This window comes from Arthrobacter sp. 10L424 (assembly GCF_056395325.1).
Genome location: NZ_JBFTJH010000012.1, coordinates 54,998 through 108,692, shown reverse-complemented (window position 1 = coordinate 108,692; position 53,695 = coordinate 54,998). Strand labels below are relative to the sequence as shown.

Sequence of the window (53,695 nt, the reverse complement as noted above, 5' to 3'; positions counted from 1 at the left end):
CGGCCAGCTAGAAGCCATCGCCACTGCCAAACAGGCTGCCCCCGTCAAACCCGCCGTGAACGAACGATGGAACCAACGCGCCAGCCGGAGGAATTCATCTGAGGCAACGACTGCACCTTCCCGGAGGTATTGACATGAGGCAACAGGGACACGCCCCGGCCGCAGGCCCGGCCCGCGGACGGTTCCGGTCAAGCCCTACCGCGCGACCTTGAAGTTGAACGCTCCGGTACCCAGCGCGCCCCAGACCCGCAGCCAGAGCGGCAGGATCATTTCAGCGCCGCGGGCGGTGCTGATGTCGCCCAGATCGATGATGTCCCGGTGCCCGAATTCCCTGAGCAGTCCCCGCACGGTTTCCTTGGCGTCCGCGTCGTTGCCGGAGATGAAGACCGAATGCTCTCCCCCGGCCACACTTGCCGGATCCACCATCACGCTGGCAGTCATCGTGTTGAGGGTCTTGACCACGCGCGCCTCCGGGAAGGCGTGCTGGATCTGCTCACCAAGGCTGTCAGTGTTTACCGGGTTCAACGACGGCGGAAACCCGTGCGAGAGGTCCAGCGGGTTCGCGACGTCCATCAGAACTTTGCCGCTCAGGTTTTCCGCCCCCGCCGCAGTGAGCGCCTCGAGGGTGCCGGCGCCGTTGGTGGCATTGACGACGACGTCGGCCCCTGCAGCGGCGTCCGCGAGAGTCACGACGTCGATCCTGCTGTGCGCGGCGTGCCACGCGGCAAAGGGTGCGCCGCCCATCGCGCCCGGCTCGGTCCGGGCCACCGTCGCCCGTGGATCGCGGGTGCCGATGACCACGTCGTGCCCCAGTGCGTCCAGCGCTTCCGCGAGCGCGGGGCCAACCGTCCCGGTTCCCAGTACGGCAATTTTCATGGTGTCCTCAGTTCTGCAAGCCAGGTAGACAGGTCCGTCTACCGTTGCTCGGACGCTATCAGACAGACCTGTCTACGACAAGGGCAACAGCTTCTCGCCGGAGTGGACGTGAGGAACCCCCCGCCCTAGACAGACTTGTCTGTGTAGCATGGAGCCATGAGGCCGCCAGCAGACGCCGCAACGCAGGCCGCCCGCACCCCCGCCGGGCAGGCCCGGGACAAAATCCTGTCCACGGCTTTCCGGCTGTTCTATGCGCACGGGCTCCGGGCCGCCGGCATCGACACAATCATTGCCGAATCGGGCGTCGCGAAGGCCACGTTCTACAAGTATTTTCCGGCCAAGGATGACCTGATCCTGGCGTATCTGGAGAAGGTCGACGACGTCTGGACCGGCCAGCTCCACACCGCGGCGGAGGCCGCCGGACCAGACCCCGCGGTCCAGCTCGTGGGGCTGTTCGACGCGCTGACCAGCGCCTGCCGCCGGGACGGCTACCGCGGGTGCGCCTTCATCAACGCCGCCGCCGAGTCTGCCTCCGGAACCCGCGTCCATGAGCGGACGGTGGCCCACAAGGAGAACATTCGCGCCTGGATCCGGGATCTCGCCGTTCGGGCCGGCGCCCAAGATCCGGACCAGCTAGCCCGCAGCCTGACCCTGCTGCTCGACGGCGGCCTGGCCAGCGGGGTGCTCGACGGCGACCCCGCGGCCGCCGCCGCGGCCCGCGACGCCGCAGCGCAACTCGTGGCCGCAAGCCGCAGCACCGCACCCACCCCCAACTGACCGGCAGCAATCCCCAGGAGGAACCCGTGAGCACCCCGCACCGCGATCCCGAAGCCCAGCTCGCCCGCTGGCAGCGCTTCAGGAATAGCCGCAACACGGCCCTGGCCGGCGACTACGGCTGGCTGACGCTGACCTCCTTCCAGTGGCTGGAGGGCCAGCCGGCCGCCGTCGAACTGGTTCCCGGGCTCTGGTCCACGGACGGCACGACGGCGTTCCTCACCGCTGCGGCGGCGGACGGGCTCACCCTCGTGGAGACCGGCGGGCCCGTGGACGGCACCATCAGCGCGACGCTGTCCGACGAGGAGTCCCTGCTCTGGGTCCAGTACGGCGGCGAGGACGGCCGGCAGGTGGTGGTGGAGCTGGCCATGCGCGCCAACCAGTACGCCGTGCGCACCCGGGATTCGACGTCGCCCGTGTTCACCGAGTTCGATGGCGTCCCCACCTTCGACTACCGGCCGGACCTGGTGGTTGAGGCCAGCTTCCGGCCCTATCCGGAACCCGTGGACGTCCCGATCGGCACCGCCAACCCGCTGGTCGACGGCGTCCACCGCACGGTCGGCGAGCTCGTGTTCCGGCTCCCCGGCAAGGACCACGAGTTCCACCTGCAGGCCGAGGAGGAAAAGCTCGGAGCCCTGACGGTCACGTTCCACGACGAGACCAATGGAGACTCCGCCCCGGAGAAGGCAACTGCCGAGTGGCGGAAGGTCTCCACAGCCCGGCCGCGGCCGGACAACACCGTCATCCTGGACTTCAACCGCGCCATCAACTACCCCAGCGCCTTCACCCCGTACGGCACCTGCCCCATGCCGGTGAAAAACAACAGCCTGGACTACCGGATCGAGGCCGGGGAGAAGGAACCGGCGCTCTTTTAGACGATCGCCGAAACCCCGGTCACGGCCCGGCCCACGATCAGCGTGTTGATCTCGAAAGAGCCCTCGTAGGTGTAGATCGCCTCGGCGTCGGCAAAGATCTTGGCCATCCGGTAGTCGGTGACGATCCCGTTCCCGCCCAGCAGGGACCGACCCATCGCCACGGTTTCCCGCATCCGGGCGCTCACATAGGACTTCGCCAAGGCCACCTGGGGCATGTCCGCCGCGCCTTTCTCCTGCAGCTGGGCGATCCGGACCATCATCCCCATGCTGGCCACGGCGTTGCCGAGCATGGTCACCAGCTGCTGCTGGACCAGCTGGAATTTCGCCAGCGGCCGGCCGAACTGCTGACGTTCGACGGCGTACTGCCGGGCGACGTCGAACGCGGCCAGCTGCTGCCCGACGCCCTGCCAGGCGACCATGATCCGGGAGCCGCGCAGGAGTTCGTTGGTGTCCTCAAAGCTGTTGATCCCGGCGAAACGGTCGGCCTCGGCCACCTGCACGTCCTTGAAGACAATGTCGGCGTTCTGCACCGTGCGCAGTGCGATCTTGTTCTCGATCCTGCTCCGGCTCACGCCGGGCAATGTGGCGTCGACGATGAAGCCGCGGACGGCGCCGTCGGCCTCGTCCCGGGCCCAGACGAGCATGTAGTCGCAGAACGTCCCGTTGCCGATCCAGCGCTTGGCGCCGTTGAGCACCCACGTGTCGCCGCCGTCGGGAGCCCCGCCGGGAACGCGGCGGGCGAGGGTCTCCATGCCGCCGGCCACATCGGAGCCGTGGTCCGGTTCGGTCAGGGCGAAGGCGCCGGTGGTCCGGAGGTTCGCGGCGTCGTCCAGCAGGCGCGACTTTTGCTCCTCGGATCCAAAGCCGTAGAGGGATTCGACAAAGAGGTCGTGGTGGACCAGGAAAAACGTTGCCAGCGAGGTGTCCACCCGGGTGATCTCGGCGATGACCAATCCGGCGAACAGTTTGCTGTAGCCGCGCTGCGCCGGTGCGCTGAGTTCGAGTGCCGCCAGCTTGGGCAGGATGTGCGCGGGGAACTCGGCCTTGTTCCACCAGTCACCGGCGAAGGGTGCCACCTCGCGGGCCAGGAAATCCCGCAGCTCGGCGAGCTTTTCCTGTTCCGTAGCGTTGAGCATCGACTCGAAGTCGAAGAAATCGGCTGTCGGCAACCCCTCGTAAGAGAGAGGCGGCGCGGAGACGGGCAGACCGAACGGAGCGGCAACCCCGGCCGGCATCACTTCGGCCCCATTCGGATGGCACCGTCAAGGCGGATGGTCTCGCCGTTGAGCATGGCGTTGTCCACAATATGCGCGGCGAGGTTCGCGTACTCGTCAGGCTTGCCCAGCCGGGACGGGTGCGGCACCTGCTGCCCGAGGGAATCCTGGGCTTCCTGCGGCAGACCGGCCATCATCGGCGTCTCGAAGATGCCCGGCGCGATGGTGACCACCCGGATCAGCGAGCGCGCGAGTTCACGGGCGATCGGCAGCGTCATCGCATGGACCGCCCCCTTGGAGGCGGCATAGGCCGGCTGGCCGATCTGCCCATCGAAGGCAGCGACGGAGGCGGTGTTGATGATGACGCCGCGCTCCGGGCCGCCGAGCCCGGTTACGGCCGGCTCGGTCGCCGCCATCGCGGCCGCGGCAAGCCGGATGACGTTGAAGGTGCCCACAAGGTTGATCTGGATGACGCGGTTGAAGCTCTCCAGCGGCAGCACGCCGTCGCGGCCCAAAACCTTGCCGGGGGTCGCGATCCCGGCGCAGTTGACCACGATCCGCAGCGGGCCCAGGGCGACGGCGGCGTCGACGGCGGCCTGCACCTCGTCCTCGCTGGTGACATCGGCCGGAACGAAGACCGCCTTGTTGGCCGCCTCTTTCCGGTCGCCGGCGCCGCGGGCATCCACAGGGGCTTCCACAGGGGCTTCGCCCCGGGTGTTCAGCTCCGCGGCGAACGCGTCACCGGCGGAGCTTGGCAGGTCCACCAGGACCACGGAGGCTCCGGCGTCGAACAGGCGCCGGGCCGTCGCGGCGCCCAGGCCCGAGGCCCCGCCCGTAATCAGCGCGACTGTACCTTTGATGTCCATGCATCCTCCTTGATGTGGAACCGGAACCCGCCACGACACTGTGTGCAGTGTCACGAAGTTGCAGGGAACATTAGTTAGTGAATGTTAACTGGAATACGGATATTCCGCACCTTCGCCGGCGCCGCCGCCCGCCGGACGGCGGGGTGGTTCACGCAGCCGGGCCGGAATCGCCTCCCGCGGCGCAGCCGCGATCCCGCCCCGGACGTACTGCCGCTACTAGGCTGGAGCCATGACCCCAGCAGAGATCTCCACCGCCCCCAACTGGTCGTTCCGGGCCGACGAAGCGGCCCGTTCCGTGACCAGGCTGTTCGGGCAGCGGCTCTTCTTCCTGCCGGGGACACACATCGCCGCGATCGTGCGGCCCTCGGGCCGGGTCAAGAATCTTGCCCGGCCGTGGCACTACTGGTGGCAGGCGCACTATGTGGACTGCCTCGTGGACACCGGCCGCCGGGAACTCGGAACCGAAGGAAGGCCCGGAACACGGTTCGACGGCGAGAACCGGCCCAGCGCCGGCCGGCTCGCCTCCCAGTTGGTCGCCGGGATCCGGCTCCGCAATTTCCTGACCTTCGTCAACAACTATTACGACGACATGGCCTGGCTGGCACTGTCCACGCTGCGGCTCGAGAAACTCGCGGAGGACAGCCGCAAGGCGGCCGGCCGCGGCCGCAACGCCCGTGCCCTCAAGAGCCTCACGCTGCAGTTCGATTCCGCCTCCACGGACGACCTCGGCGGCGGCACGTTCTGGAGCAAGAAGCGGGATTTCAAGAACACGCCCGCCACGGCACCCGTGGCGCTCTACTACGCCCGCACCGGCAAGGCAGCCAGGGCACAGGCCCTGATGGACTGGCTGGATGCCCGGCTTTTCGACCCGGAACAGGGCATGTACCAGGACGGCCTGCGGATCGCGCCGGGGGGCGACGTGGTGCTGGAAAGCTCCATTTACACCTACAACCAGGGGCCGGTCCTCGGCGCGCTGCTGGAACTCGGCGGCGAAACCAACCTGGCCCGCGCCTCCGCGCTCGTGGCTGCCGTGGCCCGGAACCTCACCCTCCCGGCCCCGCTGATGGGGCGCAGCGCCACGGTGCTGCGCTGCGAGGGAACGGGCGACGGCGGACTGTTCACCGGCATCCTCGTCCGGTACCTGGCCCTCGCCGCCATCGACGAGCGGCTTCCCGCCGAGGCCCGGAACACGGCCGCGACCCTCGTGAACGACACCGCCGAGGCTTTCTGGGAGGGCCGCCGCATCGTGTCGGCCCAGGAACCGCTGGCCCGCAAGGGCGGCCGGATCCTGTTCTCCACCCGCCCCGAACTGCCGGCGCGGCGCAGCTACCCGGCGGGCGCCGCCGTCGAGCTTTCCACCCAGCTGCAGGCCTGGATGGTGCTGGAAGCGGCCGCCTCCATTACCGGCAGGTCCGGCCTCCCGGACGAGGCAGTCCCGGACGAGGCGGCGGAGCCGGAGCCCGCAGAGGCGGACGCGGCGGTCCCGGACGCGGACGCGGAGGCGGAGGCGGCGCCGCGCGCAACGCCAGCAGCACCGGCCGGGACGCCGGCCGAATCACGCACAGAATCCCCCGCCGGCAATTAAGTCACGCAATAGTTTCGTAATTGATGTGATCCTGATCACTTAAGCCGCTCTCGGCTTGGTTGCTTAGGTTTGGCTAACCTACAGTTTTTCCTAGTGAGCATGCCCTAACTTCCCCCGCTCACAGGGGGCTAGGGTTCCTAAGAACTTCCTTGCAGAAAGCAGCCCCCAATGAAGATCCGCACCAACGCGCTGGCAGGTGTCGCGCTGGCGGCCACCGCCGCGCTCGGCCTGGCAGCCTGTGGCTCCGCCGCCTCGACTTCCCCCGGCAGCAGCGCTGCCGCCGACGGCAAGGTCTCCGGCGAGATCACCGTCTACAACGCCCAGCACGAATCCCTGACGCAGGAATGGGTGGACGCGTTCACCGCGGAAACCGGCGTCAAGGTCACCATGCGCCAGGGCTCGGACACCGAGATGTCCAACCAGATCATCCAGGAAGGCAAGGCCTCCCCCGCCGACGTCTTCCTCACCGAAAACTCCCCGGCCATGGCCCAGGTGGAAAACGCCGGGCTCTTCGCCGACGTCGACAAGGCCACCGTCGACCAGGTGCCCGCCGAATTCCGGCCCTCCACCAACAAGTGGACCGGCATCGCGGCCCGCTCCACCGTCCTGGTTTACGACAAGGCCAAGCTCACCGAGGACCAGCTGCCCAAGTCCATGCTGGACCTGGCCAAGCCGGAGTGGAAGGGCAAGTGGGCGGCGTCGCCGTCCGGCGCCGACTTCCAGGCCATCGTCTCCGCCCTGCTCGAACTCAAGGGCGAAGCCGCCACTGAGGAATGGCTCCAGGGCATGAAGGAGAACTACAAGGCCTACAAGGGCAACAGCACCGCCATGAAGGCGGTCAACGCCGGCGAGGTCGACGCCGCCCTGATCTACCACTACTACTACTACGGCGACCAGGCGAAGACCGGCGAGAACTCCAAGAACGTCACGCCGTACTACTTCAAGAACCAGGACCCGGGCGCATTCGTGTCCGTCTCCGGCGGCGGCGTGCTGCAGTCCTCGAAGAACGCGGCGGCGGCCCAGGCCTTCGTCAAGTTCATCACCGGCAAGAAGGGCCAGGAGATCCTGCAGAAGGGCACCTCCTTCGAATACGCGATCGCCTCCGATGTCCCGGCCAACGAGAAGCTGATCCCCCTGACGGAGCTGCAGGCCCCCGTCGTGGATCCGGCCAAGCTCAATTCCGCAAAGGTCACCGAGCTGATGACCAAGGCAGGACTGCTGTAACCGCGTGACAACCAAGCTGGCGGCTCCCGGGACTTCCGGGAGCACGACGACGGCGGGCCGGGGCAAACGCCCCCGCCCGCCTTTCGGCGTTTCCGCGGTGTCCATCCTCGCGGTCCTCATTGCCCTGTTTTCACTGATCCCGCTGGGTTACGTCATCGTGATGACGGCCGCCACGGGGTGGGAAACCGCCGTCGCCCTGATCTTCCGCGCGCGTGTTGGTGAGCTCCTGCTCAACACGGTGCTGCTGATGGCCATCACTGTGCCCCTCTGCCTGGTCCTGGGCGTAGGCGGCGCATGGCTGGTGGAGCGGACCACGCTCCGCGGGCGCAAGTGGTGGGCCGTCCTGCTCGCCGCGCCGCTGGCCATTCCGGCCTTCGTCAACAGCTACGCCTGGGTTTCCGCCGTGCCGTCCCTCGAGGGGCTGTGGTCCGGCGTGCTGATCGCCACGCTGTCCTATTTCCCGCTCGTGTACATCCCGGCCGCCGCCACGCTGAGCCGGCTGGACCCGGCCATCGAACAGTCCGCTGCGGCCCTGGGCCTCGGCGCCTGGCGCGCCTTCTTCCGGGTGGTGCTGCCGCAGCTGCGCATCGCGATGACCGGCGGCGCGCTGCTGGTGTCGCTGCACCTGCTGGCCGAGTACGGTGCCTTCGCGATGATCCGCTTCGACACGTTCACCACAGCGATCATGGTGCAGTACCAGTCCACGTTCAACGGCACCGCCGGGAACATGCTGGCCAGCGTCCTCGTGTTCCTCTGCCTGATCCTGCTGCTGGTGGAAGTCCGCAGCCGCGGCAGCGCCCGGTACGCCAGAATCGGCTCGGGCGCCCAGGCCGGCGCCCTGCGCCTTCCGCTGCACGTCTACCAGCTCCCGGCCCAGCTGTTCCTGATCGCGCTCACCGCGCTGGCCTTCGGGCTGCCGCTGACGTTCGTGCTGCGCTGGATCATCGCCGGAGGCCCGGAGATCTGGGCCGCGGACGAGTTCCTGCCCGCCCTGCTGCAGACCCTGATGTACGGCCTCGCCGGCGCCCTGGCCACCACCGTCGTTGCGTTCCCCATGGCGTACCTGGCCGTGCGGCACCCCAGCTGGTTCAGCAAGGCCCTGGAACTGTCGAACTACATTACGAGCTCCCTGCCGGGGATCGTGGTGGGCCTGGCCTTCGTGACGGTCAGCATCAAGGCGGCGCCGGACCTGTACCAGACCTCGGCCCTGCTGATCGCAGCCTACGTGCTGCTCTTCCTGCCGCGCGCGCTCGTCAACATCCGGTCCGGCCTGGCCCAGGCGCCGAAAGAACTCGACGAGGCCGCCCAGGCGCTCGGCAAGCCCCCGCTGCTTGCCTTCCTCCGGGTCACGCTGAGGCTCACCGCGCCGGCCGCCGCGGGCGGCGCCGCCCTGGTGTTCCTCGGGATCGTGAACGAACTCACGGCGACACTCCTGCTCTCGCCCAACGGCACCCGGACGCTTGCCACCGAGTTCTGGAGCAAGAGCAGCGAAATCGACTATGCCGGCGCCGCCCCCTACGCCCTGCTGATGATCCTGATCTCGGCACCGATGACCTACCTCCTCTTCCAGCAGTCCAAGAAAGCAGCGGGACAGTGACCGACCACAGCCCTTCCCGGCTCCCGGAACCGCGGATCGCCGCTTCCGTAGCCACCAGCACCAACAGCCATCTGGAAATCGACTCCGTCACCAAGAACTTCGGCAACCAGGCCGTCCTCAAGGGCGTCAACCTCTCGGTGGCCAAGGGCGGGACGACGGCGATCGTGGGCCCGTCCGGCTCCGGCAAGACCACGCTGCTGCGGCTGATCGCCGGTTTTGAGCACCCGGACACCGGCAGCATTTCGCTCAACGGCGCCAAAGTGGCCGGCGAGGGCGTCTGGGTCCCGGCGCACAAGCGCCACGTGGGCTACGTGGCGCAGGACGGCGCTCTCTTCCCGCACCTGAGCGTCGGACAGAACATCTCCTTCGGCCTCGACTCCGCCAAGCTCCCCGGCGGGCACCGCGGCGTAAAGGCCCGGGTGGCCGAACTGCTGGAAATGGTGTCCCTGGACGCCGCGATGGCCAAGCGCCGCCCGCACCAGCTCTCCGGCGGCCAGCAGCAGCGGGTGGCGCTGGCCCGCGCCCTCGCCCGCGAGCCGGAACTCATGCTGCTGGACGAACCGTTCTCCGCCCTGGACGCCGGACTGCGCGTGGCCACGCGCCGGGCCGTGGGCAAGGTGCTCCACGACGCCGGCGTCACCACCATCCTGGTCACCCACGACCAGGGCGAGGCGCTGTCCTTCGCGGACCAGGTGGCAGTGATGCGCGGTGGGCGGCTGGCGCAGATCGGCAACCCCTTCATCGTCTACACCCGGCCGGCGGACCGCGCCACCGCCGAGTTCCTGGGCGACGCCGTCATTCTCGATGCGTGGATGGAAGGCTCCCTGGCCACGTGCTCCCTCGGCGGCATCCCCGTGCGCCGGCCTCCTGCGCAGGGCCGGGTCCAGTTGATGCTGCGCCCGGAGCAGATCCGGATCGCCGAGGACGGCCCCATCCGCGGCGTCGTGGTGGACACCGATTACTTCGGCCCGGAAACCACCGTGCGGCTCAAACTCGCCGTCCCGCCCGTCCTCGCGGAAGGCGCCGTGGCCGACCACCGCTACCCCGGGGGCGGCGAAATCATCACCATCCGGCACTGGAACGCCTCGATCGCCCGCCCCGGCACCGAACTGTGCCTCCGCGTCGTCGGCGAGGCCGTGGCCTTCCCGGTGGATGACCTGCCTCCGGCCTAGCCTCCACCAAGCCGGCTGCCCCCTTCACCGACGTACCGTGAACACCCGGGGCCGCACCCGCGGGGCCCGTTGAGCCGGTCCGGCTCCCGGCATAGGGTGGGGCGCATGACAGTTCAGCCAGCGCTCCACCGCCAGCACTGCTCCGTTGCTGCCCCCACCCAGTTGTGGCTCGACGCCGACGGGCGGCTGGCCGGCGCCGCTGACGCCGCCGGCGCTTCCAGCCCCTCCAGCGCGGCGGGCGGTGGCTGGTTTACGGGGCTGCTGCACGGGGACACCCGGATGCTGTGCCGGGCAGAGGTTCGGGTGAACGGCATGGAGCCGGAACCCGCGACGGTCGAGGCGGAGGCCGGTGGTGTGCTGCGGGTGCGTGGACTGGTCCGCGGCATCCCGGGGCCCACCGAGGACCCCGCCGTCGAACTGCTGCAGATCTGGACCGTCACCCCCGGCGTCGTCCGGCACTCCCTGCACCTGACCACCTCCCTCGAGTCGCTCGACGTGGAAATCGAAATCCAGCTCGCCGCGGACTTCACCGATATGGCCGCCATCCGTCTCAGCCGTTTCCGGGATCCCTCCGAGCCGTTCGCGTCTGATGAATCCACGCTGCGCTGGCGCGACGGTGGACGGACCCTGACCGTGGGGGCCCCCGGCAGCGTGGCGCCCGGTGAGAGGCTCATCTGGCGCGGGACGGCAGGGCGGGGCCGCCCCTTCGAAGCGGAATGGCAGGCAGTGCTGGCCGACAGCGACGACGCCGTGGTGGCGGCCCGGCCGCCCGCCTCGCGCCGGGTCCGTGCCGAGCCGTCCGGCACCCTGGGCCTGCTGCTGGACAACGCACTCGATGATCTCGCCGGCCTCCGCCTGGCCACCCGGAAGCTGCCGGACGCGCCGTTCCTCGCCGCCGGGGCGCCCTGGTACTTCACGCTGTTCGGACGTGACTCACTCTGGGCCGCGCGGCTGCTCCTGCCGCTCGACGCCGGGCTCGCCTCCGGAACCTTGCGCTCCCTGGCCGCGTTCCAGGGCACCCGGGACGACCCGGCCGCGGCCGAGGAACCCGGCAAGATCCTGCACGAGCTCCGGTCCAAGGAGCTGGTGCTGGAAAGCCAGGGCCTTCGCCTGCCGCCGGTGTACTACGGCGCCGTGGATTCCACCCCGCTGTGGCTGTGCCTGCTGGCCGAACTCGGCGAGTCCGGACTGGACGACGCGGCGGTCCGCTCGCTGCTGCCCAACGCGGCACGGGCCGTGGAATGGCTGCTGGCCGCCCGGGGCGCCCCCGGAAGCCCGAACAGCGGATTCCTCAGCTACCAGGACGCTACCGGCCACGGCCTCTGCAACCAGGGCTGGAAGGACTCCCGGGACGCCATGCAGTTCCGCGATGGCCGCCAGGCTGACGGCCCGATCGCCCTGTCCGAGGTCCAGGGCTACGCCTACCAGGCCGCCGTCGACACCGCCGATCTTTTCGACGCCTATGGCGAACCCGGCGGCCAGGCGCTGCGGGACTTCGCCGAGGCGCTGCAGCAGAATTTCCGCGAGAGCTTCTGGGTCGAGGACGACGGCGGCCACTTCCCCGCCATGGCCCTCGACGGACACGGCGATCCCCTGGACATCCCGGGCTCCAACATGGGACACCTGCTCGGCACCGGAATCCTGGATGCCGGGGAGGCCCGGCTCGTGGCGGACCGGCTGCTTAGCCCCGAGCTGTTCTCCGGCTACGGCGTCCACACGATTTCCCGGCGGGCCGCCGGCTTCTGGCCGTTCAGCTATCACTGCGGCTCGGTCTGGAGCCACGACACCGCGATCGCGGTCCGGGGGCTGCTCGCCGAGGGATTCCTCCCCGAGGCCCGGACCATCGCCGAGGGGCTGCTCGCCGCGTCCGGCTCCTTCGGCCACCGCCTGCCGGAACTGTTCGCCGGCATCAGTGCGGAGGAGTCTGGCCACGCGGTGCCATATCCTGCGTCGTGCCATCCGCAGGCGTGGTCCTCGGCGTCGGCGGTGGTGATCGCGCAGGCCATGGGCGTCGGCTTCTAAAGTCCGCCGGCCGGGCTGTCGGGGCGCGGGCTGTCAGGGCGCGGGCGGGCGCCTTTTCTGCGGGTACGGCGTTTCTTGCCGGGCGAGCATCTCGACGAAACCTGCGATCTTCCTCTCCCGGGTTGCGGCCTGCTTGACTCCGTTGGTCCGGTAGATCAGGGCAAACCTGTTCACCGAGGTCAGGACGTCGAACATCGCCTGCGCCCGCGGATCGGCCGCGATGGCAGCTGCCAGGTCCCCGGGAACTTCCGCCGTCGCCGGGCCTGAGTAGGCGACTTCCCAGCGGCCGTCCGCTTTGGCACTGTCGACGGCGGCGCGTCCGGCGGGAACCATCCGGCCCTCGGCTTCCAGGCGCCCGATCCGGTCCACGTTCCGGGCGGACCACACGCTTTTCGGTCCGCGGCGGGTCATCCGCTGGAAGGAGCTCTCTGCGTCGCGGCGACGTCCCTGGCCGTCGATCCAGCCGAAACACAGTGCTTCCTGGAGCGCGGCCTCGTAGTCCAGCTCCGTCACGGAGCCCCCCTTTTTATGCAGCACCAGCCACACGCCGGGGCTCTCGCCATGGTGTAGTTCCAGCCAGGCACGCCACTGGGCGGCGTCCTTCACGAGCAGTTCCACGAGTTCATCAGCCATGGCACCATTGTGCTCCGCTCGGCCCACATGCGTCCGCTTTGGTGGGACGATATCCCTGAGAACCGGAATCCGTTCCAAACCTTGAGGAGCAACGATGCTGCGCGTCCGCCCGATCCACTTCACCTCCCGCCTGGACGAATGGGAGCGGCTGCTCACCAGCCTGGGCATGGTCAAGACCGTTGACGAGCCCACTTGGCGGGAGTTCGACGCCGGTTCCGGCCGGCTCGCCCTGCACTTCGCCGAGCAGGACTCGGCCGGGGACGGCACCACCGCCCTGGGCGTCGAGGTGGGCGACCTGAAGGAATTTGCCCGGCGGACCAAGGAAGCCGGCGCGGCCGAGAGCACCACTGCCGGCGGCACCACCGCGGAACTCATCGAGGCGGACCACGGTCCGTCCTGCCGTATCACCGCCGCTGACGGTTTCAGTTTCCTGGCCGACCCGGCCACACCCGCCGGAGACGGGAGCTGGGGCGGGTCGCCGGAAGCGGACCCGGGCCTCGCCGTCGTCGGCGTCTGGTTCGCCGAAGATGCCGTCGCGGCGGCCCAGACCCTGCGCAACATCGGTGTGAGGCCCCGCCCGATCCCGGGCGCCGCCGGCAGCGCCGGCATAGACTCCGATACGGCCGAGTCGGAAGCGTTCGCGGCGAAAAACGGCGGGATCCTGATGGTCGGCGCCGGCACCGGGGCCGGCAGCGCGGGCCTGGGCTTCGAATACGCCGGCGACCTTGACGCCCTGCGTCAGCGTCTCGAGGCGGCCGGACACGAGGCGGCGGTCCTTGAGGAAGCCTTGCTCCCCACCCTTCATGTGGCCAATCCCGATGCGGACGGGACTGCCGCCCGCCCGCCGCTCTGGATTGCCGCGGCACCGGCTGCCGGGTGAGTGTGACCACAACGCAACGGCGGGGATGGGGTAGAACTTAACCATGAATGTTCGCACTCCTGACCCGAACCCCGGCTGGCTCTCCGACGACGATCTGTTCGAGGCACGCGGCCGGCTGCCCATGGTCTATGTCGAGGCCGTCCCGGTCCGGCTGGATCCGCTCGGGTTTGTGAACGAGGTCGGCACGCTCCTACAGGCCGACGAGGACGGCAACATGATCCGCTCGCTGGTATCCGGCCGGGTGCTGTACCGGGAGACCATCCGAGCCGCCCTGCTGCGCCACATGGAGAAGGACCTGGGCCCGCTCGCGTTTCCGCAGCTGCCGATCAGCCCGGTTCCGTTCACGGTGGCCGAGTACTTCCCGTCCCCGTCGCACACCGGATTCACCGACGACCGGCAGCACGCCGTCGCTCTGGCGTACATCATCCCCGTCACGGGCGAATGCTCCCCGCGCCAGGACGCCCTGGAACTGACCTGGATGACGCCGCAGGAAGTCATGAGCTCGGACGTCCAGCTGGAATTCAGCGGCGGCCGCGGCGCCCTGATCCGGCAGGCCCTGGCCTTCGCCGGCGTCGGAAACTGACCGCCGCCGGCTGCGGGACCTGACCCCCGCCGCTGGCTGCCCAGACGCGCCTTTGTAGACTGTTGGGCGGACCGCAAAAGAATTTAAGGACTCCAGATGACCCACCCCCCGGCCGCCCCGAACTACATCGAACAGCAGGCTGGATCTCTGCAGAGCGGGGATCATCTGCTTCTGCCCGACGGCAACCGCTCCGCCGAAATCCAGCGGGTGGACGTCGAAACCGACGATTTCGGAACGCCCGCCATGGTGCTGGCGACCCTCACCGGCGGCGGCGGGCTCCGGATCGCGGCGGCCTCCACCGTCCTGATCCTGGAGGCGGCCGCCGAGGCTGACGCGGCTCCGGCCGAGGACGCCGGCTCGCCGCTGCAGCTGGTCGAACCGGCCACGGATGATGACGGCGCCCGGGCCGAAACGGCCGAACCGGACGGGAGCCAGGAGCCCGACGGCGGCGCCGCAGCTGCCGCCGTCGTCGTTCCGCCCCTGCCGCCCGTTCCGCCCGTGGTGAGCGGCCCCAGCGAAGAGGACCTGGCGCTGATCCCGGCCCTGGAGGGCACGCCCGAGTCCGTGGTGGAGGCGGCGGCCGCGGCCCATCCGAAGTCCGTGGGAGTGCTGCTGCTCAGCGAACGGCTGGCCAAGGGCATCAACACGAAGTCCGGAAGCTGCCTCAAGGACCTCAACGACCTGGCGCAGGAACTGTTCATCATCCTCAAGGACGCCAAGAGCGCCCTCGCCGTTGCCGATCTGCTCAATGTGCTGCCCTTCGACGGCAACCGCGGCCGCTGGTCGTCGGTGGAGGCTTCCCTGGCCCTGTCCAGCTTCATCTGCCGCCAGCTCGGCCGGGCGGACCGGGCCGCAGTCTACGAGAAGTTCCTCCGGGCACCCGACGCCATGGAGACGGACCCGTTTAAGGCCCGCATCAACGCCAAGGTACGCCAGCGCTCCCTCAACGAACCAAACCTGTACGACAAGGAAATTTTCCGTTCGATGGACAACTCGAATCCGGATGCGGAACGTGAATGGCGGCTCCTGCGGCTGGAGGCTTTGCTCTTCCTGCGCGCCCACGGCGGATCGGAAACCATCGGCGCCCCGGAGCTGGACCGCCGCATCGGCAACGAGCTCGAGTCCGTCCGCTCCTGAGGCGTTTGCCCCCTATCCCCTCAGGGCAGGGCGTTGTAGATTCACCCCATGACGAACAATCTGAGCGTTGTGATCAACTCCGACGCGCAGCAGGTTTGGACAATGCTGCGCGAGCCCGCCAAGGTTTCCCAGTGGCACGGCTGGGAAGCCGATGACCAGGCGGCCGAGATTAATGAGATCTACTTCAGCCCCAATGTGGTCGAAGGCGCCGACCACACGTCCCTCGTGGTCGATGGCGGAGACGTTTTCACCCTGAAGCCCGTCCCCGCCGGCACGGAACTCAGCGTCACGCGGGCCGCGGTGGACCACAATTCCGAGTGGGCAGCCTGGGACGAGGACATCACCCAGGGCTGGCTGACCTTCATCCAGCAGCTCCGATTTGCCCTCGAACGGCACCCGCACGGCAAACGCCGGACCTTCTTCTTCTCCGTCCCCGGGAACGAGGGGTCCGCCATCGAAAAACTGGGCCTGTCGGATGTTCCCAACCCCGGCGAACCGTACTCGCTCACCCTGGCCACGGGCGAGGAAGTCTCCGGCAAGGTCTGGTTCCGCAGCAACCACCAGGTGGGACTCACGGTCCACCACTACGCCGAACACGGCGAGGGCCTGGTGATCGTGGCGGACCAGCCGTCCATCAAGGACATCAGGCCCGAGGGCGGCTCCCTGGTCATCGTCTCCACCTACGACCTCGGAGCGCACCAGCTGGAGTCCATCCGCAGCTACTGGGACAAGTGGCGGGCTGAGAACTACCCCACATCCGATCCGCTGCACTAAGGGTTGAAGGCTGTTAGCTGGCACACTTGAACGGTGCCAGCCAATCCTGACTTTGCGTCCTTGCCCTCCGCGCCCGCCCACCAGTCCGAGTTCTCCTTCCGCGTGGGCAAACGCCTAAGTGAAAGCTGCTCGCCGTCGGCCGATCAGATTGCCGCCAACGGTGGGGAGTTCCTGGGCCGCACCGGCACCATCACCACACCCCACGGCGAGATCCAGACCCCGGCGTTCATCGCTGTCGGCACCAAGGCCACGGTCAAATCGGTGCTCCCGGAGTCAGTCGCCGAACTCGGCGCGCAGGCCGTGCTGGCCAACGCCTACCACCTGTACCTGCAGCCCGGGGCGGACATCCTGGATGAGGCCGGAGGCCTCGGTGCCTTCATGAACTGGCGCGGCCCCACCTTTACGGATTCCGGCGGGTTCCAGGTGATGAGCCTCGGCTCGGGATTCAAAAAAGTCATCGACATGAAGTCGGTGGACAATTCCGGGCCCGACGACGCCGTCGCCCCCGGCAAGGAGCGCCTGGCCCACGTGGACGAGGAAGGCGTGTGGTTCAAGAGCCACCTCAACGGCGACCGGCACCGCTTCAGCCCCGAGATCTCCATGAACGTCCAGCACCAGATCGGCGCGGACATCATGTTCGCGTTCGACGAGCTGACCACGCTGCAGAACTCCCGCGGCTATCAGGAGGAATCGCTGGAGCGGACCCGGCGCTGGGCCGAGCGCTGCATCACCGAGCACTTCCGGCTCACGTCCGAGCGCGCCGGCAAGCCCTACCAGGCCCTGTTCGGGGTGATCCAGGGCGCGCAGTACGAGGACCTGCGCCGGAAGGCGTGCCGCGATCTCGGCGCGATGAACTTCGACGGCTTCGGCATCGGCGGGGCGCTGGAGAAGGAGAACCTGGGCACGATCGTGCGCTGGTGCAATGAGGAGCTGCCGGAGAACAAGCCCCGGCACCTGCTGGGCATCTCCGAACCGGACGACATCTTCACCGCGATCGAAAACGGCGCCGACACCTTCGACTGCGTCTCCCCCACCCGGGTGGCCCGCAACTCGGCGTTCTACCACCCCACCGGCCGGTACAACCTCTCCGGCGCCATGTACAAGCGCGACTTCGGCCCGCTGCAGGAAGGCTGCGACTGCTACGCCTGCCTGAACTACTCGCGGGCCTACATCCACCACCTGTTCAAGGCCAAGGAAATGGTCTCCGCCACGCTGATCTCGATCCACAACGAGCGCTTCGTGGTGAAAATGGTCGACGATGCCCGGCTCGCCATCGAGGCCGGCAACTTCTTCGAGTTCAAGGCCGAGACCCTGGGGCACTACTACTCGTAGGTGTCGCCTTCGTCGCCGTCGAGGTCGCCGGAAGCGTGCGGGATCGCCGGAACGTTCCGGCGACCCCGCAGCTTTCCGGCGATCTCGCGGGCTACCGGGCCGTCAGGCCGTCGGGTGCAGCGACGCCGTCAACGCTGAGTCGGCGTCGCGCAGGACCTTGGCCGCCACCTGGAGCCCCTCGATCCGGCCCAGGGACACGTCCTCGTGCTCGATGTTGACCAGCATGTCCGGGTCCACCTCGTACAGGGCTCGGAGGAATTCGGTCCAGTAGGCGGTGTCGTGCCCGCGGCCGAGGGCCACGAAGTCCCAGGCGGAGTTCCTGGGCCACTCGTTGGCCCACTCGTCGCCGCCGAGGTTGGTGCGGTTTTCATCCGGCGAGAGCCGGCGGAAGCTGTTGTCGAGGACCCCGTAGACCGCTGCGTTCGCGGTGTTGACGCGGACGTCCTTCGCGGCTGCCTGGAAGACCAGCGGGCCGAGTTCGCGGACCACGGCGACCGGATCCATTTGCTGCCAGAACAGGTGCGAGGCGTCCAGTTCGACGCCGACATGGGTCGCGCCGGTGAGTTCAATGAGCCTGTGGACATCGGCGGTGTTGAACACGATGTTCTGCGGGTGCAGTTCCAGTGCAACCTTCACCCCGTGGTCCGCGGCGAGGCGGTCGGTCTCCTTCCAGAAGTCGGCCGCGATGCCCCACTGGTAGTCGAGCACGTCCAGTCCGGCCGAGTTCCAGGCGTTGACCACCCAGTTGACCGTGGTGGCCCCGGGCTCGCCGCCGGGCAGGCCGGACATGGTCACCACCCGGTCCTGGCCCAGCCGCTGCGCCAGCCGGATGGAGCGTCGGATATCCTCGGCATGTTTCTCGCCGATCTCACGCTTGGGGTGCAGCGGGTTGCCGTTGCAGTTCAGGCCGGCGATCGAGACGCCGGTCCCCTCGAAGATCGCCAGGTAGTCGTCGCGGGCAGCGTCGCTTTCCAGGATCTGGTCCATGTTGGGCACGTGGACGGCCGGCAGAAACCCGCCCGTGTTGATTTCGATGCCGGTGAGCCCCAGGCCGGCGATGACTTTGAGGGCCTCGGGAAGGGGCCGGTCGTGCAGGATCGCGTTGTAGACGCCGAGTTTCATAGCGTGATCTTCTTTCCGTTGTTGAGCGCGGATTCCGTGACGGCGCCGAGCAGTTCCATGTTGCGCACGCCCTCGTCGAAGGTGGCGCAGCGGGGCAGCGAGTCGGCTTCGCTGAGGCCGGCGACCTCCTCGAGGAACGCCCGGGCCTGGTAGCCGAAGGCGTCGTTCTGGCCGAACCCGACACTGGGCGCGTCCATGGCCAGGCCGCCCGCGATATAGGGGTGTCCGGGGCCGAGGATGACCTGGCGGTAGCCGTTCTCGTTGGCCGGGCCGTCGTTGAGGAACAGTTCGATCTCGGCGGGGCGGCGCTGGTCGAACCGGGCGGCGCCGTTCTCGCAGAAGACTTCAAAAATCAGGCTGTTGGCGTGGCCGGCCGCGACCCGGGAGACCTCGAAGCCGCCGGCGCCGTTCTCGAATTCGGCGGAGAACACGGCGTAGTCGTCATTGTCGACGGGCTCGAAGGTGTCGCTGAGCGCGGCATGGTCGTGGCCTATAACGGCACCTAGCGGCAGCGGGCGCTTGTCGATCACTGTGCTGAGGCGCCCGCCGCTGATGGACTTGATGTCGCCGCAGAGGAACTCGGCAACGTACGTCAGGTGGCTTCCGACGTCGGCCAGCGCACCGGAACCGGGCCCGCCCTTGTACCGCCAGCTCATCGGCGCCGAGGGGCTGAACCCGTAGTCGGTCCAGTAGCGGCCGCTGAAGTGCAGCACATTGCCAAGGACGCCGGACCTGATGAGGTCGCGGATGTAGGCGATGCCGGGGGTGCGGCGGAAGGTGAACCCGATACGGGCAATCGAGCTGGCGTTGCGGGCCGCGTCCGCCATGGCCCGGGCGTCCTCGAGGGAGTCGCTCAGCGGCTTTTCGCACAGCACGTGCTTGCCGGCGGCGAGCAGGCCCTCCACGACTTCGCGGTGAAGGGAGTTCGCAATGACGACGCTCACGACGTCGATGTCGTCGGCTTCGGCGATCGCCTGCCAGGACGTGTCGTTGCGTTCGTAGCCGAATCGCTGCGCTGCCAGAGAACCGAACTCGGCATTAACATCGCCGATGGAGACCAGCCGGATGGGCGGAAGGACCGGGCTGTAGAGCGCCGATGCCGTGCGGTATGCGGCCGCGTGGGCCTTGCCCGCCATGCCGGCGCCGATTACGGCGACCCCTAGACTGTCAGCCATCGATTTCTCCTTTGAAATTCGGCCAGGCCGCGGCCCGGCTCCTAAAATTGGAGCGCTACAAAATGTGTCGCTGATTAGAAGATTAGCTATGTCCATATGTCCTGTCAATGGTCGACTGGTTATCCTCGGATGAGACATGAAAGGCTCTGCAGATGACGCTGAACACCTCTCGAAACCGCCGCCCGACGATCTACGACGTCGCCAAGAGCGCGGGCGTCTCGCCGTCGCTGGTGTCCCTGGTGCTGCAAAACCCGTCAAAGGTCAGCGAGAAGCGCCGGGCGGCCGTTCTGGCGGCGATGTCCGAGCTGGGCTACCGGCCGAGCCGCGCGGCGACGACGCTCGCCAGCAGCCAGACGAAAAGCATCGGGCTGGTCATTGACGACTTCCGCAACCTCTGGTTCGTCGACCTCCTGCGCGGGCTGGAATCCGCCCTCTCCCCCCACGGCTACCAGGTCACCCTCGCGGACTCGCGGCCGGGCGAGAACCGCATTACGGAAGCGACGGACGGCCTGCTGTCCATGCAGGTGGAGGGCCTCGTCATCGCGGCCGAACCGAGTGAGCCGATGATGGCCGGAACCTGGGTCCCCGCCGTCGTCGCGGGCTGGCGGGACGGTGTCCCCGCCGGGGCGGGCCTCATCACGAATGACGACGACGGCGGCGGCCGGATGGCTGCGGAGCACCTGCTGGGGCTCGGCCACACCCGGATCGGGCACCTCTCGGGCACCGGCGGTGCTGCCTACCACCGGCGGGAAGGCTTCCGCAGGCGCATTGTGGAGGCCGGCGTCGAGGTCCGGATCGCCGGCGAGTACCACGGGACGTCCGAGGAGGACGGCTACGCGGCCGCCTGCTGGATCCTTGACCACCACCCGGACACGACGGCGCTGTTCGCGGCCAACGACTCCATGGCCCTGGGCGCCCTCGCCGCCGCCAAGGCACGCGGCCTGTCCGTTCCCGAGGACCTGTCAGTGATCGGCTACGACAACTCCCAGCTGGCCAAGTCGCGGTACCTGGACATGTCCACCGTGGACAACCGTAGCGACCTTGTCGGCGTCGACGTCGCCAACACCCTGTTGGCGCGGATCCAGGACCCCACGCTCGAGCCTGGGCGCAAGCTGATCGAGCCTGCCCTCGTCGCCCGCGGCACCACGGCCCGCGTTTCCGGCTGAGGGCCGGGGCCCCGGCGTCGCCGACCGGCCGCAGCCTGCGGCCCTGCACGGCGCCCTGCCGACGCCGAGATCGCCGGAAGCGTGCCAGATCGCCGGACGGTTACGGCGACCCCGCAACGAACCGGCGACCTCGCGTTGTCCACATAACGACGGCGGCTCCTCCCGCGTCCTCCGGCGGCCCGCGAAGCTGGTGGCATGACGCAAAACCACCCGCTGGAGTTGCCGCCGACGGGCAACCTCTGGCGCACGGAACAACTGCTCGACCTCGGCTACGGATCGCGGGCCATCCGCTCGCACCTGGATGCAGATACCCTCGTCCGGCTCAGGCACGGCTGCTATATACGCGCCAGTCTTTGGCAGGCCCAGTCATCGGCCGCCCGGAGCAGGCAGCTCATCTACGCCCATGCCCACGGAACGCGTACGACGTCGACCGGCGCCTTCCTCTACAGCCACACCTCGGCAGCGCGCCTGCGTCACCTCTACCTCTGGGACGTCGATGACAGGATCCATCTCCTCCAGAAGGTGCACCCTTCGAACGAGCGCCACGGCAAGGACGTTTGCTGCCACACGCGCCCCTTCGCCGAACATGACGTCGCCATGGTGAAGGGACTCCGGACGACTTCCCTGGAGCGAACGACGGCCGACTGCGCCATGATGCTGCGCTTCAGGCAGGCGCTGGTCCTCACAGACCATGCACTTCGTCTGGGCGCTGACCCGGCTGCCCTGCTCGCCATGGCCGATGCGCTGGAGGGCCGCCGGGGGATCCGAACCTTCCGCCGCGTCCTCGCAGCCGCCGATCCACGGTCCGAGTCTCCCGGCGAAACCTTGACCCGCGAGCTGATCCTTCGGTGTCGGATCCGGCCCCCTGAGCTGCAGCTTGAGGTGCCAAGTCGCGCCGGTCGCCATCGTCTGGACTTTGCGTGGAAGGAGGAAATGGTCGCCCTCGAGTTCGACGGAAAAACCAAGTACTTCGACTACAAACCCACAGCCGAAGTGCTCTTCGAGGAACGGCGCCGCGAGAAGGCTCTGACCGAAGAAGGCTGGAGGTTCGTCCGCGTCGAGTGGAAGGATCTCTTCCGCGAGCAGGAATTCAAGAGCCGACTCTTGCGGGCGTTGGCAGACCGGCCCCGCCCCTGAGTCGCGGATTCGCCGGTACCCTGCGGGGTCGCCGGACAGTTACGGCGACCCCGCAGGGTACCGGCGAACTGGCCGACCCGGGCGGCAATATACCTGCGGCCCTGCCTTACACCCCGTAACTCGGTTCGCGCTTCTTGATCCAGCCGATCGCGGCCGCGGTGACCGGAACAAAGAGGAACTCCACCAATGTCTTGTAGAGGAAGCCCACGGCGACATAGTTCACGAAGGTGCCGACGTCGGTAATCCCGATCACGGAGGCGGCGATGCTGCAGAAGATCAGGGTGTCCACGAACTCCCCGGCCACCGAGGAACCCATGATGCGCGCCCACAGGGACTTCTCCCCCGTGCGGGCCTTCATTTTCACGAGAATCCAGGCGTTGATGGTCTGCCCGGCGAGGAACGCCAGCAGCGAGGCGAGCACGATCTGCGGAACCGGTCCCAAAGCGCCTTCCAGCGCGGCCTGCTTGGCGGCGCCGAAGTCGTCGTCGAACCCCGGGAGCGCGATGACGATCCAGTAGCAGAGCGACGCGAAGACCGACAGCGCGAAGGTGGTGATGATGGCCTTGCGCGCCACCTTGAAGCCGTAGACCTCGCTGATGACGTCGCCCAGGATGTACGCCAGCGGGAAGAGGAAGAAGCCGCCATCAGTGATGATCGGGCCGATCGCCACACCCTTGGATGCCCCGATGTTGGACAGGATCAGCACCACGGCCATGACAGCCAGCAGGATGCCGAAATAGGGGGAACCGATCGAGGCGAACTTCGGCGGCGCGGCGGCCGGGAAAGTCTTGGCGGAAGTCATGGGTGGTCCATTCATAGTGGTTCGCTCGGCCGCGCGGAGACCTTGAATAGGCCCGTGCGGCCGGCTGTATTAGCACTGGATGGCTCTTTGCGGGCTGACCGCCGGAACCGCCTTCCATTCTCTCACCCCGGCCCCCGCAGTTAACGACGACGGCGGGGCGCCGGCTGCCGCGACCGAAGTCCAGTAGCCGGCGACCCGCCGTCGTACGCGCCGCCCGTTCGCGAGCGGCCCGCGAACCTAGCGGCGCGAGGAGTCGACGAGGTCCTTGTCGTCGTCCAAGCGGCCGTCGCCGGACCCGGCCGTTCCGGCGGCAGGCTCCCAGGCGTGGCCCTGTTCGTGGTCCAGGTGGGTGGACTTCTTGTTCTTCAGCGCGAAGATGTAGACCAGCAGCGAAATGCCGATGCCCACCGTGATGTAGGTGAAGAAGATTTCCACCTGGCCAGCCTTCTGGAACGCGGCGCCCACCAGCGGCGTGGTGCCGCCGAAGAGCGAGTTGGCGATTGCGTAGCCCAGGCCCACGCCGAGGGCCCGGATGGAGGCCGGGAACAGCTCGGCCTTCACGAGGGCGTTGATCGAGGTGTAGCCGCCGACAATGAGCAGGCCGCCCATCATGAGCAGGAACGCGGTGAACGGATCCTTCGTGCCGGCCAGCGCGGACAGCAGCGGCCAGGTCAGCAGCACACCGGTGATCCCGAACCAGAGCAGCAGCGGGCGGCGGCCCACCCGGTCCGAAATCATGCCGTACACCGGCTGCAGCAGCATAAAGATGAACAGTGCCCAGAAGCTGATAACGGACGTGGTTTCCTTGGCGATGCCGCTGGTGTTCTGCATAAAGGACAGCGTGAAGTTGGTGTAGGTGTAGAACGCCATGGTCCCGCCCAGCGTGACGCCGATGCAGATCAGCAGGGCCTTCCAGTGCTTGGTGAACAGCAGCTTCATGGTGCCCGGCTGGGCTTCTCCGCCGGCTGTTCCGGCCTTGGCTGCGGCAGTCTGCTCCGCCGAGATGGTCTCTTCCATTGACCGGCGCATCCAGAGAACGACGAGCGCAGCAACGCCGCCGATCGCAAACGGTATCCGCCAGCCCCACTCACCCAGCATCTCCTTGCCGAGCGTCCGTTCCAGGATGACGAGCACCAGGAGGGCCAGCATCTGCCCGCCGATGAGGGTGACGTACTGGAAGCTGGAGAAGAAGCCGCGCCGCTTGGCGGTGGCGGCCTCGGACATGTACGTGGCGCTGGTGCCGTACTCGCCGCCTACGGAGAAGCCCTGCAGCAGCCGGATGAGGACCAGGAGGACCAGCGCCCAGATGCCGATGACCTCTTTGGTGGGCAGCAGCGCGATGGCGAAGGAGCCCGCGGACATCATCGTCACGCTCAGGGTCAGCGCGGCTTTCCGTCCGTTGCGGTCGGCGTAGCGGCCAAAGAACCAGGCGCCGATCGGGCGCATCAGGAACGTCACCGCGAAGACGGCCATCGCTTCAAGGTTGCTCTGCAGCGGGTCCTTGGAGCTGAAGAAGTGGACGGCAAAGTACGCCGAGAATGCCGTGTAGATATAGACGTCGAACCACTCGACGAGGTTGCCTGCCGAGCCTTTGAGGATGTTGCCGACGGCTCGTCTCGTCTGTGCCGATTCGGACAGTTGGGTGCTCATCAATGAACCTTCCTGGATCCGGCGCCGCAAGGAAGCAACACCGTCCGCCACCTTAGTCTTGGTGATCCGGAACACTCGCGTTTTGGTCATACTGGTCATGAGCACAATGCGGGCGGCTTTCCGGGGGTGGCAGGATGGGCTCATGACTTCCACCGCATTCGACGCTGCCGCCCTTGCGGCTTCCGACGCCCCGGCCAGCCCCGCCGTCGCCCTGACCATTGCCGGCTCCGAAGCGACCGGGGGCGCCGGCGCGCAGGCCGACCTGAAGACCTTCCAGGAACTGGGCGTCTTCGGCATTGCCAACCTGACGTGCATTGTGTCTTTCGACCCTCAGGACAACTGGAACCACCGCTTCGTCCCGGTCGACCAGGAGGTCATTGCCCACCAGCTGGAGGCGACGACGGCGGCGTACGGTGCCGCGTCCGGCGCGCCGTCGATTCTGGACACGGTGAAGATCGGCATGCTGGGCAGCCCGGCGACGATTTCCACGGTCGCCGAGGCGCTGGCCGCGGGCGGTTTCGCCAATGTCGTGCTGGATCCGGTGCTGATCTGCAAGGGCCAGGAGCCGGGCCACGCGCTGGACACGGACCAGGCGCTCAAGGGCCAGATCCTGCCGTTGGCCACGTTCGTCACGCCGAACCACTTCGAGGCCGAGTCCCTCTCCGGACTGGCCATCACCGACCTCGAATCGCTCAAGGCCGCCGCCGTCCGGATCCACGAACTCAGCGGCGCCGCGGTGCTGGCCAAGGGCGGCGTGCGCCTGGCCGGGCCGGACGCCGTCGACGTTTACTACGACGGCGAGACGCTGGAAGTCCTGTCCGCCCCGAAGGTGGGCGAAGTGGCCGTGTCGGGCGCCGGCTGCTCGCTGGCCGCTGCCGTGACGGCCGAGCTGGCCAAGGGCGCGACGCCGCTCGAGGCTGCACGGACCGCCAAGGCGTTTGTCACCGCGGGCATCCGGAACCGGGTTGCTTCGGGGGCGCCGTTTGATGCGCTCTGGCAGGGCGGCCCGCGCTAACTATTCCTGGACCACGCGGAAGGAACGGCCATGGCACAGCACTTTGAGTCCGTCGACGAGTACATCGCCTCGTTCCCCGCCGGCGTGCAGGAAATCCTTCAGGAAATCCGGCGCTGCTGCCATGCCGCGGTACCTGATTCCGGCGAGATGATCAGCTACGGCATCCCGACCATTACGCTCGGCGGCCAGTACGTTGTGTACTTCGCCGGCTGGACGCACCATGTGTCCGTGTACCCCGTGCCCGACGGCGACGGGGCGTTCCGCGAGTCCATCGCATCGTACAGTGCGGCCAAGGGAACGCTGAAGTTTCCCCTGGCGAAGCCCGTGCCGTACGAGCTCATCGGGCAGGTGGCGGCGCTGCTGGCGGCGGAACGCCGGAGCGAAACACCCTAAGCAACCCGGCTCGACGGGGTCGCCGGGATGTCGGCGCGGGCTCAGGGTCCTGAAGGACGGGGGTCGGACACCCTGCCCATAAAGAGTGGCAGGCCGGTCTCGACGTGGACGATCTCATACTGGAACGGCCGGTCGAAGCGGATCACTTCCATCGCTGCCACGCCGCTGACGGCCCGGGCGTTGATCTGGGTCACGGCGGCGGCAACAGTGCCCTTCTCGGCCACGGTGATGCTGGCGGACTGTGCTGCCGCCTGGATCTTGAGTCCGCGCTGGATTGAGTCGAAGTCGGTAGCGGTGTTGAGCATTTCCCGCAGCCCCAGGTCCGTGAAGATTTTGCGCAGCTCAAAGCTGCTCTCCTGCTCCCATTTGGGCAAGATGATCTGCACGGGCGCCGGGGCTGCGGCTTCAAGGGCCACGGAAGCGTCGGCGGTGTCCTTGGCTCCGGGCCCGGAAGTCCCGGAATCCGGGAGCACGAGTCGCATCACAAATCCCTCGACGTAGGGCAAATCGACAGCTTGCCAGCCTGCACCCCGGGCGTAGGCAAGGTCCTGGACGCCCGACATGGTGGGGACGGAAACCTGCCCGCCGTCGGGCGTCGTAAACGGCAGGTCAACGGTGTCCGCCGGGTCGAAGGGGACCTTCCACGCCGAGGCGAAGTACCCCGCGTTGAGCACGCTGAAGGTGTCCCTGCGGTCGTACTTCGCGGGCGCCTTCTTGATCCGTCCGCCGGTGTTCTGGTTCACCCAGGCGTCGATTGCCGGCTTGGTGGCGGCCTCGTCCTGGAAGTCCACCGGGTACACGCCTGTTCCGTAATGCCGGGCTAGGGACCGCAGATAGCGTTCCCCCGTGGGCTCGCTCATATCCACGAACAAGCCGTTTGCCGTGTGCAGGACTGGCCGGCGCGGCGGGTCCTTTTCATCCACCGAACCGGGGTCGCCGTCGAAGGCGTCCAGGGACGCCAGCAGCGCATTCAGGGCTTCGTCGCGGCGCTCCGCGGGGAGGCCCAGCACGCTGTCCATCTCGGCAGCGGTTGCGCCGGATGCACCCACCCGGAGCATGGCCAAGGCAATCAGCAGGCTGCCCGGGGACGAAACCACGTTTCCGTTTCCGCTGTCCCCGCCGTCGGCCAGCAGCGCGGCACCCAGCATCCGTGCCGACGCCCGGAGCTGGGCAAGGTCGGCCGGGTAGGCGGCCCGATCCGCCGAAACGCGTTCGACGTCGGCCTTCACCAGCGCCGGCGGCGAGGCGGAACAGGCCGTCAATGCCACCGCCAAGGCGGCCGCCGCGGCAGTCAACCGCGCTGTGGTCTTCTGTTTCATCGCGCCCCCAAAGGCCCGCACAACAGCGAAAGTAGAAGGGCGGAGATCCGCCTACGGCCAGTCAAGCAGCGGACCCGGAAAAGTGCGACCACTCCCGGGTCACGATTCGACGCCGCTTTTCCTCCGAGCGTTCTGCGCCGGAGTTGTCCGGTTCGTGCCACCCGCGCCACCTCTCCCGGTTCGCCGGTAACGGGCGGGCTCGCCGGAACCTTTCGGCGAACTCGGGCATTTCCGGCCCCGGCGACGGCGTTGTCAGCGCCGCGGTATGTTTCTCAGGTTGCTCCGCGCCATACTGACGGCCTCGCCGGCGCCCCGGTTCAGGACGACTTTGGACATGGCCGTGGCGAAGCCCAAAACCTGCGCGCCCTTGATCTTCGGCGGAAGGGACAGCGCCTTGGGGTCGGTGATGAGCTCCACGAGCGACGGGCCGGGGTGGGCGAAGGCTTCCCGGTAAGCGGCCTCGATGCGGGACGGGTCCGTGACGCGGACGGCGTGGAACCCCAGGGCGCGGGCCACCGCGGCGTAGTTCGCATCGGGCACGTCCACGCCGAAGTCGGGGAGCCCGTCCACCAGCATTTCCAGCTTGACCATGCCCAGGGTGGAGTTGTTGAACACCACCAAGTTGACGGGGAGCCGGTGGGCGGCAACGGTGATCAGCTCCCCCAGCAGCATCGACAGGCCGCCGTCGCCCGATACCGACACGACCTGACGGCCGGGGTAGGCCAGCTGGGCGCCGATCGCGTGGGGAAGTGCGTTCGCCATGGAGCCGTGCAGGTACGAGCCGATCAGGCGGCGTGTTCCCAGCGGATTGATGTAGCGGGCGGTCCAGACGTTGCACATACCCGTATCGGCGGTGAAGACCGCGTCACGCGCTGCCACCTGGTCCAGCATCGATGCCGCGTATTCCGGGTGGATCGGCTGTATGGTTTCCACCTTGCGCGTGTAGGCGCCGACGGCCTTGTTCATAAGCCGGTCGTGCTTCTTGAGCATCGCGTCGAGGAAGCGGCGGTTCTTCTTCGGCTTCAGCAAAGGCATCAGGGCCGCCAGGGTGGGGAGCACGTCACCGTGCACTGCGATGTCGACGTCGGTCCGCCGGCCCAGGTTCTGCGCCGCCCGGTCCACCTGCGCCGTGCGGGTTCCGGGCAGGAACTGGTCGTAGGGGAAGTCCGTGCCAAGGAGGATCAGCAGGTCCGCGTCCTCGATTCCTTCGGCCGCCGCGCCGTAGCCCAGCAGCCCGGTCATGCCGATGTCGTAGGGGTTGTCGTACTGCATGAAGTCCTTGCCGCGGAGCGAGTGCCCGATCGGGGCGTTCACGGCTTCCGCGAGGGCGATCACCTCGTCGTGGGCGCCCTCGACGCCGGCGCCGGCGAAGATCGCGACCTTGTCCGCGGCGTTGATGGCCTCGGCCAGTTCCCGGACGCTGGCCGGGTCCGGGACCATTGCGGCAGGCCGGAAGGCCGCGGGCGCCGGCGTTTCGGCGGCCGCCTCCAGCCCGGCAATGTCCCCGGGCAGGGTCACGACGGCGACGCCCCGGAGGGCGACGGCGTGCTGGATGGCACTGTGCATCACCCGCGGCGCCTGCTCGGGCGTGCTGATCAGTTCGGAGTACACCGAGCACTCGTTGAACAGCCGGTCAGGATGGGTTTCCTGGAAGAAGCTGCTGCCGATCTGCTTGCTGGGAATGTGCGAGGCGATCGCCAGCACCGGGGCTCCGGAGCGGTTGGCGTCGTAGAGTCCGTTGATGAGATGCAGGTTTCCCGGCCCGCAGGAGCCTGCGCAGACCGCGAGACGGCCGGTCAGTTGTGCCTCGGCCGCGGCGGCGAACGCGGCAGCCTCTTCGTGCCGGACGTGAATCCAGTCGATCCCGCCCTTTGCAGCACCGCCGGTCTTCCGGACGGCGTCGACAATAGGGTTGAGGCTGTCGCCGACTATGCCGTAGATGCGCTGCACGCCGGCGGCTTGGAGTTGTTCGATGAGCTGGGTTGCAAGTTCCTTGGCCATGGGTGCACGCTCCCGCAGTCGAATCCGTTAGCTGACACGGCCAATATAGTCCGCTCAGCTTCAGCCACGCCCGGGGAACGCTCCCTCAGCTTCGGCAACTGGCCACCGGACGCTCCCGCACGTTTGGCAACAAAACACCGGATGCTCCCTCACCTTCGGCAACAGATCATCCTTGGGCCCCTCACCTTCGGCAGCTGACCGCCCACCTCTTCAGCGCCGGACGTGCGGGAGCGTCACGCCAAAACCCGCCGGACGTGCGGGAGCGTCCGGAGGGTCAGTTGCCGGAGTGCGCCTGCAGGAAGGAGTAGACCTCGGTCTCGTCCACGCCGGGGAAGGCTCCCGGGGGCATCGCGGCGAGCAGGTGCGAGTGGGCCCGCGCCGAGGGCCAGGCGTTTCCGGCCCACTCGGAGGTCAGGGCGGCTGGAGGCCTGCGGCAGCAGCTCTCGTCCGGGCAGGTCGACTTGGACCGCTCCGTGGTGTCGCGGCCGCGGAACCACTTCACCTGCGCGTAGGGCACCCCCACGGACAGCGAAAACTCGCCATTGGCGGAGCGCTCGGTCCGGGCCGTGCACCAGTAGGTCCCCGCCGGGGTGTCCGTGTACTGGTTGTAGGCGCTGAACTTGTCCGGCACGTCGAAGACCACCCGGGAGGTCCAGTTCTTGCACGACGGCTGGCCCTCGATCGCGCCGGTGTGGTCCTGCGGGAACGTCACGCCGTCGTTCTCATACGCCTTGTAGATGATGCCGCTCTTGTGCGTCTTCTGGAAGTGGGTGCGGATGTCCAGGTGCTGGGTGGCGAGGTTGGTGAAGCGGTGTGCCGCAGTCTCGTAGGACACGGCGAAGGCGTCCCGGATGTCCTCGACGGCGATTTCCTTGGCCTGCTTGGCGCGCTGCAGGAATTCCACGGTCGCCTCCTCGGGCAGCAGGAGGGCGGCGGCGAAGTAATTCGTGGCCACCCGCTGCATCAGGAAATCGCCGTAGTTCGACGGTGTCTGGTGCCCCAGGACGTAGTGGCCCAGCGCCTGGAGCAACACCGAACGCGGGTCGTGGTCGCTGCGCGCGTTCTGCGTCAGGTAAATCCGGCGGTTCTTCAGGTCGGTCACCGAGCGGGTGGAATGCGGCAGGTCGCCCACATGGTGGAGGCTGAACCCGAGGTGCCCCGCAATATCGGCGATGACGTGATGGGACAGCGGGCCGGACGTGTGGCCCACGGAGGCGAGGACCTTTTGCGCCTCGGCCTCGTACTCCGGGAAGTAGTTGTTCCGTTCCCGCATCATGGCACGCAGCTCGCCGTTCGCGCGGCGAGCCTCTTCCGGCGTCGCAACCTGCTCGTTGAGCCGGCGTTCCAGCTCGTGCTGCAGCCCCACCATGGACTCGAGCACATCCATCGGAAGCCGCGAGCTGATGCGGATCTTGGGCAGGTTCAGGGACTCGTAGATGGGGCTGCGCTGGTAGCGTTCCAGCTCGATCTCCAGGGCGGCGCGGCGGTTGGGCGGCTCCGCACCGAGCAGTTCGTCAATGCTCACGCCGAGGGCCGCCGCGAGCTGCTGCAGCAGGCCGAGTTTCGGCTCGCGCTTGCCGTTCTCGATCAGGCTCAGCTGGCTGGGGGCCGTTCCCACGGTGGCGCTCAGGTCATCCAGCGTCAGCCCGGCGGCCTTGCGGAGGTGTCGGACCCGGCGGCCCATGCTGATGACGTCCACCTCAGGCCCGGTGGACGACGGCGACAAGACGGGGCGGTTCCAGCTGGCGGGATGCATTTCTTGAGAATACGCGAAGAAGTGCATTTCTTTCCAGAGTTTTGATCTAGAAAGCCCCTTGAAAGTACAGAAAAGTAGGTCTTACGGAAAGATTCAGCATCCGGATCAGCCGCTTGAACTGCGAGGACGCAGCCGAGCCGGCCCCGGACCCCACCAAGGAGACAACGATGACTGCAGCATTTGAGCCCACCCAGCAGCCGTCCGGCCAGGACACAACACAGCAGGCCGCCGCCCTGGAGCTCGAGTGGGCCGCCAACCCGCGCTGGGAAGGTGTCACCCGGGACTACAAGGCTTCCGACGTCGTCCGCCTCCGCGGCCGCGTCTCCGAAGAGCACACCCTGGCCCGCCGCGGCTCCGAGAAGCTGTGGAAGCAGCTCACCGAGGAACACAGCACCGGCAAGTACACCAACGCCCTCGGCGCCCTGACCGGCAACCAGGCCGTGCAACAGGTCAAGGCCGGCCTCCGCGCCATCTACCTCTCCGGCTGGCAGGTCGCCGCCGACGCCAACAACTCCGGCCACACCTACCCGGACCAGTCCCTGTACCCGGCCAACTCGGTTCCCACCGTGGTCCGCCGCATCAACAACGCCCTGCTCCGCGCGGACCAGATCGAGTTCTCCGAGGGCGTCCAGACGGTCGAGGACTGGATGGTCCCGATCGTCGCCGACGCCGAGGCCGGCTTCGGCGGCCCGCTCAACGCCTACGAGCTCATGAAGTCCATGATTCAGGCCGGCGCCTCGGGCGTGCACTGGGAAGACCAGCTCGCGTCGGAGAAGAAGTGCGGGCACCTCGGCGGCAAGGTCCTGATCCCGAGCCAGCAGCACGTCCGTACCCTGAACGCCGCCCGCCTGGCGGCCGACGTCGCCGGCACCCCGTCGGTGATCATCGCCCGCACCGACGCAGAGGCCGCCACCCTGATCACCTCCGACGTCGACGAACGGGACCAGGAGTTCATTACCGGCGAGCGCACGGCGGAGGGCTTCTACAAGGTCCGCAACGGGATCGAACCCTGCATCGCCCGCGCCAAGGCCTACGCCCCCTACGCCGACCTCATCTGGATGGAGACGGGCACCCCGGACCTGGAACTGGCCCGCAAGTTCGCCGAATCCGTCAAGGCCGACTTCCCGGACCAGATGCTCTCCTACAACTGCTCCCCGTCGTTCAACTGGAAGAAGCATCTCGACGACGCCACCATCGCCAAGTTCCAGCGCGAACTCGGCGCCATGGGCTTCACCTTCCAGTTCATCACCCTGGCCGGCTTCCACGCCCTGAACTACTCGATGTTCGACCTCGCCCACGGTTACGCCCGTGAAGGCATGAGCGCCTACGTCGAGCTGCAGGAGAAGGAATTCGCCTCCGAATCCCGCGGCTACACCGCGACAAAGCACCAGCGCGAAGTCGGCACCGGCTACTTCGACGACATCGCCACCGCGCTCAACCCGAACGCATCCACCCTCGCATTGGTCGGATCGACCGAAGAGGGCCAATTCCACTAGTTCCCGCCCAAGGTGAGCCGTTCATTCCGCTCACTCGAAGGCACGACGGAGGCGGGCACCCATGGTGCCAGCGCCATCAGGGGCCGGGGAAGGTGATCCGGAAGCGTGCGTAAAAGGGGCCCTGTCCCCGCCCGGCCGAGCTCTGCGAGGCCCAGGCGGGGATGGGGAATAGCACGCGGAGGATTGCCTTTTTCGGCCCCAAACCGCACCCGCCGTCGAACCTGCTTCTTCCTATATAGGAGATTTGAAATGAACAGCTTCACTGACAACTTCACTATCAATGGGATCACGCTGACCGCGCAGCCGATTTGCCGGCAGGGCGAGGTCCTGACGCCGGACGCGCTGGCGTTTGTGGCCAAGCTGCACAAGGCGACGGCGGGACGGCGGCTGGAGCTGCTGCAGGCACGCCGTGACCGCCGCCAGCAGATCGGCAAGGGCCAGGATCCGCGGTTCCTGCGGGAGACCGAGTCCGTCCGCAACGATCCGAACTGGCGCGTCGCTCCCCCGGCCCCGGGCCTGACGGACCGCCGCGTGGAGATCACCGGCCCGGTGGACAAGAAGATGACCATCAACGCGCTGAACTCCGGCGCCAAGGTGTGGCTCGCGGACATGGAGGACTCCTCCACCCCGTCGTGGCGCAACGTCATCCAGGGCCAACTCAACCTCACCGACGCGCTGGAGCGCCGGATCGATTTCACGTCCCCGGAGGGCAAGGAGTACAAGCTCCGCTCCGCCGAGGAGCTCCCCACGATCGTGGTCCGGCCACGCGGCTGGCACCTGCCGGAAAAGCACATGCTTATTGACGGCACCCCGATTGCCGGCGGAATCGTCGACTTCGGCCTGTACTTCTTCCACAACGCCCGCCGCCTGATCGCCCAGGGCAAGGGACCGTACTTCTACCTGCCGAAGATCGAGAACCACCTCGAAGCCCGGCTGTGGAATGATATTTTCGTCCTTGCCCAGGATCTGCTGGGCATCCCGCAGGGCACCATCCGCGCCACCGTGCTGATCGAAACCATCACGGCCGCGTTCGAGATGGAGGAGATCCTCTACGAACTGCGCGACCACGCCGCGGGACTCAACGCCGGCCGCTGGGACTACATCTTCTCCCTGATCAAGAACTTCCGCACCCGCGGCCCGCGCTTCGTCCTGCCGGACCGCAGCCAGGTGACCATGACCCAGCCGTTCATGCGCGCCTACACCGAGCAGCTCGTCCGGGCCTGCCACAAGCGCGGCGCCATGGCGATCGGCGGCATGGCCGCGGCCGTCCCCAACCGCAAGGATGCGGACGCCAACGCGATCGCCATCGAGAAGGTCCGTGCGGACAAGACCCGTGAGGCCGGCGACGGCTTCGACGGCTCCTGGGTGGCCCACCCCGACCTGGTTCCGGTCTGCCGCGAAGTGTTCGACGGCGTCCTCGCCGACCGCACGAACCAGCTGGACCGCCTCCGCGAGGACGTCACCCCGGATGACCGCGCACTGCTCGATATCGCCTCCACCACCGGCACCATCACCGAACAGGGCATCCGGAACAACATCGAGGTCGGCATCCGCTACATCGAGTCCTGGCTCCGCGGGAACGGCGCCGTCGCCATCCACAACTTGATGGAGGACGCCGCCACCGCGGAGATCTCCCGCTCGCAGCTGTGGCAGTGGATCTTCTCCCGCGCCATCACGGACCACGGCGACGTCATCACCCGCGAATGGGTCGAGGACATGCTGGACGAGGAGTTCGCCAGGCTGGAACGTTTCGAGGGCGACCGCTTCGCAGATGCGAGGGACATCTTCGAGGAAGTCACGCTCACCCCGTCGTTCCCCGCCTTCCTGACCCTTCCCGCCTACGACCGGTTCCTGCATGAAGCGCGCGACGGCGCAGAAGTCCCCAGCGAGGACCCGGCGCTCGTCCCCGCCTAACGGCAGGGCACAGATTCCGTCTGCTGGGCTGCCATGCCCTTCGCAACAGGCACCCCGAGATCCGGGGCGGCGGCCCAGCGACGGAAGACCCCCACTCCCGACAACGGCGTCGAGGTGACAGTTGAGGCCCATGGTCCCCGTGAACATGGGCCTCAACTGTCACCTCGGCGGCCCGTGGGCCCGGCTGCGACCCCACATGTGAAGTGGTCCTTCTTAGTGGCAGTACCTGCCATTTTGCGTGGACTACTTGACTTCCCTGTGACTACTGTCGCGCCAAGGTGCCCAAGGTTACGATGTGACAACGTGGATGCATCAGCCCGCTCGTTAGCTCTCGGCGCCGCAACGGAGGCAAGCAATGGAACTCAGATCCTACCCAGAGGCGCCGAGACCGGTCCGCGGCTGCATCCCGCCCGTATCAAGTGGCGCCTATGCTTCTGCATGACCTGGGCAGGGGTCTCCTGCGACGCTGGTACTTCGTCGTCATCGGGGTCTTGCTGACGGCTTGTGGCGCGCTGCTACTGGCGTCGGTGGTCCCGCCCACACACCGCGCCACCGCGAGAGTCGTGCTGATTCCGCCGCCCTCGCTGGTGTCCGCGGACGGCAATCCCTATCTGTTCCTGGGTGGACTTGAACAGGCGCTGGGCGTCTTGACCGTAAAGTTGGGTTCCGAAGCGACTAGCGAGCAGATCCTGGAGGCATACCCGGACGGCTCCTATACCGCGGTCAAGGACACATTGTCGCCCGGGCCAATCATGCTCATCACAGCGGAAAGTGAGAGTTCGGACGGCACCCTGCAGGTCCTTGACGCGGTGCTGAGGGTGGTGCCTGAAAACTTGGAGAACATGCAGGACCAGCTCAACATTCCAGACGCGTCCCGGATCACGGCCTTGACCATTGTCCGTGAGGATGCGACAACAAAGGTTCTGCAGAGCCAACTTCGCGCTGTATTGGGCGGCGTCGCACTTGGACTTTCTATGACAGTGCTGCTGACCGGACTGCTGGACCGGCTGCTCACCTCCCGAAAGAAAAAAGCGGGTCGGCGTCACGCGTCGGGCCCGGGAGTTGAACTCCACGAAGAGCCATCCCCAGCGGCCGACGACCAAGTGCGGATGTCGCGGCGCGGGACCAAACGCAGCCGCCGTCCAGCACCGGAACCGGAAGCAATGGAACCTCCGGCAGCCGAGGATGGCTCCGACGGGCCGGAGCGTGACAAGGACGAACTCCCCACCATGGTTACGAATCAGTAGCCGTGGCTTCAGCGGCAACGCCCCGTGAAATGACGGCGGCAAGATCCAGCCAGCTCAGCCCGCCCGACGGCGTTACCGTCCTCACCTGCTTCGCGGTCCTCCTTTACTTGGTTCCGGCCGACCGCAGAATAGAAGCACTCGGCGGCGCCGGTGCCCCTGCCTACCTTGTTGCCCTGGTGGCCTTGTTGTGGTGGGCGTGGCACCACCTCCAAAAGCCGGCCGCCAGCGGGCGCCAGCAGTTGCAGTGGGTCCGGGTTGCTGCCTTCCTTTTCGTCGGGGCCTGTCTGGCCAGCTATGCGAAGGCCGCGCTTACGGCCCTTCCAGCAGCCGACATAAGCGTCGCCGACCTGGGGCTGGTTCGCATCGCAGCGCTGGTCGGCATCCTGCTGGTGGCCAACGACGCAATAGGCAGCGAAGACCGTTTCATGGTCCTGATCCGAAGGCTGACCCTGTTCGCCGGCCTCTACGCCACGCTCGGACTGTTCCAGTTCTTCACGGGCATGAGCATTGTGGACACGTGGCAAATTCCAGGTTTGTCCGGACCCGGAGAGAACGGCATCGGCGCCAGATCAGGATTCGTGCGGTCCGCGGCGACTGCCACCCACCCTCTGGAGTACGCAGTGGTCTTGACCATGATGCTCCCCTTCTGCCTTACCGTTGCCATTCGCGACCGCTCCCGCCCGGCCTTTCTGCGCTGGTTTCCGGTAGCGGTCATTACGCTCTCCACCGTGCTTTCCGTTACCAGGTCGGCTTTGCTCGCCATGGCAGCGGTCTACCTGGTGTTGTTTCCGTCCTGGCCGCCGGTGGTCCGCAGGGCCGCGGGCGCCACGTTGGCGCTCGGGGCCGTTGCCGTCTATGTGGCCGTTCCGGGCATGGCCGGAACGATCCTGGGAATGTTCTCGGCCAATGATTCGAGCATCACCTCGCGGACGGACAGTTACGACGAAGCAATCCAATTCTTCCTCGTGAGCCCCTTCGTTGGCCGTGGCTTCGGGACGTTCCTGCCCGCCTACCGGATTCTGGACAATCAATACCTGGTGAGCGCCGTGGAGATCGGGATCGTCGGAGTGCTTGCCCTGCTCGCCATCGTATTTTCCGCGATGGCGGCGGCGTATTCCTCCCGCCGCCTTTATGCCGAAGAACCTATGAAGGCAATGGGACTGGCCTTGGTCGCCTCGATGCTGGCCGGAAGCCTGAACTTCGCGCTCTTCGATGCCTTCGCTTTTCCGCAGGCCTGCGGCACAGTGTTCATGGTTGCCGGCTTGTGCGGCGCCTACGCCAACATCGGCCGAAATCCAGCCATGCCCAGCGGGCTGTCGTGAAAATACGGGAACGGCTCGGGCGCCGCCTGAGAAAGGGGCGGAATGCCATTGCGCGCAGATGGTACCTGGCTCTGGGCACCGTGGTTGTTATGCTCCCTCTTCTCTTCGCGGCCAGCACGGCCACTGGCATTTACTACAGCAAGACAGATGTGCTTTTCCTGTCTCCGCGCGCGCCAGGCAGCGGCAACGCCCTGCAGGAAGACCCAGCTCAAATACTGGCATTCGCTTCAGTGGTAATGCATCGCTTGAATGCCGATGCCGGAAAGACAGTTCCAACCAGCACGTCCTCCCCGCTGTACGGTTCAGGCATCCGCAGCGGTCACCTGGTGTATATCCCCAGCTCTGGCGGCCAATGGCAATTGAGCTACAACCGCCCCGTCATTACGATCGAAATCGTGGGTGAATCCATGGATGAGGTCGCAACTGAGCGCCAGCAAATCCTGGACCGGATTTCCAGCATTGCCAAGGACTCCCAGCAGGAACTGGGCATCAAGCCGGCCGCCAATATCACCACCGAGCCGGCCCCCAGCGTGGAGTTCGTAGCCTACGTCGGTGTGCGGAACGCGACGGCCGTCCTCGCACTGACCCTCCTGACGATCGGTCTGGCCGCGGGGATACCGCTCAGTGTCGACCGCGCCCTGGCCGGCAAGCGCAGACCAGGCGCCGGCCGCCGACCGCAGCCCGCAGCTGGTGGCCCGGATGCTCCGACGTCAATACTTCGTGCAGACTCCGGGGCGCTCTCCTAGGCCCACCGCGGGGAGGGACTGGCCGCGGGCTACGTGGTCCGCAGTCTCGCCTTCCCGGGAAACGGGAGCCAGCCCCTGGACCGCATTCCTGCCAGCTCCTCCGTGCTGGCCCGGACGTGCTCGATGAAGTCCTCCAGGCGGTGGTACTTCTCGACATAGGCCCGGCCGCGCCGTCCCATGTCCTCCGCAGCATGGGGATCGTTGAGGATCATTTCGATCTTTGCCCTGAGCGCCGCAACATCGCCGGGGGGAACCAGCATGCCGGTTTCCCCGTCCTGTATCACGTCGATCTGCCCGGCTGTCCGCGTCGAAATCACCGGTCGTCCCATGGCCATGCCCTCAAGAATGACGTTCACACCCGCGTCGATATCGGTGGGCAGCAAGGGGACCACAACCACCTTCGCTTCCGCATATGAGGCCCGAAGCTGCGACGAGTCCAAGGATTCGACTTCAACGTCGTCGGACGTGTCGAGATGCTGCCGGACGTCCGTCGTGGTGACCTTGAACCCGTTGAGGGCGACGACCAACGATGCCGCGATCCGGAGCGGAATGCCCAGTCCCCGGGCGGCCGCCACGAGGGTGTCGAAGTCCCGCTGGGTTGATCCGGCGGAGAAGAGGATGTTCCGTGCCCTGTCCTCGGGGCGGAAAAATTCCTGGTCCACCGGATGGCGGACCAGGACGACAGTTTCAGGGCCGAACCCGATCCTTTCGACCGCCACATCGCGCTGGACCGAGCTCCACGTAATGATCCGGTCGACGCCGGACCGGAACACTCGCAGCGGCAGGCGCACCGACGGCTTGGACAGCCAAAACATCAAGGCCAGATGCGGGGTAGGAAGGCGCAGCACGGCAAAGAGAGCGGCGACGGCTACGGTGTGACGCTCTGACCAGGTCACCACGACGTCGTACGACCGGCTCAGCCTGCCGGCCTCCACGGCCTGGGCTACGAAGGTTGGCAGCTTCCGATACACCCTGCCCCGCCGCCCTGGGACTGCCGCTATGGCTGCTTCGTCGAGGACGTCGCAGCCCAGGGTGTTTTGAAACAGCATGCTGCGGGGATCTTCACCCCGTTGTTCCCGTCGCAGGCGTTCCTGGCTGTCCAGTGTCGCCCGTCCCCGGGTCTTGACCAGCAGTATTTTGGGGCGCCCGCCGGGCCCGCTACCCACGAGACAGGCTTCGTTCGGACGTCGACGCGCGCGGCTCTGCTTTCGGCTCCATGCGGTCATCCTAGCAATTCGGCAACTTTTGGGAATGACCTGCGTCACATCGTTTGCGACAGCCCGGCGGGGCCATGCGTGCGCTCCCTCACGAGACGGCTCGGCGCAAGGGGGCGAACAAGGAGTCGTCAGTGCACCTTGGGGACGTGCCGGAGCGACAGTCCGGTGCCGAGGATGAACAGCGCCACCGAGCAAAGCACCATCAGCAGCGGGCCGGTCCAGGATCCGGTGACGCCGTGCGCATAACCCAGCAGGGTCGGGGCCAGGGCACCGAAGGAGTAGCCCACACCCTGCACCACGGCGGACATCCGTCCGGCCGAGGCCTGGTCCCGGGCCAGCCGGATGATGGCAATGAAAATCAGCGTGATACCGCCGCCCTGGGCGATCCCGCCGAACGAGGACCACAGCCACCACAACTCCGGCGCCAGCAGCAGGCCCAGCGGAACGGTCACCCAGAACAGCCCGAGGGTGAGTCCGACCGCCGTCGTGCTGGCGAAGCGGGCCGCGAGCGGAACGCCCAGCCCGCCCACGATGGCAAGGATCTGGAACAGCGAGGATCCGGCGCCGGCACCCGCGGCCGTCATGCCCAATTCGTCGGCGAGGATGCTGGGCAGCCACGCGGTCACCCCGTAATAGGAAAACGCCTGCCCTGCGAAGCCCACGGTCAGTCCGACCGTGATCCAGCGCGACGCCGGCTTGGCCCCGGCACGCGGCGGACCCGGGCCGGGAACCGGTTCGGGGCGGAACGCCCGGCCGCCGACGGCGAGCACCCACGCAGCCAGCGCCGCGACGGCGAAGAGGCCGCAGGCAGCAAGGGCCAGCCGCCAGCCGAACAGCTCGGCCAGCGGAGCCATCACCATGGCGGTGATGAACGAGCCGATGTTCAGGGCGGCGGTGTAAATGCCCATCGCGGTGCCCTGCCGGGCCGGGGCGAAGTCCCTCCGGATGATCAGCGGAACGGCAATATTGCCGATCGTGATGGCGACGCCGAGAATCACCGTGCCCAGCATCACGACGGCGCTGTCACCCGCCGAGCGCACAATCACGCCGAGCAGCACACCCAGGAGCGTGAGGGTGATGGCGACTTCCGCGCCGAGTTTACGGCCGGTCAGCGAGGCCAGCGGCGAGGCCAGTGCGAAGCACAGCACCGGGATGCCGGTCAGGAAGCCAAGTTCCACCGGGGAGAGGCCGAGCTCCTGCTGCATCAGTCCGACCACCGGGGCCACGGCCACGAACGGTCCGCGCATGTTCAGTGCAATGAGCCCGATGGCGGCCAGCAGGATCCAGCTGCGCGGCACCTTCGCCAGGACGCTTGCGCTCATGGGTGCCGCGGCCCGGCCGACAGGCAGAAATATGATTTCATCAGTCCCATTGCTATCACGTGCCCGCGCCGGACCTGCCGATTGTGACTCCCCCGGGGTCGCGACGGCGTCAGCCCGCGGACTGCAAGGTCGCCTCGATCACAGCGGGCGAAAGCACAAACTGCGTGACCATCTGGCTGGCGCCCAGGATGGCGGCCTGGTCCCCCGCCATGGAAAGACCAATCCGCAGGTGGGTGGTCGCAAGCGGCAGCGACCGCCGGTAAACCACTTCTCGGACGCCCGCCATGAGGTGTTCACCGGCCTGGCCCAGGCTTCCGCCGATCACAATGACGGACGGATTGAGCAGGTTCACCACGGTGGCCAGCACGTCGCCCAGGTCCCGCCCGGCCTGGCGCAGGGCCTGGATGGCCTGCAGGTTCCCCTCGGCCACGAGCCGCAGCACGTCGCCGCCGTCGTCCGCCGTCACGCCTTGGAGCGTCAGGGACTGCGCGACGGCGGGGCCGGAGGCGAGCGCCTCAAGGCAGCCGTAGTTGCCGCAGCGGCAGAGCACATCGTCGCCGCGCGGCACCCGGACGTGGCCGAGGTCCCCCGCCGTGCCGTCGGCGCCGCGCTGGAGCTGGCCGCTGCTGATGATGCCGGCGCCGATTCCGGTGGCGACCTTGATAAACAGGAAGTTGCCGTCTTCCGGCCAGTAGGAGGTCTGCTCGCCGAGGGCCATGATGTTGACGTCGTTGTCCACCAGCACGGGGACCGGCAGCGAGCGCTGGACGTGCCGGACGACGTCGAACCCGTCCCAGCCGGGCATGATCGGCGGCTTCACCGGCCTCCCGGTGGCGTGTTCCACGGGGCCGGGCAGGCCGATGCCGATGCCGGCGAGGTCCTCCGTGCCGCGGCCCGCTTGTCCGAGCAATTTGGTCCCTTCCGACACCACCCGGTCCAGCACGGCAACCGGGCCGTCGGCTACGTCCTGGCCCAGCCGCCGCTCCGCCAGCACAGTCCCATTCAGGTCCGTGACGGCAATGTTCACGTGGGTGGCGCCGACGTCGACCGCCAGCACCACGCGGGCGGCGGGGTTGAAGGCAAAGCGCGACGGCGGCCGGCCGCCGCTGGAACTGGCCTCGCCTGCCGGCCCGACCAGCCCGGATTGCATCAGTGCGTCAATGCGGGACGCGACTGTGGAACGCGCCAGGCCGGTGGTGAGGGCCAGCTCGGCGCGGGTGCGGGCCTTGCCATCGCGCAGCAGTTGGAACAGGTCCCCGGCACGGGACATGCTGCCCGCGGCCTCGGGGGCGGCGGCGTCGGTGCCGGTAGGCGAAGTCATGAGTCAGTGATAGCACGGGCACTTCTGCGTGTCACGTTCTACAAATCCGGAACCCAGTTTTCAACTTTTGCTTGACGATCGACAGAAGTAGTCCTAGCTTGGGTGTGAGGCAGCTCATACCCCGACGACGAGGAGAGACAGTGCCATTCCCGATCCCGCTGTACACGGTCGAAAGCTCCGCTCCCGCATCCGCAGCCCTCCCGGAGGACTGGGATCCCATGGCGTCCACCCTCTAGGCCCGCCATGCCTCCCGAGGAAACCATGCGTCTACAGGAATCCATGCCCGGCCGGCACCCGCTCGGCGTAGCCATGATCGGGTACGCATTCATGGGCAAGGCCCACTCGAACGCGTGGCGCAACGTGGCCAGCTTCTTCCGCGTCCCGGCCTTCGAGCAGCGGGTTCTCGTCGGGCGGGATCCGGAAGGAGTCGCCGAGGCCGCGCAGCGGTACGGCTGGGCGGAATCCGCCACGAACTGGCGGGATGTCGTCGCCCGCGACGACATCCACGTGGTGGATATCTGCGCCCCTGGCTTTCTGCACGCAGAGATCGCCCTCGCGGCCCTCGCCGCAGGCAAGCACGTCCTCGTGGAAAAGCCGCTGGCGAACACGCTGGCCGAGGCCGAAGCCCTGGCGGCGGCGGCTCTGGAAGCGCAGTCCCGCGGAGTCCAGTCAATGGTCGGCTTCAACTACCGCCGGGTTCCCGCCCTCGCCCTAGCCCGAGAGCTGATCAGCGAGGGCCGGCTGGGGGCGGTCCGACAAGTCCGGGCGGCTTATCTGCAGGACTGGCTGGTAGACCCGGCAACGCCCATGACGTGGCGGCTGCAGAAGGACACCGCAGGTTCCGGCGCGCTGGGCGACATCGCCTCACACGCCATCGACCAGGTGCTGTTCCTGCTAGCGGACCAGGTGACCGGCGTTTCAGGCCGGCTGCGGACTTTCACCCCGCACCGGCCGGGCGCCCGCGGGCTGGAGGAAGTGACGGTCGACGACGCCGCGTGGGCGACGCTGACCCTTGCCTCCGGTGCCGTCGCCTCGATTGAAGTCTCACGCGTGGCCCTCGGAAAGAAGAACTCCCTCACGCTCGAGGTCTATGGCGACAAAGGCTCCCTCCTGTTCGACCTCGAGAACTTGAACGAACTCCACTTCCTGGACGCTACTGACCCTGCCCGCGAGCAGGGATTCCGGCGCATCCTGGTCAGCGAACCCGAGCACCCGTACCTGCCCGCGTGGTGGCCGCAGGGCCACATCATCGGCTGGGAACACACCTTCACGCACGAAATCCGCGACTTCCTCCTGGCGATTGACTCCGGAGCAGAGCCTTCACCGTCGTTCCAGGATGGACTGGCAGTCCAGCGCATCCTGGCCGCGGTCGAGGAAAGTGCCGGGGCCGGGAGCTCCACGGTTCAGTTGGCTGACTCCCGGGCAATTGCCGTCCCTGTCCCCAGTGAAGGAGCCTGACATGGCCCGCCCGTACACACTGTTCACCGGCCAGTGGGCCGACCTGCCGTTCGAGGAAGTCGCAAGGCTGGCCTCCGGCTGGGGCTACGACGGCCTGGAGATCGCCGTCTCCGGCGACCACCTTGACGCCTGGCGCTGGGACGAGCCGGGCTACGTCAAGGCCAAACTCGCCGTCCTGGAAAAGTACAACCTCAAAGTCTGGGCCATCTCCAACCACCTCAAGGGCCAGGCCGTTTGCGACGACCCCATCGACTTCCGCCACCAGGCAATCGTCGGCCCCAAGGTCTGGGGCAACGGCGACCCCGAAGGCGTCCGCCAGCGCGCCGCGGAGGAAATGCAGCACACCGCCCGGCTCGCCAAGGCCCTGGGCGTGGACACCGTCGTCGGGTTCACCGGCTCGTCCATCTGGCAGTACGTCGCGATGTTCCCGCCCGTCCCTGCGTCTGTGATCGACGCCGGCTACCAGGACTTCGCAGACCGCTGGAACCCCATCCTTGACGTCTTCGACGAGTGTGGCGTCCGGTTCGCCCACGAAGTCCACCCCTCCGAGATCGCCTACGACTACTGGACCACCGTGCGCACCCTCGAAGCGATCGGCCACCGCGAAGCCTTCGGGCTGAACTGGGACCCGTCCCACTTCATGTGGCAGGGCATCGACCCGGTGTCCTTCATCTGGGATTTCAAGGACCGGATCTACCACGTGGACTGCAAGGACACGAAGTTGCGGCCCACCGGCCGGAACACCGTTCTGGGCTCCCACCTGCCCTGGGGCGACCCGCGCCGCGGCTGGGACTTCGTCTCCGCCGGCCGCGGCGACGTGCCCTGGGAATCCTCCTTCCGCGCCCTGACCGCGATCGGCTACGACGGCCCCATCTCGGTCGAGTGGGAGGACGCCGGCATGGACCGCCTCCACGGGGCTCCAGAAGCCCTGGCCGCCCTCAAAAGATTCGACTTTCCGGCGTCGAGCAGCTCCTTCGACGCCGCGTTCAGCGCCGCGGACCCGGCCGAACGGCCGCAATAGTGGGCGCTCGCGTATTCCTGAACGGAACACAATCAGCCCTTGTCACAGTTAGCCCGGAGGACGCATCGATGGAGAACCACAACTCCCCGGCACCACCGCCGATCCTGGAGGTCCGTGGACTGACCAAGAGTTTTTTCGGCATTCCCGTCCTGGAAGACGCCCATCTCAGTCTTCACCGTGGCCAGGTGCACGGCCTCATGGGGGAAAACGGGGCCGGGAAGTCCACCCTGATGAAGGTTCTGGCCGGTGTGTACCAGCCCGACGCCGGAACCGTGCTCCTGGAGGGCCAGGAAGTCAGCTTCAGCCACCCCACCAAGGCCCACGAAGCCGGGCTGTCGTCGGTGTTCCAGGAATTCAACCTCCTGCCTGACCGGACAGTGGCCGAAAACATCTACCTGGGCCGGGAGCCGCGCCGGGGACTGCTGGTGAACAAGGCCCTGATGAATTCGAAAACGGCGGAGCTGCTTGAGTCCTTGGGCATCACCGAGATCCGGCCCACCACGCAAGTCAGGAGCCTGACTGTGGCCGAGCAGCAGGTCGTGGAGATCGCGAAAGCGGTCAGCTATGACGCCCGGATCATCTCCATGGATGAGCCCACAGCCGCCCTGGCCGGCGCCGAGGTTGAACTTCTCTACGGAATCGTGGCCCGTCTGCGTGAACGCGGAACGGCGATCCTTTACGTCTCCCACCGCCTTAGGGAAGTGTTCGACCTCTGCGACGTCATTACCGTCCTGAAGGACGGCAAGGTGGTGAGCACCCAGCCCGCGGCCGAACTCGACGACGCCCGGCTGGTCCGGTTGATGGTGGGCCGGCCAATCTCGGCTTACTTCCCGGACAAGCTGCCCCGGGAGCACGTGGAAGCCGCCGGCGTTGGGGAGGAGCCGATCCTCGAGTTGGCGGGTGTTGGCAACGGCCAGCTGGACGGGATAAACCTCAGCATCCGGCCCGGCGAGATTGTCGGCCTGGCGGGGCTCCAAGGGTCCGGCCGTACGGAATTGCTGCACGGCATCTTCGGCGCAGCACCCTTCACGCGCGGAACGATGAAATTGGCGGGCCGGGACTTGCTGCCCAAGTCGCCGCGCCAGGGCGTGCGGGCACGGATGGCCCTGATTACCGAGGACCGCAAAGCTGAGGGCCTGAGCCTGAACCAGTCCATCCTGGACAACGCCCTCAGCGTGATCCGGTCCGTTTTTCCGGGCCGCACCGGGTCCGTCAGGACGGAAATCCCGGGCGTGTTTTCCTCCCTCGAAGTGATCGCCCGTGACCTGGACCAGGAGGTGCAGTACCTGTCGGGCGGCAACCAGCAAAAAGTGGTCCTCGCCAAGTGGCTGGCGATCCGGCCCCGGCTCGTCCTGCTGGATGAACCCACCCGCGGCATCGACGTCGGGGCGAAAGTTGCCGTGTACCGGCTGATGCGGCAGCTCGCGGCGGAGGGGAAGGCCATCCTGATGGTGTCCAGCGAGCTCCCGGAGGTCATCGGCATGTCTGACCGGATCCTTGTCATGCGCGATGGCCGGCTGGCCGGTGAACTTCCCGCCGGAACGTCAGAAGAAGCCATCCTGCAGATGGGGACCGGCGCCAGGACGGCACCCGAAGGAGAGGCATGACACAGCGAGCGGGATTCTTCCAGAAACTGTCCTCCACCCAGATCGTCTACGTCGTCGCGCTGGTGACCCTCATCCTGGGCGCGGTGCTGGTGAACTCCGTGGGGCGGAATTTTTTCAGCGCGGGAAATATCTCCAGCATCCTGACCGGAACCAGCGTCCTGGGCTTCATCGCGATCGGTCAGACGCTGGTCATCCTGGCCGGCAGCCTGGATCTGTCGGTTCCCTATGTCACGAGCCTGGCCAGCCTTATCGCCGCGGGGGTGATGGCCAACAACCCCAACAACGTCCTGTCCGCAGTCCTGTTGACGCTGGGGGCAGCAGCCGTCATTGGCCTGGCGAACGGACTGATCGTCGCCCGCCTCCACGTGCACGGGTTTATCGCCACGCTCGGCGTGGGCCTGATAATCAGCGGCTTCCTCGCCACCAACTTCAAGGGCAGCTTCGGCCAGACACCGCTGGCGTTCCGCTTAGTGGGGGCCACGGGACTCGGCCCGGTTCCGATCTCGACGATCATCATGCTGGCCTGCGCGGGCCTGGCCGGGCTGCTCCTGCACCGCACACGCGTCGGGCACCATCTCTACGCTGTCGGCGGCGACATCGCCGTGGCTCGCACCTCGGGAATCCGCGTTGATGTGCCGGTCATTACTGCCCACGTCATCTGCTCGGTGCTGGCAGCCATGGCCGGGCTGCTGCTTGCCAGCAGGCTGGGCGTGGGCAGTCCCACTGTGGGTTCCCAGGGCGGCTACGATCTGCTCTCCATCGCCGCAGTCGTGCTCGGCGGCACGTTGCTCTCCGGGGGGAAGGGGACCATCGCGGGCACCCTCGGGGGCGTGCTGATCTTTGCCATGCTGGACAACATCATGTCCGTCATGCAGGTCAACCCGTTCCTGAAGGACGTGGTCAGGGGCGTCGTCATCGTCGCGGCCGTCGCCGTCTACGCCGGGCGCCGGATCGTGAGCAGACCGGAACGGTTCGCCTCGAAAGGGTCCGCGGAAACGCCCGCTGCCCGGCCTGTGTCCGTGGAGGGGCCATGAGTACGGCAGTGAACTCCGAGCGTGGCGCGGTTCTCAAGCAGAACCGTGCGAGCCGTTCCGAGCGGCTGCTGCGCGCCGTGCGCACCCCGGGCGGCGCCGTCTTCGTCCTGCTGATCGGCCTCCTGGCGGCCATCATTGTGCTCAATCCTTCTTTCGGCGAGCCGAGCTCCTTCATCCGGTTCATCGGCAGGACTGCCCCCATTGCCATCGCCGCCATCGGCCAGTACTTCGTCATTGTCGGCGGGGAATTCGACCTGTCGATGGGCTCGGTCGTGACCATGCAGGTCATCGTTGCCGGCAACCTGATCGGGCAGGACGATTCCAAGGTGATCCCCGTACTGGTCCTGATGATTGTGCTGGGCGCCTTCATCGGGCTGGTCAACGGACTCATCACCACCTTGCTGCAAGTCCCGAGTTTCATTGTCACGCTCGGCATGATGCTGGCGTTGCTCGGGCTGGTCCTCTATTGGACCGGCGGAGCGGCCCAGGGCAACCCTGCGGCCAGCTTCCGGCAGATCGGGCGCGGCGGTATCCAGGGCGTACCGGTCCTGGACATCATTCCTTACCCGGTCATTATCCTCACAGCGGTGGCCGTGGCGGCGTCCGTCCTGATGCGGCGCCCGTTCGGCCGCATGTTGATCGCGGTGGGCGACAATTCCGTTGCGGCCGCGCTCGCCGGCTCAAGCGTGTGGTGGGTGCGGACCCGGGCCTTCATAATGTCCTCGCTGTCGGCAACCGTGGCCGGAATCCTGCTCGTGGGTTACGCAGGCGTCCACCCGTCGGTGGGGCGCGGCTACGAGTTCACGGCCATCACCGCCGTCGTTCTTGGGGGCGTCGTGCTGGGCGGCGGGCGGGGCTGGGTCCTGTCCGCTGCGGCCGGGGCGTTCGCCCTCGAGTCGCTATTCACCCTCCTGAACTTCATGGGGGTCCAGGCGACCTGGCGGGACACGGTCCAAGGAGTCATCATCATCATCGCAGTGGCCGCAGCATCCAGATCATGGCAGCGCAAGCGCAAGGGGGCCAGTTCCGCTGCCCATGACGAACAGCACCAACTGGCCGCAGCACCCACGCCCGACAAGGGCACCGAACAAGGAGGAGAAAGAGTCTGATGCGCAAAAACCCTGTCCGCGTGATCGCCCTTGCCGCAGCATTGCCGCTGGCGGCCCTGACCGCGTGTACCACCACCGACCCGTCCGTCACCCAAACGACGGCGGCCGGCACCGGCTCCCCGGCAGCCAGCACTCCAGCGAGTAAAGATTGGTTTGACCAGTCTCTCTACGACACCCAGAACCAGCAGCGCTCTGCGACCTTTGAAGGGGACCCGGAGCAGCCGTACCTGCAGTACATCGCAGGCGCGATGACGGACACGTCCAAGTTCGCCGCCCAGGGAGCCCAGAAGGTGTGCTTTGCGAACGCCTCCATCTCCAACCCCTGGCGGCAAACGGGCTGGATCACCATGAATCAGCAGCTCAAGGCGCTCCAGGCCTCGGGGGTCATTTCCGAAATGGAAACCCGTGACGCCAAGGACAACGACAACACCCAGATCGCGGACATTGACTACTTCATCGCCGAAGGCAAATGCGGTGCGTTCGTCATTTCGCCCAACTCCACGGCGGCCCTCACCCAAGCTGTCGAGCGTGCCTGCCAGACGGGGAAACCCGTGGTGGTGTTCGACCGGGGCGTGGAGACCAAATGCGCCACTTCGTTCATCCACCCGATCGGCGGCTTCGCGTGGGGCATCGACACCGCCACCTTCCTCAGTGAGAAGCTGAAATCGGGCGACAAGGTGGTGGCCTTGCGTATCCTCCCGGGCGTGGACGTGCTGGAGCACCGCTGGGCGGCGGCCAAGAAGATCTTCGAGGAAAAGGGAATTCAGGCCAAGGACTACTTCACCGGCGCGGATCCCACGGAGATCAAAAAGATCATCTCCGATGAACTGGCCACGGGTGACGTCAAGGGTGTCTGGATGGACGCCGGCGACGGTGCAGTGTCTGCCCTCGAGGCCTTCGAGGACGCCGGCAAGGCCCTGCCTGTAATGACCGGCGAGGACGAGATGAGCTTCCTGACCAAGTGGAAGCAGACCGGGATCACCGCCATGGCCCCGGTCTATTCCAACTTCCAGTGGCGGACCCCGCTGCTGGCCCTGGAAAAGATCTTCAAGGGCGAGCAGGTTCCGACCGAATGGGTCCTCCCGCAGAAGCCCATCCTGGCCGACGAACTGGACGACTGGCTGCAGCGCAACGAGGGCATGCCAAGCGGGCACTACGCCAAGTTCGGCGGCGAGGACCTGGACGGCTACCCCGAGGTCTGGCAACAGCGGCAGATGCCCTGACCGGGACTGGCGGTCCCGCGGGGTTTCCGCGGGACCGCCACAGCCTGGAATCGGCAGCAGGACATGTAGATGGGAGAAGGCAGCATTGGCGCGTCCAACAGGAATCAGCACGTGGGTCTGGGAATCCCCCTTGACCGACGCCAACCTCCCCGGGCTGCTGGCGAAAATCGCCGGCCTGGGTTTTGACGCCGTCGAACTACCGCTGGAAAACGCGGGCGACTTCTCTTCCGGCACCGCACTCAAATCCCTTGCGGATACCGGCCTGAAGCCTTACGTAGTGGGAGCCATGGCGCCGGGGCGGGACCTGGTGGCCGCGGATCAAGCCGCCGTGGAAAGGACCCAGGCCTACCTGGGCGACTGCATCACGATGGCCAGCAGCATCGGTTCGCCGACGGTGTGCGGACCCTTCTACGCCCAAACCGGCAGGGTCTGGCGGATGTCGCGGGACCAGCGGCGGGACGCCTACGCCGAGCTGCGCCGAAACCTCCAACCGGTCGCGGCCCGCGCCCAGGAGTCAGGGGTGGTGCTGGGCATCGAACCCCTGAACAGGTACGAAACGTCGCTGATCAACACAGTGGAGCAGGCGCTTGAGGCGCTGGAGCCCCTGCTCGGGAACGGCGTCGGCCTCGCGCTGGACACCTACCACCTTCACATCGAGGAGCGCTCCGTGGCTGCGGCCGTCCGGGCTGCCGGGGAACATCTGGTGCACGTGCAGGTCTGCGGAAACGACCGCGGCGCCCCCGGCGGGGACCAGACGGACTGGGAAGGCCTCCTGCAGGTCCTCGATGAGGTGGGCTACACGGGACCACTCAACATCGAGAGTTTCACCGTCGAAAATGCCGCCATTGCCGTCGCGGCGTCGATCTGGCGTCCGCTGGCCCCGAGCCAGGATCAGCTGGCTGAAAACGGACTGGCCTTCCTCCGCAGCCTGTGCCGCGACAATGGAGTATGACCCACGTAATCCGCAGAGCAACAACGGACGACGCCGGCCGGCTGGCCGGGCTCGCCGCCGTCACCTTCCCGCTGGCCTGCCCGCCCAGCTCGACGGCGGCGGACATCGCCGCGCACCTCGCTGCCACCCTCAGCGAGGACAACTTCCGCGCCTACCTGGCCGATCCGGACATCACCATCCTCGTGATCGACGCCGACGGCGAGCTCCGCGGCTACAGCCTCCTCGCCGCCCGGCCCGCCGGGGACCCGGACGTGGCCGCCGCCCTGACCATCCTGCCTTCAACCGAGCTGAGCAAGTGCTACGTCCACCCGGACCACCACGGGCTGGGCGCCGCCGCCGAACTGATGCACGCCAGTATCGTCGAAGCCGCGGGGGCGGGTGCCCGCGGTCTCTGGCTCGGCGTGAACGAGCTGAACGCCCGCGCCATCCGCTTCTACGAAAAGTCCGGCTTCCGCAAGGTCGGCACCAAATCGTTCAGGCTCGGCAGCACCGTAGAACACGACTTCGTGCTGGAGCGCCCGGCCACGCCGTGACCAAGCCGACAGGTCGTCCGGGAATGGCGCCGCACCCGGCGGGGTTGACGCCAGCATGAAGATTGAGATCTGGTCCGACGTGGCCTGCCCCTGGTGCTACATCGGCAAGCGCCGCTTTGAATCCGCCCTCGCTGCCTTCCCGCACCGGGATTCCGTCGAGGTGCAGTGGCGCAGCTACCAGCTGGATCCGTCGCTGCCGGAGCACTACGACGGCACCGAACTGGACTACCTGAGCACCCGCAAGGGCATGGCCCCGGCCCAGGTCGCCGGAATGTTTGCGCACGTGGCGGAGCAGGCCAGGGGCGAGGGGCTCAACTACCGCTTCGACGACGTCGTCGTGGCCAACAGCTTCACCGCCCACCGGCTCATCCACCTCGCCGCGGCCCACGGGAAACAGGACGCCGCGAAGGAACGCCTGCTCAGCGACCACTTCGAGAACGGTAAGGACATCGGCAGCCGGGAGTACCTCACCTCCCTTGGCCTGGACCTCGGGATCGGCGCCGTCGAACTGGACGAACTGTTCACCACCGACAAGTACGCCGACGACGTCCGGCTGGACTTCGAGGAGGGCCAGGCCCTTGGCATCAACGGTGTCCCGTTCTTCGTGATCGACCGGAAGTTCGGGCTCTCCGGCGCCCAGCCGGCCGAGACCTTCACCGCGGCCCTCGAGCAGGCGTGGCAGGAAGGCCAGCCGCTGGTGATGGTGGGAGCCTCCGACGGCGGCGAAGCCGGTACCGCGCCTGCCGCCACCGGCGAATCCTGCGGTCCGGACGGCTGCGCCGTCTGAGGCCCCCGCCGACGTCGGACTCGCCGAAAGCGTCCGGGGTCGCCGGAAGTTTCCGGCGACCGGGCCGGTTTCCGGCGAACCCACGCCCTGGCCGCCGTCGCAGCCGATTTTGCTGACAGATCGCGCTAAAGTGTCTGTATGCCCAGGATTTCGGCCGCGAGCAACGCCGCCCAACGCGCCGAGACCCAGCACCGCATCCTGACGGCCTTCGGCGAGCTCCTCTTCACCCATGGGCTGCCGGGGCTGACCATGACCGACGTCGCCCGTCACGCACGGATCGGCCGCACCGCGGTCTACAACTACTACGCGGACATCGAAGAGCTCCTGATCGCCTACGCGCTGGACGAGACCGAGCGGTTCCTGGTTGACCTGCGGGAATCGCTGGACTCGCTGGAGAACCCGGTGGACCGCCTGGCCCTGTACGTGCGGGCCCAGGTCGAGGACCTCAGCCGGCGCCACCTGCCGCCAGGACCCGCCATGGGCGCCGTGCTGTCCCCGGCGTCGTTCGCGAAGCTTGCGGACCACGTCGGGGAACTCAGTGTGCTCCTGCAGGGCATCCTGCGGGACGGCGTCGCCCAGGGTTTCCTGCCGGAGGCGGACATTGCCCAGCTCGCGCAGCTCATCCATGGAACCCTGTCCTCCAGCGCCGCCCGTGGTGACGGTGCGGGCCAGGACGCGGAGGCGGAAGCCCGGCTGGCCCGCACCGTGCAGTTCGTCCAGCTCGGCGCCGGGGCCCGGTTCGACGACGACGGCCGTCCCCTCCGCCTGCACTCCTGACGCCGCGTGGGCCCGGAGTGCCGGGTGGACAAAGCTAGCTGCCGGGAGCCGGCGTCGCCGTCGGCAGTACGGGCCACTCCGATTCGTCCACGATCCGCCGGTCCTCGCGCGGGCAGGTGAGTTGGCCCGGCGTCTGGTCGACCAGTTCCGGCTTGGCCAATTCCTTGAAGTCTCCGGTGAGGATGACGTCCACGCTCGGGTCCGTCCGGGCGTCCTGGAAGTAGTCCGAGCCGGGCAGGTTGCGCTGGACACTGAACGCCGCAGACTGGCCTGCGGCGCCGGAAACAATCAACGCCACTCCCCGGTAGCTGGACGTCGTGTTGGCGACGTTCCCGACCATGAATTTGCGGGCCGCGAATTCGTCGGCCACGGACCGGGCCAGGCCCGGACGGGACGTCGAGTTGAACACGTTGAGATTAACCTTCTCCGGCGGGGTGTAGTCATACATCGCCTCCGGGCAGACGGACGCGGCAGCCTGGCTGCGCTCCGCCGTCGGGATCTTGATCTGGCCGTTCATGATTGCTATCGCAACCACAATTCCGGCGGCAACCAGCCCGAGCAGCAGCACCAGGACCACGCCGTGCAGGATACGCCTCCGCATTCTGAAAGGGTTGACGCGCAGTTCGTCATCCTCCACGAAGGTGGCGCGCAAATCCGCGCCGGAAATGACCTGGTGCCCGTGCAGGACGGTGACGTCCTTCGGCTTCCTAGCCATTTATCACCAGCACGCGCGCGTGGATCGCCGTGCGCTGGTGCAACGCGGTGCGGACAGCCCGGTGCAGTCCGTCCTCCAGGTACAGGACGCCGCGGTACTCCACGACGTGGGGGAACAGATCGCCGAAGAACGTCGAGTCCTCCGCCAGCAACGCCTCAAGGTCCAGGGTGCGCTTGGTGGTCACCAGTTCGTCCAGCCGGACCGGCCGCGGCGGCAGGGCCGCCCAGTCCTTGGGCGTGCTGTAACCATGGTCGGGGTACGGGCGTCCCTCGCCCACGGCTTTGAATATCACCCTGCAAGCCTAAGTAACTTGGACTGCCAAAGGAATCCGCGACTCCCCGCGTCGGGAGGTTGTAGCCAAACGGTAACCATTTGTCACACCGTCCTGCCCTTGCTGTCACAGTCAAGACCTTGCCGGCGGCACGGTCCACAACACATGCAAAGACGCCCGCCGGCTGGGAGAATGGAGCCATGACACCTCCCGAGACCCCAGCTTCCCACTCGCCGTCGGCCCCGCCCCTGGCACTGCTGCTCGACGTCGACGGTCCCGTGGCGAGTCCCGTCACCCGCGCGGTACAGCCCGCGATCATCGCGGACCTCCTGGCGCTGGCCGCTGCGGGAATCCCGGTCATTTTCAACACCGGCCGTTCCGCCGCGTTCATCCGCGAGCAGGTGATGGAGCCGATGATGGCCGCCGGGATGCCGGAAGACATCCTCATCCACGCCATCTGCGAGAAGGGCGCGGTCTGGTTCAGCTACACCTCCGCCGGCCCCGGCGCAGTCCACGTCGATCACGACCTAGCCATCCCGCGGG

Annotated in this window: 48 protein-coding genes (1 of these 48 only partly in view); 32 read left to right on the top strand and 16 right to left on the bottom strand. The window is 67.3% G+C overall.

Annotated features, from left to right (window positions below):
• Nucleotides 1–195: 195 nt before the first annotated feature.
• Nucleotides 196–876: an NADPH-dependent F420 reductase gene (locus AC1DC5_RS17800; protein WP_476866018.1), complete on the bottom strand. Its 681-nt coding sequence runs from the start codon at nucleotides 874–876 to the stop codon at nucleotides 196–198.
• Nucleotides 877–1,032: 156 nt separating this feature from the next.
• On the opposite strand from AC1DC5_RS17800, the gene AC1DC5_RS17795 reads away from it, so the two are divergent.
• Nucleotides 1,033–1,653 (top strand): TetR/AcrR family transcriptional regulator, encoded by a 621-nt coding sequence (locus AC1DC5_RS17795; RefSeq protein WP_476866017.1) that lies wholly within the window; start codon nucleotides 1,033–1,035, stop codon nucleotides 1,651–1,653.
• Nucleotides 1,654–1,679: 26 nt separating this feature from the next.
• A complete protein-coding gene (locus AC1DC5_RS17790) occupies nucleotides 1,680–2,525 on the top strand; it encodes a DUF1684 domain-containing protein (RefSeq protein ID WP_441405642.1) in 846 nt (281 codons plus the stop codon).
• On the opposite strand, the gene AC1DC5_RS17785 is transcribed toward AC1DC5_RS17790, so the two are convergent.
• Nucleotides 2,522–3,661: an acyl-CoA dehydrogenase family protein gene (locus AC1DC5_RS17785; RefSeq protein ID WP_476866022.1), complete on the bottom strand. Its 1,140-nt coding sequence runs from the start codon at nucleotides 3,659–3,661 to the stop codon at nucleotides 2,522–2,524. The genes AC1DC5_RS17790 and AC1DC5_RS17785 overlap by 4 nt on opposite strands.
• A gap of 98 nt (nucleotides 3,662–3,759) precedes the next feature.
• Nucleotides 3,760–4,605 carry an SDR family NAD(P)-dependent oxidoreductase gene (locus AC1DC5_RS17780; protein WP_441405643.1) on the bottom strand — a complete coding sequence of 282 codons (846 nt, stop codon included), beginning with the start codon at nucleotides 4,603–4,605 and terminating at the stop codon, nucleotides 3,760–3,762.
• Nucleotides 4,606–4,834: 229 nt separating this feature from the next.
• Between AC1DC5_RS17780 and AC1DC5_RS17775 the strand changes: the two genes are divergently transcribed.
• From AC1DC5_RS17775 to AC1DC5_RS17755, 5 genes are all read left to right on the top strand, one after another.
• Nucleotides 4,835–6,190 (top strand): glycoside hydrolase family 76 protein, encoded by a 1,356-nt coding sequence (locus AC1DC5_RS17775; protein WP_441405644.1) that lies wholly within the window; start codon nucleotides 4,835–4,837, stop codon nucleotides 6,188–6,190.
• 168 nt (nucleotides 6,191–6,358) lie between these two features.
• Complete coding sequence (locus AC1DC5_RS17770) at nucleotides 6,359–7,414, top strand: iron ABC transporter substrate-binding protein (RefSeq protein WP_476866016.1); 1,056 nt, start codon at nucleotides 6,359–6,361, stop codon at nucleotides 7,412–7,414.
• 4 nt (nucleotides 7,415–7,418) lie between these two features.
• Nucleotides 7,419–9,011: an ABC transporter permease gene (locus AC1DC5_RS17765; protein ID WP_441405646.1), complete on the top strand. Its 1,593-nt coding sequence runs from the start codon at nucleotides 7,419–7,421 to the stop codon at nucleotides 9,009–9,011.
• On the top strand, nucleotides 9,008–10,183 hold the full coding sequence (locus AC1DC5_RS17760; RefSeq protein ID WP_476866015.1) for an ABC transporter ATP-binding protein: 1,176 nt from the start codon (nucleotides 9,008–9,010) through the stop codon (nucleotides 10,181–10,183). The genes AC1DC5_RS17765 and AC1DC5_RS17760 overlap by 4 nt, the downstream gene beginning before the upstream one ends.
• Before the next feature lie 105 nt (nucleotides 10,184–10,288).
• Nucleotides 10,289–12,205 carry a glycogen debranching N-terminal domain-containing protein gene (locus AC1DC5_RS17755; RefSeq protein ID WP_476866014.1) on the top strand — a complete coding sequence of 639 codons (1,917 nt, stop codon included), beginning with the start codon at nucleotides 10,289–10,291 and terminating at the stop codon, nucleotides 12,203–12,205.
• Between the two features lie 33 nt (nucleotides 12,206–12,238).
• Here AC1DC5_RS17755 and AC1DC5_RS17750 read toward each other — a convergent pair whose 3' ends face one another.
• Nucleotides 12,239–12,838, bottom strand: coding sequence for a YdeI/OmpD-associated family protein (locus AC1DC5_RS17750; protein WP_441405649.1), 600 nt, complete (start codon nucleotides 12,836–12,838; stop codon nucleotides 12,239–12,241).
• Nucleotides 12,839–12,932: 94 nt separating this feature from the next.
• Here AC1DC5_RS17750 and AC1DC5_RS17745 point away from each other — a divergent pair, with 94 nt between their 5' ends.
• The 5 genes from AC1DC5_RS17745 to tgt all read left to right on the top strand — a co-directional run bounded on the left by AC1DC5_RS17745 (nucleotide 12,933) and on the right by tgt (nucleotide 17,544).
• Nucleotides 12,933–13,718: a VOC family protein gene (locus AC1DC5_RS17745; protein ID WP_476866013.1), complete on the top strand. Its 786-nt coding sequence runs from the start codon at nucleotides 12,933–12,935 to the stop codon at nucleotides 13,716–13,718.
• Nucleotides 13,719–13,761: 43 nt separating this feature from the next.
• A complete protein-coding gene (locus AC1DC5_RS17740) occupies nucleotides 13,762–14,301 on the top strand; it encodes an NUDIX hydrolase family protein (RefSeq protein WP_056427539.1) in 540 nt (179 codons plus the stop codon).
• A 96-nt stretch (nucleotides 14,302–14,397) separates the two neighbouring features.
• Nucleotides 14,398–15,438 carry a DUF6707 family protein gene (locus AC1DC5_RS17735; RefSeq protein ID WP_476866012.1) on the top strand — a complete coding sequence of 347 codons (1,041 nt, stop codon included), beginning with the start codon at nucleotides 14,398–14,400 and terminating at the stop codon, nucleotides 15,436–15,438.
• 48 nt (nucleotides 15,439–15,486) lie between these two features.
• A complete protein-coding gene (locus AC1DC5_RS17730; protein ID WP_441405652.1) occupies nucleotides 15,487–16,212 on the top strand; it encodes an SRPBCC family protein in 726 nt (241 codons plus the stop codon).
• A gap of 33 nt (nucleotides 16,213–16,245) precedes the next feature.
• The gene (gene tgt / locus AC1DC5_RS17725; RefSeq protein ID WP_476866011.1) at nucleotides 16,246–17,544 is read left to right on the top strand and encodes a tRNA guanosine(34) transglycosylase Tgt; all 1,299 of its coding nucleotides are present in this window, start codon (nucleotides 16,246–16,248) and stop codon (nucleotides 17,542–17,544) included.
• 102 nt (nucleotides 17,545–17,646) lie between these two features.
• On the opposite strand, the gene AC1DC5_RS17720 is transcribed toward tgt, so the two are convergent.
• Nucleotides 17,647–18,666: a sugar phosphate isomerase/epimerase family protein gene (locus AC1DC5_RS17720; RefSeq protein ID WP_476866010.1), complete on the bottom strand. Its 1,020-nt coding sequence runs from the start codon at nucleotides 18,664–18,666 to the stop codon at nucleotides 17,647–17,649.
• Nucleotides 18,663–19,841: a Gfo/Idh/MocA family protein gene (locus AC1DC5_RS17715; protein WP_476866009.1), complete on the bottom strand. Its 1,179-nt coding sequence runs from the start codon at nucleotides 19,839–19,841 to the stop codon at nucleotides 18,663–18,665. Before AC1DC5_RS17715 ends, AC1DC5_RS17720 begins: the two co-directional genes overlap by 4 nt.
• 152 nt (nucleotides 19,842–19,993) lie before the next feature.
• On the opposite strand from AC1DC5_RS17715, the gene AC1DC5_RS17710 reads away from it, so the two are divergent.
• Entirely contained in the window at nucleotides 19,994–21,007 is a 1,014-nt protein-coding gene (locus tag AC1DC5_RS17710) for a LacI family DNA-binding transcriptional regulator (RefSeq protein WP_476866008.1), read from the top strand.
• Between the two features lie 195 nt (nucleotides 21,008–21,202).
• Nucleotides 21,203–22,144 carry a type IV toxin-antitoxin system AbiEi family antitoxin domain-containing protein gene (locus AC1DC5_RS17705; RefSeq protein WP_441405657.1) on the top strand — a complete coding sequence of 314 codons (942 nt, stop codon included), beginning with the start codon at nucleotides 21,203–21,205 and terminating at the stop codon, nucleotides 22,142–22,144.
• Nucleotides 22,145–22,250: 106 nt separating this feature from the next.
• Here AC1DC5_RS17705 and AC1DC5_RS17700 read toward each other — a convergent pair whose 3' ends face one another.
• Together AC1DC5_RS17700 and AC1DC5_RS17695 are read right to left on the bottom strand one after the other, a co-directional pair.
• Nucleotides 22,251–22,946, bottom strand: a complete 696-nt coding sequence (locus AC1DC5_RS17700; protein WP_476866007.1) for a queuosine precursor transporter — start codon at nucleotides 22,944–22,946, stop codon at nucleotides 22,251–22,253.
• Between the two features lie 237 nt (nucleotides 22,947–23,183).
• Nucleotides 23,184–24,596, bottom strand: a complete 1,413-nt coding sequence (locus tag AC1DC5_RS17695) for an MFS transporter (RefSeq protein ID WP_476866006.1) — start codon at nucleotides 24,594–24,596, stop codon at nucleotides 23,184–23,186.
• 142 nt (nucleotides 24,597–24,738) lie between these two features.
• Between AC1DC5_RS17695 and AC1DC5_RS17690 the strand changes: the two genes are divergently transcribed.
• Nucleotides 24,739–25,611, top strand: coding sequence for a hydroxymethylpyrimidine/phosphomethylpyrimidine kinase (locus AC1DC5_RS17690; RefSeq protein WP_441405660.1), 873 nt, complete (start codon nucleotides 24,739–24,741; stop codon nucleotides 25,609–25,611).
• Between the two features lie 30 nt (nucleotides 25,612–25,641).
• Nucleotides 25,642–26,004, top strand: coding sequence for an iron chaperone (locus tag AC1DC5_RS17685; RefSeq protein ID WP_441405661.1), 363 nt, complete (start codon nucleotides 25,642–25,644; stop codon nucleotides 26,002–26,004).
• A 41-nt stretch (nucleotides 26,005–26,045) separates the two neighbouring features.
• On the opposite strand, the gene AC1DC5_RS17680 is transcribed toward AC1DC5_RS17685, so the two are convergent.
• The 3 genes from AC1DC5_RS17680 to AC1DC5_RS17670 all read right to left on the bottom strand — a co-directional run bounded on the left by AC1DC5_RS17680 (nucleotide 26,046) and on the right by AC1DC5_RS17670 (nucleotide 31,107).
• Entirely contained in the window at nucleotides 26,046–27,323 is a 1,278-nt protein-coding gene (locus AC1DC5_RS17680) for a serpin family protein (protein ID WP_476866005.1), read from the bottom strand.
• A 252-nt stretch (nucleotides 27,324–27,575) separates the two neighbouring features.
• Nucleotides 27,576–29,324 (bottom strand): pyruvate dehydrogenase, encoded by a 1,749-nt coding sequence (locus tag AC1DC5_RS17675; protein ID WP_476866004.1) that lies wholly within the window; start codon nucleotides 29,322–29,324, stop codon nucleotides 27,576–27,578.
• 274 nt (nucleotides 29,325–29,598) lie between these two features.
• Nucleotides 29,599–31,107 (bottom strand): helix-turn-helix domain-containing protein, encoded by a 1,509-nt coding sequence (locus AC1DC5_RS17670; protein WP_441405664.1) that lies wholly within the window; start codon nucleotides 31,105–31,107, stop codon nucleotides 29,599–29,601.
• 140 nt (nucleotides 31,108–31,247) lie between these two features.
• Here AC1DC5_RS17670 and aceA point away from each other — a divergent pair, with 140 nt between their 5' ends.
• The 5 genes from aceA to AC1DC5_RS17645 all read left to right on the top strand — a co-directional run bounded on the left by aceA (nucleotide 31,248) and on the right by AC1DC5_RS17645 (nucleotide 37,805).
• Nucleotides 31,248–32,576 (top strand): isocitrate lyase, encoded by a 1,329-nt coding sequence (gene aceA, locus AC1DC5_RS17665; protein ID WP_441405665.1) that lies wholly within the window; start codon nucleotides 31,248–31,250, stop codon nucleotides 32,574–32,576.
• A gap of 249 nt (nucleotides 32,577–32,825) precedes the next feature.
• A complete protein-coding gene (gene aceB, locus AC1DC5_RS17660) occupies nucleotides 32,826–34,490 on the top strand; it encodes a malate synthase A (protein WP_441405666.1) in 1,665 nt (554 codons plus the stop codon).
• A gap of 428 nt (nucleotides 34,491–34,918) precedes the next feature.
• Nucleotides 34,919–35,737: a YveK family protein gene (locus AC1DC5_RS17655; protein WP_441405667.1), complete on the top strand. Its 819-nt coding sequence runs from the start codon at nucleotides 34,919–34,921 to the stop codon at nucleotides 35,735–35,737.
• Nucleotides 35,738–35,739: 2 nt separating this feature from the next.
• Nucleotides 35,740–37,059 (top strand): O-antigen ligase family protein, encoded by a 1,320-nt coding sequence (locus tag AC1DC5_RS17650; RefSeq protein WP_441405668.1) that lies wholly within the window; start codon nucleotides 35,740–35,742, stop codon nucleotides 37,057–37,059.
• Nucleotides 37,060–37,295: 236 nt separating this feature from the next.
• Nucleotides 37,296–37,805, top strand: a complete 510-nt coding sequence (locus tag AC1DC5_RS17645; protein WP_441405669.1) for a hypothetical protein — start codon at nucleotides 37,296–37,298, stop codon at nucleotides 37,803–37,805.
• 29 nt (nucleotides 37,806–37,834) lie between these two features.
• On the opposite strand, the gene AC1DC5_RS17640 is transcribed toward AC1DC5_RS17645, so the two are convergent.
• The 3 genes from AC1DC5_RS17640 to AC1DC5_RS17630 all read right to left on the bottom strand — a co-directional run bounded on the left by AC1DC5_RS17640 (nucleotide 37,835) and on the right by AC1DC5_RS17630 (nucleotide 41,665).
• Nucleotides 37,835–38,854 (bottom strand): glycosyltransferase family 4 protein, encoded by a 1,020-nt coding sequence (locus tag AC1DC5_RS17640; RefSeq protein WP_441405670.1) that lies wholly within the window; start codon nucleotides 38,852–38,854, stop codon nucleotides 37,835–37,837.
• A gap of 296 nt (nucleotides 38,855–39,150) precedes the next feature.
• Nucleotides 39,151–40,344 (bottom strand): MFS transporter, encoded by a 1,194-nt coding sequence (locus AC1DC5_RS17635; protein ID WP_441405671.1) that lies wholly within the window; start codon nucleotides 40,342–40,344, stop codon nucleotides 39,151–39,153.
• A gap of 109 nt (nucleotides 40,345–40,453) precedes the next feature.
• Nucleotides 40,454–41,665, bottom strand: a complete 1,212-nt coding sequence (locus AC1DC5_RS17630; RefSeq protein ID WP_441405672.1) for an ROK family transcriptional regulator — start codon at nucleotides 41,663–41,665, stop codon at nucleotides 40,454–40,456.
• Between the two features lie 261 nt (nucleotides 41,666–41,926).
• Here AC1DC5_RS17630 and AC1DC5_RS17625 point away from each other — a divergent pair, with 261 nt between their 5' ends.
• The 10 genes from AC1DC5_RS17625 (at nucleotide 41,927) to AC1DC5_RS17580 (ending at nucleotide 52,166) form a co-directional block, all read left to right on the top strand.
• Nucleotides 41,927–43,123: a Gfo/Idh/MocA family protein gene (locus AC1DC5_RS17625; RefSeq protein ID WP_441405673.1), complete on the top strand. Its 1,197-nt coding sequence runs from the start codon at nucleotides 41,927–41,929 to the stop codon at nucleotides 43,121–43,123.
• Between the two features lies 1 nt (nucleotide 43,124).
• Complete coding sequence (locus AC1DC5_RS17620) at nucleotides 43,125–44,144, top strand: sugar phosphate isomerase/epimerase family protein (protein WP_441405674.1); 1,020 nt, start codon at nucleotides 43,125–43,127, stop codon at nucleotides 44,142–44,144.
• A 68-nt stretch (nucleotides 44,145–44,212) separates the two neighbouring features.
• Entirely contained in the window at nucleotides 44,213–45,751 is a 1,539-nt protein-coding gene (locus tag AC1DC5_RS17615; protein WP_441405675.1) for a sugar ABC transporter ATP-binding protein, read from the top strand.
• Complete coding sequence (locus AC1DC5_RS17610) at nucleotides 45,748–46,785, top strand: ABC transporter permease (protein WP_441405676.1); 1,038 nt, start codon at nucleotides 45,748–45,750, stop codon at nucleotides 46,783–46,785. The genes AC1DC5_RS17615 and AC1DC5_RS17610 overlap by 4 nt, the downstream gene beginning before the upstream one ends.
• Complete coding sequence (locus AC1DC5_RS17605; protein ID WP_441405677.1) at nucleotides 46,782–47,894, top strand: ABC transporter permease; 1,113 nt, start codon at nucleotides 46,782–46,784, stop codon at nucleotides 47,892–47,894. The genes AC1DC5_RS17610 and AC1DC5_RS17605 overlap by 4 nt, the downstream gene beginning before the upstream one ends.
• Nucleotides 47,894–49,117, top strand: coding sequence for a substrate-binding domain-containing protein (locus AC1DC5_RS17600; protein ID WP_441405678.1), 1,224 nt, complete (start codon nucleotides 47,894–47,896; stop codon nucleotides 49,115–49,117). The genes AC1DC5_RS17605 and AC1DC5_RS17600 overlap by 1 nt, the downstream gene beginning before the upstream one ends.
• A 130-nt stretch (nucleotides 49,118–49,247) precedes the next feature.
• A complete protein-coding gene (locus tag AC1DC5_RS17595; protein WP_476866003.1) occupies nucleotides 49,248–50,069 on the top strand; it encodes a sugar phosphate isomerase/epimerase family protein in 822 nt (273 codons plus the stop codon).
• Nucleotides 50,066–50,602 (top strand): N-acetyltransferase family protein, encoded by a 537-nt coding sequence (locus tag AC1DC5_RS17590; RefSeq protein ID WP_476866002.1) that lies wholly within the window; start codon nucleotides 50,066–50,068, stop codon nucleotides 50,600–50,602. Before AC1DC5_RS17595 ends, AC1DC5_RS17590 begins: the two co-directional genes overlap by 4 nt.
• A gap of 55 nt (nucleotides 50,603–50,657) precedes the next feature.
• On the top strand, nucleotides 50,658–51,389 hold the full coding sequence (locus tag AC1DC5_RS17585) for a DsbA family oxidoreductase (RefSeq protein WP_441405681.1): 732 nt from the start codon (nucleotides 50,658–50,660) through the stop codon (nucleotides 51,387–51,389).
• 138 nt (nucleotides 51,390–51,527) lie between these two features.
• A complete protein-coding gene (locus tag AC1DC5_RS17580) occupies nucleotides 51,528–52,166 on the top strand; it encodes a TetR/AcrR family transcriptional regulator (protein ID WP_441405682.1) in 639 nt (212 codons plus the stop codon).
• Between the two features lie 34 nt (nucleotides 52,167–52,200).
• On the opposite strand, the gene AC1DC5_RS17575 is transcribed toward AC1DC5_RS17580, so the two are convergent.
• Nucleotides 52,201–52,881 carry a LytR C-terminal domain-containing protein gene (locus tag AC1DC5_RS17575; RefSeq protein WP_441405683.1) on the bottom strand — a complete coding sequence of 227 codons (681 nt, stop codon included), beginning with the start codon at nucleotides 52,879–52,881 and terminating at the stop codon, nucleotides 52,201–52,203.
• On the bottom strand, nucleotides 52,874–53,173 hold the full coding sequence (locus tag AC1DC5_RS17570) for a type II toxin-antitoxin system VapB family antitoxin (protein WP_354350719.1): 300 nt from the start codon (nucleotides 53,171–53,173) through the stop codon (nucleotides 52,874–52,876). The genes AC1DC5_RS17575 and AC1DC5_RS17570 overlap by 8 nt, the downstream gene beginning before the upstream one ends.
• A 179-nt stretch (nucleotides 53,174–53,352) precedes the next feature.
• Here AC1DC5_RS17570 and AC1DC5_RS17565 point away from each other — a divergent pair, with 179 nt between their 5' ends.
• Nucleotides 53,353–53,695, top strand: the 5' portion of a protein-coding gene (locus AC1DC5_RS17565) for a hypothetical protein (RefSeq protein WP_441405684.1). It continues 572 nt past the right edge of the window; only the first 343 of its 915 coding nucleotides appear in the window; its start codon is at nucleotides 53,353–53,355; the stop codon falls past the right edge of the window.

Excerpts from the sequence above, each read along its gene's own strand:
- AC1DC5_RS17800 (WP_476866018.1), bottom strand. The coding sequence starts at position 876 with ATGAAAATTGCCGTACTGGGAACCGGGACGGTTGGCCCCGCGCTCGCG.
- AC1DC5_RS17795 (WP_476866017.1), top strand. The coding sequence starts at position 1,033 with ATGAGGCCGCCAGCAGACGCCGCAACGCAGGCCGCCCGCACCCCCGCC.
- AC1DC5_RS17785 (WP_476866022.1), bottom strand. The coding sequence starts at position 3,661 with ATGCTCAACGCTACGGAACAGGAAAAGCTCGCCGAGCTGCGGGATTTC.
- AC1DC5_RS17780 (WP_441405643.1), bottom strand. The coding sequence starts at position 4,605 with ATGGACATCAAAGGTACAGTCGCGCTGATTACGGGCGGGGCCTCGGGC.
- AC1DC5_RS17775 (WP_441405644.1), top strand. The coding sequence starts at position 4,835 with ATGACCCCAGCAGAGATCTCCACCGCCCCCAACTGGTCGTTCCGGGCC.
- AC1DC5_RS17770 (WP_476866016.1), top strand. The coding sequence starts at position 6,359 with ATGAAGATCCGCACCAACGCGCTGGCAGGTGTCGCGCTGGCGGCCACC.
- AC1DC5_RS17755 (WP_476866014.1), top strand. The coding sequence starts at position 10,289 with ATGACAGTTCAGCCAGCGCTCCACCGCCAGCACTGCTCCGTTGCTGCC.
- AC1DC5_RS17750 (WP_441405649.1), bottom strand. The coding sequence starts at position 12,838 with ATGGCTGATGAACTCGTGGAACTGCTCGTGAAGGACGCCGCCCAGTGG.
- AC1DC5_RS17745 (WP_476866013.1), top strand. The coding sequence starts at position 12,933 with ATGCTGCGCGTCCGCCCGATCCACTTCACCTCCCGCCTGGACGAATGG.
- AC1DC5_RS17740 (WP_056427539.1), top strand. The coding sequence starts at position 13,762 with ATGAATGTTCGCACTCCTGACCCGAACCCCGGCTGGCTCTCCGACGAC.
- AC1DC5_RS17735 (WP_476866012.1), top strand. The coding sequence starts at position 14,398 with ATGACCCACCCCCCGGCCGCCCCGAACTACATCGAACAGCAGGCTGGA.
- AC1DC5_RS17730 (WP_441405652.1), top strand. The coding sequence starts at position 15,487 with ATGACGAACAATCTGAGCGTTGTGATCAACTCCGACGCGCAGCAGGTT.
- AC1DC5_RS17720 (WP_476866010.1), bottom strand. The coding sequence starts at position 18,666 with ATGAAACTCGGCGTCTACAACGCGATCCTGCACGACCGGCCCCTTCCC.
- AC1DC5_RS17715 (WP_476866009.1), bottom strand. The coding sequence starts at position 19,841 with ATGGCTGACAGTCTAGGGGTCGCCGTAATCGGCGCCGGCATGGCGGGC.
- AC1DC5_RS17710 (WP_476866008.1), top strand. The coding sequence starts at position 19,994 with ATGACGCTGAACACCTCTCGAAACCGCCGCCCGACGATCTACGACGTC.
- AC1DC5_RS17705 (WP_441405657.1), top strand. The coding sequence starts at position 21,203 with ATGACGCAAAACCACCCGCTGGAGTTGCCGCCGACGGGCAACCTCTGG.
- AC1DC5_RS17700 (WP_476866007.1), bottom strand. The coding sequence starts at position 22,946 with ATGACTTCCGCCAAGACTTTCCCGGCCGCCGCGCCGCCGAAGTTCGCC.
- AC1DC5_RS17695 (WP_476866006.1), bottom strand. The coding sequence starts at position 24,596 with ATGAGCACCCAACTGTCCGAATCGGCACAGACGAGACGAGCCGTCGGC.
- AC1DC5_RS17690 (WP_441405660.1), top strand. The coding sequence starts at position 24,739 with ATGACTTCCACCGCATTCGACGCTGCCGCCCTTGCGGCTTCCGACGCC.
- AC1DC5_RS17685 (WP_441405661.1), top strand. The coding sequence starts at position 25,642 with ATGGCACAGCACTTTGAGTCCGTCGACGAGTACATCGCCTCGTTCCCC.
- AC1DC5_RS17680 (WP_476866005.1), bottom strand. The coding sequence starts at position 27,323 with ATGAAACAGAAGACCACAGCGCGGTTGACTGCCGCGGCGGCCGCCTTG.
- AC1DC5_RS17675 (WP_476866004.1), bottom strand. The coding sequence starts at position 29,324 with ATGGCCAAGGAACTTGCAACCCAGCTCATCGAACAACTCCAAGCCGCC.
- AC1DC5_RS17670 (WP_441405664.1), bottom strand. The coding sequence starts at position 31,107 with ATGCACTTCTTCGCGTATTCTCAAGAAATGCATCCCGCCAGCTGGAAC.
- aceA (WP_441405665.1), top strand. The coding sequence starts at position 31,248 with ATGACTGCAGCATTTGAGCCCACCCAGCAGCCGTCCGGCCAGGACACA.
- aceB (WP_441405666.1), top strand. The coding sequence starts at position 32,826 with ATGAACAGCTTCACTGACAACTTCACTATCAATGGGATCACGCTGACC.
- AC1DC5_RS17655 (WP_441405667.1), top strand. The coding sequence starts at position 34,919 with ATGCTTCTGCATGACCTGGGCAGGGGTCTCCTGCGACGCTGGTACTTC.
- AC1DC5_RS17645 (WP_441405669.1), top strand. The coding sequence starts at position 37,296 with ATGCATCGCTTGAATGCCGATGCCGGAAAGACAGTTCCAACCAGCACG.
- AC1DC5_RS17640 (WP_441405670.1), bottom strand. The coding sequence starts at position 38,854 with ATGCTGTTTCAAAACACCCTGGGCTGCGACGTCCTCGACGAAGCAGCC.
- AC1DC5_RS17635 (WP_441405671.1), bottom strand. The coding sequence starts at position 40,344 with ATGAGCGCAAGCGTCCTGGCGAAGGTGCCGCGCAGCTGGATCCTGCTG.
- AC1DC5_RS17630 (WP_441405672.1), bottom strand. The coding sequence starts at position 41,665 with ATGACTTCGCCTACCGGCACCGACGCCGCCGCCCCCGAGGCCGCGGGC.
- AC1DC5_RS17625 (WP_441405673.1), top strand. The coding sequence starts at position 41,927 with ATGCGTCTACAGGAATCCATGCCCGGCCGGCACCCGCTCGGCGTAGCC.
- AC1DC5_RS17620 (WP_441405674.1), top strand. The coding sequence starts at position 43,125 with ATGGCCCGCCCGTACACACTGTTCACCGGCCAGTGGGCCGACCTGCCG.
- AC1DC5_RS17615 (WP_441405675.1), top strand. The coding sequence starts at position 44,213 with ATGGAGAACCACAACTCCCCGGCACCACCGCCGATCCTGGAGGTCCGT.
- AC1DC5_RS17610 (WP_441405676.1), top strand. The coding sequence starts at position 45,748 with ATGACACAGCGAGCGGGATTCTTCCAGAAACTGTCCTCCACCCAGATC.
- AC1DC5_RS17605 (WP_441405677.1), top strand. The coding sequence starts at position 46,782 with ATGAGTACGGCAGTGAACTCCGAGCGTGGCGCGGTTCTCAAGCAGAAC.
- AC1DC5_RS17600 (WP_441405678.1), top strand. The coding sequence starts at position 47,894 with ATGCGCAAAAACCCTGTCCGCGTGATCGCCCTTGCCGCAGCATTGCCG.
- AC1DC5_RS17590 (WP_476866002.1), top strand. The coding sequence starts at position 50,066 with ATGACCCACGTAATCCGCAGAGCAACAACGGACGACGCCGGCCGGCTG.
- AC1DC5_RS17585 (WP_441405681.1), top strand. The coding sequence starts at position 50,658 with ATGAAGATTGAGATCTGGTCCGACGTGGCCTGCCCCTGGTGCTACATC.
- AC1DC5_RS17580 (WP_441405682.1), top strand. The coding sequence starts at position 51,528 with ATGCCCAGGATTTCGGCCGCGAGCAACGCCGCCCAACGCGCCGAGACC.
- AC1DC5_RS17575 (WP_441405683.1), bottom strand. The coding sequence starts at position 52,881 with ATGGCTAGGAAGCCGAAGGACGTCACCGTCCTGCACGGGCACCAGGTC.